The sequence below is a fragment of the Halalkalibacter okhensis genome (genome assembly GCF_000787375.1).
Classification (GTDB): domain Bacteria; phylum Bacillota; class Bacilli; order Bacillales; family Bacillaceae_D; genus Halalkalibacter; species Halalkalibacter okhensis.
The window spans coordinates 57,672-115,342 of sequence record NZ_JRJU01000002.1 but is presented as its reverse complement, the minus strand read 5'-3'; the positions used below and the strand labels follow the sequence as shown (position 1 = coordinate 115,342).

The window sequence follows — 57,671 nt, the reverse complement described above, 5'->3', positions numbered from 1 at the left end:
ATCATTTGTTTACTTGTAGGTGCATTAATCGGAGCATGGCAAGGATTCTGGGTAGCGTATGTTGGGATACCAGCTTTCATTGTTACATTAGCCGGAATGTTATTGTTTAGGGGATTAACGTTAGTTGTGTTACAAGGGCAATCCATAGCTCCATATCCAACTTCTTTCCAACAAATAAGCAACGGATTTATTCCAAATATTTTTGGTGGAGAAGGTCTTCATGTTTTCTCAATCATCATTGGATTCATTCTTTCTATCATTTTGATTGTGATGGAAATTAGAACGAGAAAGAACCAAGTGAAGTATCAATTTGATGTTTTGCCTCAAGGTTTATTTGTTGCCAAGTTAGTTGCTATTTTCGCTGTTATTAACTTGTTTACGTATGTGTTAGCTACGTATAGAGGCATTCCAAACATTCTCATCATCTTATTCGTACTAATTGTAGGATATACATTTGTGATGCAAAAGACGATTATTGGTCGCCACATCTATGCAGTCGGAGGGAATTTAAAAGCAGCTTCTTTATCAGGGGTAAAAACGAAGCAAGTTACATTTGGCGTATTTGTTAACATGGGCGTACTATCAGCTTTATCTGGACTTATTTTTGCAGCACGACTAAATGCAGCGACTCCAAGAGCAGGTAACTTATTTGAATTAGATGCGATCGCGGCCGTATTCATCGGTGGTGCGTCAGCATATGGTGGGGTAGGTACGGTCATTGGTGCAATTGTTGGTGGTTTAGTAATGGGTGTAATGAATAATGGTATGTCTATATTAGGACTAGGAATTGATTGGCAACAAGCGATTAAAGGGTTAGTATTATTAGCGGCAGTTGCCTTTGATATTATTAATAAGAAAAAATCTTCATAAGAGGTAAAGTGGAGAAGCGAGGGGAGATCTCTTGCTTCTTTAGTTTCGCTAAACAAAGGGAATTTTGCCCGAAAAAAGGCACAACTAGCGGATTTTTCTGCTAGTTGTGCCTTCCTCTATACCTATAAATAAAACATCCTAGCTAGATAGTGAGGATAGATAATGTTAAAAATATACAGGAGCACAGAGTAAGATGTAGAATGATAAAAAACAAGAAAGAAAAATTACATTGAAATTAAGATTACAAGATAGAAAGGATGATCCCATGTCCGATCGACTAATCAGACTCCCTGTGCTGTCACAAAAAAATTCGTGTAATAGTGTATACATATAATGCTGATTTATGAGATAATTATGAAAAATTGCAAAGTGAGGGAGATTTTGTGACTACAACTAAGAAATCTGTCATTATCGCCGGTGGAGGGATCGGGGGGCTTGTTACTGCCTTAAAACTTTATCGCGGTGGTGCGTCAGTGCGTGTATTTGAAAGTGTTCAAGAAATTCGAGAATTAGGAGTAGGAATAAATCTTCTCCCGCATGCAGTACGCGTGTTAACCGAGCTTGGATTGGCGGACGAACTAGAGAAGGCAGGAGTAAAAACAGCCGAATTGAGATACTTTTCTAAATATGGTCAGGAAATATGGCAAGAGCCTCGTGGGCTTGCTTCAGGGTATGAGTGGCCACAATACTCGATCCACCGAGGAAGACTGCAGATGATTTTATATCATGCGGTGAAAAAGGAATTAGGGGAAGATGCTGTGATGACTGGGCATCATCTTAGCTCTTTTGAACGTTATGAAGATCGTGTTGAAGTACAATTTACCGATCGGAAAACGGGACAAAAATTAGGAACCTATCAAGCTGATATGCTTATAGCAGCAGATGGTATTCATTCCGTTGTAAGGAAATCATTTTATCCGAATGAAGGAGAGCCGAAATTCAGTGGACGAATCTTATGGAGAGGTCTGACCGAGTCTTCTCAGTTTCTTACCGGAAAAACGATGATTATGTCAGGGTACCAGGACCAAAAGTTTGTCGCATATCCTATCTGTCCAGAGGCGATAGCAGAAGGGAGATCACTCGTTAATTGGATTGCTGAGTTAACAATCAATGATGAGGCCCCTCCTCGTAGTAATTGGAATAAAAAAATTGACAAACAAAAATTTGCCTCTGATTTTGCCAATTGGAAGTTTGATTTTCTAGACATCCCAAAATTAATTGAAGAGACAGATGATGTCTATGAATTTCCAATGGTTGACCGTGATCCATTACCACAATGGAGCTTTGGAAGAGTGACCTTACTAGGTGATGCAGCACATCCGATGTACCCAATCGGGTCAAACGGGGCATCACAAGCGATTCTTGATGCGGATGCTTTAGGGAATGCATTAGCGAAAGAGAGTAATGTGATAAATGCTCTTCGTGCCTATGAGCAAGCTCGTCTTGAACCGACAGCTTCTATTGTTAGAAGTAACCGCCAAAATGGACCTGAAAGTGTTATGCAAATTGTGGAAGAACGTGCACCTAACGGGTTTGAGAATTTACACGATGTGATTTCTCAGGAGGAACTAGAAAGTATTGCAAATAAATACAAGAAGATAGCTGGGTTTGATAAAGAACGACTAAATAAAATGAAAGTCTAATCGAATAAGGAGTCGACCAATGGCATTATATAAACGAAAAAACGGAGAAGAACTTCCTTACTGGCCAATCGGTCCTTTTAAATTTAGACTTCCATTCATTCATTACAGATTGGAAATGCCGGAAATCATCCAAGGATTTGTTCTATTTTCGATAGGGTTAAGTATCATACCAATACTAGAAAGTCACGTAGGAATGTCCTATGAGGCTGCGCTTGCTGTCGTTATCGTCTTTCACCTCCTAATGCTTGTTCAAACGGCTTTAGGAACTCCTTTTGTTCCTGGATTAATAACACCATTGATTCCGTTACTCGTGATCTTTCTAGGGAACTTTGAACCTGGACCTGAGGCCATTCAAGCCTTAGTCGCTGTTCATCTCTTAGTGGCAGCCATCTTTTTAATTTTAGGGATTACGGGACTTGGAAAAGTCATTGTCCATAAACTACCGTCCTCTTTAAAAGCTGGTATATTAATTGGGGCTGGATTAGCGGCTTTAATTGGTGAATTTCAACCTGGGGGACGTCTGGCTGAAACACCGATCTCATTAATTATTGGTGGACTGTTTTGCTTGTTTATGATGTTTTCTAGCTACTATAAATCGTTATACAAAAAAAGTCAGGTAGCTAGAGTCGTTGCGAATTTCGGTATTATGCCAGCAATTTTAATGGCTATTTTTATTGGTTGGGCCGTAAAGGAATATCCATCTCCAAACGTGCAATGGGGCATTACGACTCCTAACTTTGCTGAAATGTGGGGATATACGCCTTTTGTCGTTGGATTTCCTAGCCTGGAGATCTTTATGCTTGCCATTCCGATCGCCATCATGGGGTACATTATCGCTTACGGCGATATCATCGTAGGAACATCCCTTGTTGAGCGGGCAGATAAGGTGAGAAAAGATGAAATGATCGATTATGATGTGACAAAGCTTCACCTTGTTGCTTTTATAAGAAACTTTGTTCATGGTCTATTTGCGCCACACGCTGGATTAGCGGGTCCGATCTTTACCGCTGGGACGGCTTCTGTGGTTGAACGATATACATATGGGAGAAAGGCGATGGAATCGATTTATTCAGGTACGAATTCACTCGTTATTTCATTGACGGCAGGGTGCTTCATTCTCCCGTTAGTCACTTTGTTTCAGCCATTTTTACCAATTGCACTATCGATTACGCTCATCTTAACAGGCTATTTATGTATCACTTTAGGATTAAGCTATGTGAAAACAGACGTGAGTCGAGGAGTAGCGATGGTCACGGCCATTGTGTTGGCTACTTACGGGGCCACACATGCTCTCATTGTTGGGGTCGTCCTCTACTTTATACTTGAGAAGCAGCAAAGTAAAAGCCGTGATTCTGAAAATAAAGCAGCATAAAAGAGGGAACTGAAAAAGGTTGGTTTTCACCTTTTTCAGTTCCCACTTAAATTAGAACTTGAAAAAGGTCGATTTTTACCCTTTTCAGTTCCCTCCTAATAAAGGAGATTGTATCTGGTGAAGTTGTTCTGCTAGTTAGACACTAGCAGGACATTATTTTTTCAAAAAAGGAAAGGGGCAAAGATATCGATGGTTACCCATATTGTACTAATTAAATTTTCGAGAAAAGTATCAGATAGCCAGGTCGATAAGCTTATAGAGAAAACACTGAAATTAAAGGATGAAATCCCTGGTATTATCGATATCCAACAAGGACGAAATTTTTCTAATCGAAATCAAGGATATGAAGTGGGAATGACCGTGAAATTTGAGGACAAACAAGCACTTGAGAACTTTGGACCGCACCCGAAGCATCAAGAAGTTGTCGATTATTTAAAGAATGAACTCGGCTTAGAAGATTTAATTGTTGTCGATTTTTAGGTAGGGGAAGGCATGGGGGAACTCAAAGGCACTGAAAAAGTCCTTTTAAAAGATTCGAGGAAGCAGCAATGGCTCCACACGTTGCGCGCCTGCTATGAAAACCCCACTCATTGCTTAAAGACCACTGAAAAAGGTGAAAATCGTACCTTTTTCAGTGGTCTTGGGAACTCATGCTTTTTTGTTTTGAGTTATACAGGTAGGCTCTTGGAACAGGTGAGAGAATCTGTTTGATTTATGCTCACTGTATGTCATTTTGTTTGGTAACTATCAGTTATTCGGAACAATATTCAATACATTTTTAATCTAAGTCAAGGCATTACCTATGTAAGTAAAGGTTACAACTCATAGAGTTAATGATTCATATCGTGGTACCCTAAGCTTGAACCTTTTTTGTTCATCCAAATTGTGATAGTGTTTTATTAACGACAAATTCTAGAAGAGAAAAGAAGAGAGCAGAAGTCATGGAGATGAAACTAACTCACAAGAAAATTAAAGAAATATGCGGCATTGTCTCCTATAAAAAAGGAGACTCTTTTTATCGATCCAATAAAGTGACATTTCAAGAGTATGGTTCTGAATTGTGTGAAGCGACGGTTAGCGGGAAGGAAGACTTTCATGTCACCATTGAAAAAGGAGAAGATGGAGACATTCAGATGACATGCAGTTGTCCGACATTAGCTAATTTTCATAAAAGCTGCCAACATATTGCGGCCGTGTTACTTTCGATTTATGATCGCAAGCGGCAAGGGCCACCCCTTTTAAGTGTGCAAACTGATTCAGCTGCCTTTGGTGAATTAACAAAAGACATTATTTCTCTTTTTCAAGAAAAATCAACACAAACAAGTGGGCAGCAACGTTATTTTGAAAAAAGAGAAGTGCTGACGGCCAGATTTACGATTAAACCTGTTTTGATTGGAACGAATCAGCTCTTGCTTGGAATGGAAGTTGAGATCGGGAAAACAAAAGTACGATCCATACGAGAGTTTCTAGAACAAGTGAAACAAGGAAAGCCGAGTGTAGGTATCTATGACCCAAGCATTCACTGTTTCTGTGAGGAAACAGATGCCGTTATTCAACAGCTAATTCGGATCATTCATGATGAAAAAGCCTTTCTTGAAGCAATGCCTTTTGATAAAAATCAGACATTACTGATTCCTCCATCCTCTTGGGAGGACCTTATCCCTTTATTCTTAAAAAGCCCCATTCATTTCGCTGATGCATGATGGGCATGTTTTTGAGCGATTACAACTGGTGGAAGGAGCCCCTCCTATCCAATTTACGCTTGAAGATACCGAGGGTCTCGATTATCAATTGACGATCAAAGGTTTTGAACGAATGAGTGTTTTACCTCTTTATCGTGTGGTGTTATGTGAGGGGAATGTGTTTCAACTAGAGGAAAAAGATTGCAATCGATTATTTGAGTTAAAGCAAATGCTAGCGTCTCCAAGTAACAATAATGTTCCGATTCCACAGGGACAAATTGAATTTTTTCTTACAGAAATCGTACCGGGATTGAAAAAAATGGGTGTGGTCCACCTTTCAAAAGCGTTGTCTGTGGAGATGTTGAAAGCCCCTCTTGTTGCCAAGCTTTACTTGGATCGTTTGAGAAACCGACTGCTTGCAGGACTAGAATTTCATTATGAAAATATCATGATTCAACCATTAGAAAGCCGAGACGTAGCCAAAGGACCGATGGTGATCAGAGATTTGGAAAAAGAAGAGGAAATCCTGCAACTAATGGAGGAAAGTGGTTTTTCAAAAACAGATGGCGGTTATTTCATGCAAAATGAATTACTTGAGTATGAATTTTTATATCATGTCGTTCCGAAGCTTAAACAACAAGTCCAAATCTATGCGACAACGGCTGTCCGAAACCGCATCTTTAAAAAGAATGCTTTTCCGAAAATAAGAGTGAAGGTCAATCAAAAAGAAAGAACCAATTGGCTGGCATTTACATTCGAGATGGACGGGGTGGCAGACAATGAGATTAAGAAGATTCTAGCGGCGTTAGAGGAGAAGCGTAAATATTATCGTCTTCAAAATGGGTCGCTCTTATCGCTTGAGACTAGAGAAATGGAAGAAATTCAGCGTTTCTTGAATGCCGCTTTGTCTCAAGACCAAGATTGGGAAGCTAGTTTGAATATGCCGATCACACAAGGACTCAAGTTTCTTGATTCCATTGAGGACAGCGATGTATTTAAGGCAGAGGAAACATTTCGTCAATTTCTTGATCAGCTGCAAAATCCTGCAAATGTAGAAGATGAGGTACCTAAAGACTTAGATTCTGTATTACGAGACTATCAAAAGCACGGGTATCAATGGATGAAGACCCTCGCAAGCTATGGCTTTGGAGGTGTTCTAGCTGATGACATGGGGCTTGGAAAAACGGTGCAAAGCATTACCTTCATCGTTTCAGAGCTAGCGCGTATTCGTGAAAGCGGCCAACCCGTGTTGATTGTTTGTCCATCCTCGTTAACGTATAACTGGTTAAGTGAAATCATGAGATTTGCACCGGAACTACAAGCGGTTGTGATCGATGGAAAGAAAGAAGAGAGAGAACAGCTTTTAAAGGATATGAATGAAGATATCATCATTACTTCCTATCCGTTACTCCGGCGTGATATCAAATCGTATGAAAAGCAAAGGTTTCATACGGTTTTCTTTGATGAAGCTCAGGCGTTTAAAAACCCGGTAACTCAAACCGCTCGAGCTGTTAAAAGGATTAAGGCTGATCATCGATTTGGACTGACAGGAACACCGGTCGAAAATTCACTTGAAGAGCTTTGGGCGATTTATCATGTCGTCTTTCCTCAACTGTTCCAAGGATTAAAGGAATACAGCCTGCTAACGAGGAAACAAATTGCTACAAGAGTTCGCCCGTTTTTACTGCGTCGAATGAAAGAGGATGTGCTTTTTGAGTTACCTGAGAAAGAGGAGTCCCTTGTATCAGCCGAATTGTTCCCTGAACAAAAAAAGCTCTATATGGCCTATTTAGCAAAGCTTAGGCATGAAACCGTCAAGCACCTTGATAAGGATACACTGCGAAAAAATAAGATAAAAGTATTAGCAGGAATCACGAGATTGCGCCAAATTTGTTGTCATCCTGCTCTGTTTGTAGACGGCTATAAGGGAAGCTCAGCCAAATTTGAGCAGCTTCTGCAAATACTTGAGGAATCAAAACATACTGGAAGAAGAGTACTGATCTTCTCTCAATTCACGAAAATGCTTGAACTGATTGGCAGAGAGTTGACGTTAAGAGGGCATACCTATTTCTATCTTGATGGACAAACGCCTTCAGAGGAGCGATTGGATCTTTGCCATCGATTCAATGATGGAGAAAGAGAGTTGTTCTTGATTTCTCTAAAAGTAGGAGGAACCGGATTGAACCTAACAGGTGCCGATACCGTTATCTTATATGATCTGTGGTGGAATCCGGCGGTCGAGGAGCAAGCAGCAGACCGAGCACACAGAATGGGACAGAAAAAAAGGGTAAAAGTGTTGAAGTTAGTGGCACGTGGGACGATTGAGGAAAAGATCAATGAACTTCAGGAGAAAAAGAGAGATCTGATTGCGGAGGTTGTGGATTCAAAAGAACAAGGATCGCAAGCCTTAACGGAGGAGGAAATTCGAGAGATATTGATGGTTTAGCGAAGCAAGGGGACGGATCTCTTGCTTCTTTTTTTTCGGTAACATAAGGAAGCGTGAGAACTGTCCGAGACTGGTGAAAAAGTGCAGTATCTTATAGAAAGAGGGAATCCAACTACACTAAGTAGTATCTGTCCGAGGTATCGATTTCTATGTCTAGTAGTCGCTGTTGGTTTTTTTGACTTTTTCACTGGTCTCGAACCGTCCTGGTGCTGCTGTGTATTATATGTTTAAATATACCATTTATTGTTTGTGTATTACAAAAATTGTAAAAATGAATGGAGTATAGTGTATAATAACTTAACATTAGATTGGGAGGGTGGTACCAATTAGTCCAAATGCTATTTTCCGTTTGGCGTTAATACTTAATTTTTTTGCGGTGTTCCTCAATTTATTTAGAGATAAGATAGGGCTGAAATCTGTTTTAATAACCTATATTATTTCAATACTTATAGCTATTTTAGGCTTTTATAAATTAAGAGAAGAGAAGAAAAATAAAGATATTTAAAGTTATGATGGTTACTCTTAGATAAAACTAATGATAAAAAATGAATGTTGTTCTCATAAATTACTTTTCTAAAGCGTGGATAGGTGCGGAATCTTTAATTTTGAGATCTGGGGATTGTGTCTATTAGACGTTAGGTATAAAATGGGAGATTAATTTTATGAATAAAGCTGACTGTCAGGAACCAGTGAAATCCATTTGACTTTCTTAACTGTATAAACTAGTATTACAGTACCGTCGAACAGGAGGATGGGAACCAGTGAATAGTGAATTTACAATAGCCGTTCATAGTCTTGTTTTTTTAGCTTATTTGCCTGATCATATGGCAAGCAGTCAGCTGATTGCAAAAAATGTTTCAACCAATCCAGCCAGAATACGAAAAATCATGAGCTGTTTGCGTAATCATGGCTTTGTTCAAACAAAAGAGGGAACGGGCGGAGGTTATATACTTCAGGGAGATCCAAATGAAATTACATTAGGACAAGTATATCGGTCGGTGTCATGTGGAACGCTTAAACCAAATTGGTGTTCAGGAGACCCGGAAGAATCGTGCGTCGTCTCATCGAATATCCAAGGAGTGATGGATGAGGTATTTGAGGAGGCTGATCAATTCTTTTCAGCTTACCTTGATAAAGTATCGATCGCATCTGTGTTAGAAAAGATCAAGCATTGCTAGTAGTTCAAAGACGGATAAACCGTCTTGTTGATAAAGTGTAACTTTTTTTATTACAGATGAAAGTGAAGTGTTTACAAGTGAAAGGGAGTTTGTTCATATGACGAAAATGAAAGCTGTAGGACTGTATCAGTATCTATCTATTTCGGAGCAGGAAAGTTTAATAGATCTAGAAGTGGAAAAACCAACAGCGACTGGATCGGATGTCCTTGTGAAGGTTCAGGCGATTTCCGTTAATCCAGTCGATACAAAAGTGAGAAAGCCAAAAGATAAAATCGAAGAAACGGCTAAAATATTAGGTTGGGATGTGGCTGGTGTCGTAGAAGAGGTAGGTCCAGATTGTACGTTATTCCAAAAAGGTGATGAGGTCTATTATGCAGGAACGATCACCCGCCCAGGTGGGAACAGTGAATATCATCTAGTGGATGAACGTATCGTTGGTCATAAACCAAAATCAATAAACTTTGCCGAAGCCGCTGCCATGCCACTTACGGCACTTACAGCGTATGAAGGGTTATTTGTGCGTTTGGGAGTGTCAAAAGAGGACAACAGTGGGAAGTCAATTTTACTCATTGGAGCCGCTGGTGGGGTTGGTTCGATCGCGATCCAATTAGCCAAATGGGCGGGATTAACGGTCATCGGTACCGCTTCACGTCCCGAATCATCGAAGCTGGTGCAAGACCGTGGAGCCGATGCGGTGATAAACCATCATCAGCCATTTCTTCCTCAGTTAAAGGAGGCGGGGTTTGAAGAGGTCGATTATATTTTTTGTTTAAATCATACCGATCAGCATTGGGATCACATGGCTGAAGCGATTAAGCCACAAGGAAAAATTTGTTCCATCTTTGAAACGAATAAACCATTGAACCTTTATCCTTTATTCCAGAAGAGTGCGACGTTTGTTTGGGAGTTTATGTTTACACGCTCAAGATTTGAAACGCCAGATATGATCGAGCAGCACCATATTTTAAATGAAATGGCTAATCTGATTGACTCAAAAACGATTGAAACAACGGTAAATCAGGTGATGAGCCCAATCAATGCTGAAAATATCCGAAAGGCACATGCCGAACTTGAAGCAGGAACGGCCATTGGAAAAATTGTGTTGGAGCATTTTTGCTAATCAAATGTAGTTGTTTGACTTCCTTAACTGTATATAATAATATTACAGTATTTCAAACAATAAAGCTTAAGCAAGATGAAATGGCTTAAGTTTTTTCTACCAATGAACTGTAACTTTTTTTGTGACATATTAGGAAAGGTGGGAATCATAATGAAGACGATCGAAGTTGGGGTCTGGGTAAAAGGGAAAACAACAAATGGTGAATTAATACATGGGTACGTAGAAAAAGTAAATCGAGTATCCGAAACGGTCAAAGTGAAAGTGACAAAGAGTGATAATGAAGAGATCATTGGCAAAACCATTGACATGCTGCATGGCACCATAGCGACCTTGCCAAACGAAGCAAGCCGAAGTGTGGATGAGATACGAGCACTAATAGATTTGGCACTCCTTACAAAGGACGATCAATGGTTTCAAGAGCTATCGAGTACATTGGTTACTCTGCAAGAAACGAAAGGGAAGCAGACCTTTCAAAAAAATGCGCTAACTCGTAATCGAATGGATTCATCACTACGATAGCGAATAGAAAGAGGTGGAGGAAAAGATGGCATGACGGAATTAACGATCAAAATTTTGAGAAAGAAACAATAGACGGTATTTTCTTCGTTGATTTTTGGACGCCATGATCTGGACCATCTAAAATGATGTATAAAAAATTCATTCAACTGTAACTAATTTAGTTATAGTTTAGGTGATAAATGCGGAGGCAACCATCATGCTTGTTTTACTCATAATCATCATATTGTTGGGTATTTTATTTAAGGTATACGAAAGGGTTGTCCCTGTTCCTGGGGTTGCTGCTTTTGATCCTAAAAGTAAAAAAGAGCGAGGAGAAACGGTTCTGCTTGATGTTCGTGATTACGACATGGCAAGCAAAGATCCGGTGGAGGGGAGTGTTCATCTCCCTTTCGCTTATATTAAAAGATATGTTCATAAGATCGAGAAGAAAGAGATCGTCCTAATTGTTTCCGATCAATTATCGTTAAATCTAAGTGTTCGGTTTTTGAAACGAAAAGGATTTAAGATTACCGGCTATAACAAGCGAGAATCTATCGAATGGACAAAAAAACAAGAATCAATTAATCAAAACATAGAGGGGCAAACAACAAAATGAATACAAACTATCAGTCATTATTTGAGTCTTTTTCCTTTAAAAGCGGAGGTCAGTTGAAGAATCGGGTTGTGCTAGCACCGATGACGAATTTCGCCTCGCATCCAGATGGAACCGTCTCAGACATCGAATTGGATTATTATAAACGTCGCTCCAAAGGGGTAGGAATGGTCGTGACAGCTTGTACGTATGTAACAGCAAACGGCAAAGGGTTTAATGGGGAATTTGGAGCAGACAGTGATGAGATGATACCAAGCCTACGGCGTCTAGCTGATGTCATTAAAGAACAAGGGGCGAAAGCAGTCTTGCAAATCTTTCATGGCGGCCGCATGTGTCCACCGGAATTGGTGCCAAATGGAGAATTAGTTAGTGCCAGTGCTGTAGCAGCAGGCGAGGGAAAAGAGCCAAGAGCGCTAGAAGAAGCCGAGGTGGAAGAGATTATTCATGCTTTCGGAGAGGTCACTCGTCGTGCCATTGAAGCGGGATTTGATGGTGTCGAAATCCACGGTGCAAATGGCTATCTAATTCAACAATTCTTCTCTCCTCACTCCAACCGTCGCGAGGATCGTTGGGGGGGAACGCTTGAAAAACGGTTATCCTTTCCACTTGCAGTTGTCGATGAAGTGAAAAAGGTCGTTGAAAAGCACGCAGACAGCTCGTTCATTGTTGGGTACCGATTTTCTCCGGAGGAAGAAGAGACACCAGGGATTACGATGGCAGATACACTTACTTTAGTTGATGCACTAGCTGAGAAGGATCTGGATTATTTGCATGTTTCGTTAATGGATTTCTGGTCGAAACCAAGACGTGGCGTAGACAACACCAAATCACGCATTGAATACTTGCTTGAAACAATCGCAAATCGCGTACCGCTAATTGGAGTTGGCTCAATTCATACACCAGAAGAGGCGGTGAAAGCAATAGAAGCAGTGCCTCTTATTGCCCTTGGCCGTGAATTGATCATGGAGCCTGACTGGGTCGAGAAAGTAGAACAGGGACGAGAAAATGAAATTGCAACAACTTTGTCAAAAGGTGATCAAGAGGCTCTTGTGATTCCAGATGCATTGTGGCAAGCCATTGTGAACACACCTGGCTGGTTCCCAGTTGTGGAAGAAAATCAGCGATAAGTGTCAAGGGGACAGGTGAGATGATCGAGTTCCAACTTGAACCAAGAAAAAGTTTTTAACTAACTACTAGCTGGACGAATTTTTCTCCAGCTAGTTTTTTGGTTCGCCCAGCATGGGCGAACTCTAACGGGTGAAAGTCGCGAGTACGACCTTATGATCTACGATGCAGTTATATAATTTAGATAAATATTAAAAAGGGAACGGCAGCATTTTTGCTGGCTAAATTTAAAATGCATTTAGATTTTACTAATGTTAAAAAGTCTTACAATCATTTTATATCAATACGTCCATCGAATGTCCCTCTCCAATTTAGTTTACAACCGCTCATATCGACCCCTCTGATAAAAAGGAAGAATTTAAACATAAATCAAAGGATTACCTACACATGAAAGCGCTTAAACGATCTATAATGATAGAAAGATCATTTTCTAGTTATTAAAAGATATCACCGTTTCTTACGGATATAATTAATTTGACCTCTCACTAAATTACTAGATTTCATACCTGCACATTGAATGTTAGGTTTCGTTATTTTTCAACTATGTTACTATCTAGATAATCCAATGTATGTCACATTAGAAAATAAGGTGTTTTTATGAAATTTCAAAATAAAATTCTATTAGCTTTTTTATTGCTGATTTTACTGCCGATCTTTATTTTAGGCCTTGTATCATACCATGTTACTTCAACCACCTTGAAGGACAAAGTCGGCGAAGAAACATTATATACGTTAGAATCGATTGGTTTAAATTTACAAATGGTTTTATCTGAGGTTAATACCTTGTCCAATTACATTATCTCTTCGAGGGAGGTTCAAGATTTCATTAAGTATAATGATGAGAAATCCTTACTAGATTTTTATAATCAGGGACAGGCCATTGCTGGGTTGCTTTATGGTCAATCGAAGCTTAATGATTTAGTGCTTTATAGTAAAGCTGGACAAGTATATAGCTTTCAACGAACAGATATTCCGTCATTTCAACAATTTCAGAAATCAGAATTTTTTCAATTGTTGAAAGCGGAGGAAGGCAGGTCAGTTTGGATAACGACTGCAGATAGTCATAAGTTTATGGAAAATGACAAGCTGATTTTTTCGCAAGGGCGAGTTATAAAAGATCTGAATACGCTTAACGATATAGGTTATCTTATTCTCGATGTAAGATTAGACCGGTTTGACGAGGTATTTCAAGCTCTTCAGCAGGACGACTCGCAAACGATGATCGTCAATGACAGAGGAGAGGTGGTTTATCATCTCAACCACGAGATGATTGGTGAAAGGATAGCACTTCCGCAAGAGATGATGGTAAGTCAATCAGGAACATTAATCGATCATTGGGAAAAAGAGAAAAGCTTAATTTCCTATATTCCAATCACCTTTAACGAAAATGAAGGTTCTTCCTTTTACCTCGTATCCATCAAGCCGTGGAGTTTTATTATAAACGAAACGAAATTTATTCGAGACATTACTATTCTATTAGTAATTGTAGTAACGGTTTTTGCGATTTGCTTTAAGCAATTATTTTTAAATAAAATCATTCATTTCATTACCGAATTTCAAGCGAATATGAAGCAGGTGGAGAAAGGCCAGCTGTCCACTAGAATGAGAACTTTTGCTTATAGAGAATTGAATCAATTGGCAAAAAGTTTTAACCGCATGGTGGAGGAAATCTCTACCTTATTAATCCGAGTGAAGAATGAACAGGAACGTAAGAGAAAGGCGGAATTTAAGGTCCTGCAAAACCAAATTAACCCGCATTTTTTATATAATACGCTAGAGTCGATCAATTCAATGGCAGTACTACACGGGAGTAGAGAGATTAGTAAAATGACGATTAACCTAGGGAAGCTGCTACGAATTAGTATCAATTCTGATGATCGTGTCCTAGTCAGTGATGAAGTCCGTCATGCGATCAGTTACCTAGAAATCCAAAAAATCCGTTTTAATGAGCGGTTTACCTTTGAGATTAACTGTGACAAAGAATTAGAGCATTATTATATATTAAAGCTTGTATTACAGCCTCTTGTGGAGAACACGTTAAAACATGGTTTTGACAGAAATAAATTGGATGGTTATATCAGCATCCGTGGAGGGATTTCCAACACCAATCAAGGGTTCCTATTCATTGAAGATAATGGGTGCGGAATTTCCAAAGATGTGCTAGCAGCCTTTAACGAATCCAACAAATGGAGAAAGACGCTCAATCAAAGTATTGGCTGCGGTGTAATGAACGTACAAGAACGGATGAAGTTATTTTATGGTGACCGTTACGGCATGATGATTTGCTCGCAAGAAAATGAAGGTACGATGATCAAGTTAACATTTCCACTAAGTGAGGGGGGGCAACATGACCTATAAAGTGGTATTAATAGACGACGAAACACTGATTCTTAGAAGTTTAACAAAAATCATTGATTGGCAGGCTTTCGATTGTAAAGTAGTGGGTACAGCAAATGACGGGGTAGAGGGAATATCCCTCATTGAGGAAGCGAAGCCTGAGATCGTCATAACCGATATAAACATGCCAGAAAAGAACGGCCTAGATTTATTGAGGGAAGTACAACTGCTTTCTCATCGGCCAGAAGTGATTCTGTTAAGTGGCTATAACGAATTTGAATATGCGAGAGAAGGACTACAGAACAATGCCTTTGATTATATATTAAAGCCAATTGACCATGAAGAATTAGAAGAATGCCTTGGAAAAGTCATAGTGAAATTTAAGGAAGACAAGAAAAAGCACTATGAGCAGAGGAAATATCTTATTTACGAAGCATTAACACTTGGATACGACAACGAGGTTACAGTAAATGATCAAAACAAGCATGCAATCGCAACGATCGAGCTAAATAAACCATCAATTATCTTTGAAGAACGCCTTTTAGATTTGGTGCAAAAAGAGAGAGGCGAAGACCCCACAGAGATTTTCTTCTACAAATTTGAGAGCACGCGATATGTAATGGTTTATACGCATCCAAATCGAGATGTTGATTTAACAAGTAAGGTGAAAGGGGAAATTATCGAGTTAAAAGAAACGATAGATTCACTAGTGAAGATTGCCTTAGGCAAAGAAGTGATAGGTCTTCAGAATCTTTCCACCTCCTTTCAAGAAACTTTCAAGTTGCTAGAATCTGCTTCCTTTTTAAAAATGAATCTGGTCTCCGAGCAGGACATTAAAAAAGAATATCGCTCGAAATATTCTCCAGAAGCCGCTATGGAAAAAGCAAAACGATACATGCAGGAAAACTTCACAAAGGAAATTGGGATTGAAGCAGTTTGTGAAGAGGTGCTGTTAAGTGTCAGTTACTTTAGTGTTTTGTTTAAAGAAAAAACAGGTGTGACGTTTTTGGAATATCTGACAAAATTAAGGATAGAGCATGCGTGTGTTCTATTAAAAACAACGGATTTAAAAACTTATGAAATTGCAAATATGGTTGGCTACAGCGATCAAAGGTATTTTAGTCAAGTCTTTAAGAAACGTCTTCAAATGACACCAAGCCAATACCGAAGCAAAGAGTAAGGTACTTTTTCATAAGAAAGGAAGGCTCAAAATGAAAACAAAATGGATGATTGGCTCAACGGTTTTGGTTGTTTGTTTATTTTTGAGTGCTTGTTCAACGGAGGGAGAAGTTCAAGAGGAGGTTGAACAAATAAACATTGAATTTTTTCAAACAAAAGAAAATGCAGTTACCTTTTTTGATGAAATCATTCATGAATTTGAATTGGAGAATCCTCATATAACCGTTGAGCAGGTTAGCATTCCAGATGGTATGGCTGTTCTAAAGACACGAATTGCTCGGGGGGATGTTCCAGATATTTTTATCACGTATCCGATTGAACAGGACTATGTTGTTCGTGCAAATAATGGGTATCTATTAGATATAACCGATGAAACGTTTATCCAGCAGGTAGATGAGGATATACAAAGCCGGTATCTTATTAATGGGAGAATGTATGGAGTGGCATTATCTCAAAATGCAGTTGGTGTAATTTATAATAAGGATGTATTTGACGAGTTAGGCATTGATATACCTGAGACTTGGAATCAGTTTATAGAAACATTAGAATTGCTAGAATTAGCTAGAAAACAGCCAATCTTATTTGCTAATAAAGAACTTGAGAGTGTGAGCGTATTTAATTTAAATTTGGTAGCGAATGAGTTTGATAGCCATTATTGGAGTAATTTAACTAATGGTTTGGTGAACATTCAAGATGACCCAAGGTGGGAAGAGGTTGCAGAGAAAATGCTTGCTGTTTTGGAATTTGCGCAAGAAAATTCGTTTAGCTACGATGCCGATGCCGTTATTAAATCATTTTCCATGGGAGAGGGAGCGATGTTTGTTAGTGGAGTATGGGCTCTTCCAGAGTTGGAGAAATTAGAGCCGAACATCAACTATGGAATGTTTCCATTTCCAGCTACAAATGATCCGGAAAATAATAAAATTCTTGGGGGTGTTGATGGAGGATTTGCCATTGCTGCAAACACAGAGTATCCAGAGGAAGCAAAACAATTTCTAGCTTTTCTGCTCGAACAAGAAAATGCCCAAAGGTTTTCTGATTTTGAAGGAAATATAAGTGCTGTGAATGGTGTGAAGATGAACAAGCCAGAGGTTAGCTTGTTAGCAGAGCGTTTAAATGAGGGCAAAAGTGTCAATTGGCCTAATCATTATTGGGGTGGAGGTACAGCGGCTGAAGTAGATTATCGGCGCATTTCGCAACTATTTTATTTTGACCGTGATCTGCCAGCTTATTTAAAAAAACTAGATAACATGTTTGATCAGTATAGGTGATGTCTTAAAGAATAATAGCCTAACAAAAAATCTCTCACATTGTTGAGGGATTTTTTTATTCGGAAAATAATAAAAATTTAAACATTAATCAAAGCTTTGTCTCGTTATGTAAGCGTTTTAAAAAAGATACAATGAATTTGTAGCTAACAGAAAAAGAAAAGCTAGAGAGCTACGAATTAACAAAATTCAGTACATCAGCATCAAATGTAAGCCAACAAAAAATTGTTAGGGGGAAATGAAATGAAACGTTTTTGGTTAAGCGCTATGTTACTGGTAGCTATAACAATACTAGTAGTAGGGTGCTCATCAGGCTCTGATGAAGCAAGTAGTGATAGTGGAAATGGCAGTGACGCTGATGGGGACGTGGTTAACTTAACTCTATGGCACCCACAAGGAGATACGCAAGATGCATATACAGAAATTATTGAAGCGTTTAATGAAGAATATGCAGGACAGATTCATGCGGATCTAGAGTTAGTACCAAGAGGGAGTACGTATGCCTATGAAGATAGAATTTCAGCGGCAGCAACAAGCAAAACATTGCCAGATTTAGTGGCATTGGATGGTCCTAACGTGGCAAACTATGCCGATGCAGGAATTATCCAACCGATTGAAGGACTTGTAGACGACTTAGATGATTTTGTAGATTCGATTATTACGCAAGGAACGTACGACGGTCAGCTGTACACATTAGGTGCAACAGAATCAACTGTGGCATTGTTCTATAACGTAGAAATGCTAGCCGATGCGGGGATTGAACCACCGAAGACGTTAGAAGAAGCTTGGACATGGGATGATTTCTATGAAGCAGCTCAGCAATTAACGGATAAAGAAAACGGAATTTATGGAGTTAACTGGACGCTAGATTATGGTGAGTGGATTATATACTTCACAGGACCAACGGTATGGAGTAACGACGGTAGCTTTATTGCTGAAGATGGCTCAACGGTAGATGGTTACATTAATAGCCCTGAAACAATTGAAGCATTAGAATTCTTACAAAAATTCACAACAGAAGGTCTAGTAAACTTACAGCCAACACCAACTGAATTTGAAGATGGAAACGCCGCAATGATGTTAATGGGATCATGGCAATGGGCTCAACTGCAAAATTACCCAGAAACAGAATGGGGAATTACTTATTACCCAAAAAGTCCTAATGGAGAACAAGTTTCACCGTCTGGTGACTGGAACTGGGGTATGTCTACGAATACAGAGCATGTAGAAGAGTCTGCTATACTTCTAAACTATATTTTAAACAAAGAAAATGTTATTAAAATAGCAAGGTCAGATAATAAGCCAGCAGCCCGAATTTCTTCCTTCGAAGAAATGACAGAGTGGGATGAAGAACCTCTTAACGTTCTAAAAGATCAAGTGTTAAATACAGCCCATCCAAGACCATCAACTACTTCTTACCCTGTCTTATCCTCAAGATACGGTCAAGCGGTACAGAATATCTTTCTTGGTGGTGACGTCAAGACAGAAATCGAGCAGGTAGTGGCAGAAGTAGAAGCAGATATTGCACGAAATAATTAATCATTTTAAAAGGCAATCGATTGTGATTGCCTTTTAAAAGTAAAACAAGGTGGTAGGAACATGTTGAATACAGATGTGGGAAAAAATATGAACCCTGTAATGAAAAAGAACAAAGGTCAACTGACCTACAAACGACAACAGAAAATACTGGGAGTGTTATTTTCATTACCAGCCTTAGTATTGATGTTTACCTTCTTAATCTTGCCGGTAATTTTAGCCTTCACGTACAGCTTTATGAGCTACAATATGTTAAATCCAGACGGGAAGACCTTCATAGGATTAGATAACTATGTAAGGCTATTTCAAGACCAGATCTTCTTTACATCATTGAAAAACACGCTTTATTTCACCGTACTCGTTGTTCCACTTCAATGTGGTGTGGCGCTAGTCTTAGCCATTTTAGTAAATAAAAAAGTAAAAGCGGCCTCACTTGGAAGGGTGTTTTTCTTTAGTCCAGTTGTAACCTCGATGGTAGTCGTAGCGATTCTGTGGACGTTCCTCTTTAACGTGGACAGTGGATTAATTAATAGTGTGTTAAATGTATTTGGCATCCCGAATCAACCATTTTTATTAAGTCCAGATCAGGCGATGAATTCAATTATTTTCATGTCCATCTGGCAAGCTGCGGGCTTTCAGATGATGATCTTTTTAGCTGGGCTTAAGGATGTACCGGAGACATTGTACGAAGCGGCAGACATTGATGGAGCTAATGCATGGCAGAAGTTTCGTAACGTAACCCTTCCGTCTATCCAGCATGTAACAGGCTTTGTGCTCATCATCACAACAATCCAGGCATTTCGTCTCTTTATTCAGCCGTATGTCATGACGAATGGTGGACCTAGTAACTCTACGAAAACACTCGTATTTATGCTTTACGAGAATGGATTTCAATTTCGAGATGTAGGGTATTCCTCTGCCATTGCTGTTGTGTTTTTCCTTGTAGTCATCATTACGTCATTGATTTTAAAGAAAATATTAAAGCAATAAAGGGGGATCTATACGATGACACAACGTACAAAAAAATGGTAAATAAAACAGCTACCACGATTCTCATTCTCTTACTCGGTTTCATGTTTATCGCCCCGCTGTTGTGGATGATCATGGCTTCTTTAAAACCAGAAACAGAAATATTTAAAGATATGGGCTTTGGAGCGTTACTTCCTACCCACTTAACTTTTGAAAATTATTCGACGATTCTATTCGAAAGTAGTATAAATTTCTTTCATTATATGAAAAACAGTTTAATCGTTGTAGGGATGATCGTTATTTTTGGTACGATAATCAATTCCATTTGTGCCTATGCCCTTGTTAAGCTGAAGTTTCCGGGCAGTGACTTAATTCTTATTATCATCATTGCACTTTATGTTGTTCCGTTTGAAAGTGTTCTCATTCCACTTTATATTGTTGTAAATAATCTTGGTTGGATTAATACGTACCCAGCCCTTATCGTTCCTTTTCTTGCATCGGCCTTTAACATTTTCCTATTTCGTCAATTCTTCTTAGGCTTTCCAAAGGAACTGGAGGAAGCAGCGCAAATTGACGGGGCCTCACCGTTCCAGACTTTTGTTCGGATTGTTGTGCCTAACTCAAAGCCGGTATTTGCGACAGCAGCAATTTTGACGTTCGTCACACAATGGAGTGATTTCATGTGGCCATTGATTGCAGCGACGGATCGCTCGGTTCAAACGGTACAAATTGGAATTCAATATTTATTTACGGATAACAATGTTCAATATGGTCAAATCATGGCTGCGTTAACGTTAACAACGATTCCTGTCATTTTAATCTTCTTGTTCTTCCAACGTTACTATGTGCAGGGGATTACTTCTAGTGGTGTGAAAGGCTAATGCTAGTAGGAAATAAATCATTTGTAGAGGTGCTTTATTATGTATAGTGAACAGTTTCGACCGCAATTTCATTTTAGTCCTAAGGAAAACTGGATGAATGATCCGAACGGACTTGTGTATTACAAAGGTGAATATCATTTGTTTTACCAGTACCATCCCGACAGCACGATTTGGGGACCGATGCACTGGGGGCATGCTGTAAGTAAGGATTTAATTCATTGGGAGGAGCTCCCGATTGCCCTATATCCTGATGAATTAGGTCAGATATTTTCCGGTAGTGCAGTTGTCGATAAGGACAACACAAGTGGCCTGAGAACATCGGAGGAAGAGGATGTGATAGTGGCCATTTTTACCCATCATGGGGAGGATAATGAGAAACAGAGCATCGCTTACTCCAACGATAGAGGAAGATCGTGGACGAAATACAAGGAGAATCCGGTCATTGCTAATCCAGGTATCAAGGACTTTCGTGATCCGAAGGTGTTTTGGCACAATGAAACAAACAAGTGGGTCATGTCACTAGCGTGTGGAGATGAAATTCAGTTTTATCGTTCGCCCAACCTGATTGAGTGGGAGTTTCTTTCTTCTTTTGGGAAGAAGTACGGTGCCCACGGCGGTGTCTGGGAATGCCCTGATTTAATTGAGATGGAGGTAAAAGGCGAAAACGAAAAAAAATGGGTGTTAATCGTCAGCATTAATCCGGGTGGGCCAAATGGTGGGTCCGTTGTGCAATATTTCATCGGAGACTTCGATGGCAAAACCTTTACGTGTGACGATTCCAATGAAACGGTTCGTTGGGCAGATCCTGGCCGTGACTTTTACGCTGCGGTTTCATGGAGCAATGTGGAAAAGCCCGTATGGATTGGTTGGATGAGCAATTGGCAATATGCTAATGAAGTCCCTACCTCTCCGTGGCGAAGTGCTATGTCTGTTCCTCGTGAGATAAGCCTTGCAAAAATGAGCGAAGGATATAAATTAATTCAGAAACCGATTAAACAACTAGAGCAACTGAGAGTGAACGAACCTAATAAGGAAACTAATGTCGTTGTCAATGAAAGCCATTCATATACATTGCCAAAGGTTGGCTCCTTAGTAGAGTTAGATCTCCAAGTCAAGGAAACGAAAGCAGAAACTTGGGGTATCCGAATCAACCATGGAGATAAGAACAATACGGACATTACCTTTCATTTGAAAGAAAGTGAGTGGGGAATCGATCGTACGAACAGCGGATTAGTTGATTTTTCTGCGGCATTTCCAAGTGAAGATGCTGCATCACTAGTTGCCGATCAAGGTGTTCAAACTGTAAAAGTCTATCTTGATACGGCATCGTTAGAAGTGTTCCTCAACGATGGGGAAAGTGTTATGACAGATATTATTTTCCCAACAGAAAATGATGTAAGCATTCAATTGTTTGCAGCAAACGGAGAAGTAGTTTTTCAGAAGGTAACTGTAACAGAGCTAAAAGGAATCTGGTAAAAGAAAACAAGAAAGCAGGTCGGAGCAAATGAATTTATGGGATGGGAAAGCAGCAAAAACACTTAATAAACTAACGAATATTGTCCTTTTAAACTTGCTTTGGCTATTGTTCTCCATCCCTGTCATTACCATTGTGCCAGCAACAGTGGCAATGGCAGGCGTTGTGAAAGCGTGGCAACTTGAGGAAGAAGAGAAAGTATTCCGCCCATTTATGCATTTTTTTGTAAAAAACTTTAAGCGAAGTTTCTTCATCGGTGCAATGTGGTTAATGGTAGGAGCTGTGTTGATAGTTGACCTGCTTTTATTTCTATCGATTCCTCATAATTTCTTAAGAATGGTATTAATTACAGTAACTAGTTTCATTATTTTATTATATCTATTTACAAGTGTATATATCATTCCGGTGATGCTACATGAAAACATAACAAAAGTAAAACCGCTTCTAAAACGCGCATTCATCCTATCATTCTATGATTTACCTGTATCCTTCTCGGTGGTACTTATTACGAGCTCGGCTGTTGTTCTTGTGCTTTTAGTACCAATAACGTCTATTTTTATTGGAGCACTAACAGCTATGATTATTCATCGATTTTGTTACCGGACTTTTTCTAAGGGCAAAATAATCGAAGTAAGTCAGGTAAATCTTTGAATGTACAAAATGGTCAAATGGGACATAGAGTTGCAATCGAGCCATGGGCGGTAAAAATATAATTCAACCATTTAGGGAGTAGTGAAGGAGGTTTTTATGAAGAGTGGGGTTATTACACTAGGTGAGGCGTTAATCGATTTTATTCCATTAGACAAAGAGAATATGACTTACCAAAAATGTCCTGGTGGCGCGCCTGCCAATGTAGCGGTTGGATTGGCAAAGCTGCAGGTACCTACCAAATTTGTAGGGAAGGTCGGTAATGACGTGCTCGGGCATTTTCTAAAGGAAACATTAGCTTCCTATCAAGTAAATACTACGAATATGTTCTATACCAATGAAGCACGGACGAACGTCGTTTTTGTTACATTGGCCGATGATGGAGAAAGAAGTTTTGAATTCTTTATTCGTCCAAGTGCAGATATGTTACTTGCAGAAGAGGATATAGAAGAAAGAATTTTTACCGAGACAAAAATCCTTCATTTTGGTTCAATTTCTTTGATCGGTGAGATTTCCAATGCAGCTACGTGGAAAGCGGTAAAATTAGCAAAAGAGAATGACATGATTGTTTCATATGATCCCAATCTCCGGTTGTCATTGTGGGATAGTGAAGAGCAGGCTAAGCAAACCATCACCTCGATGCTTCCATTCGTAGATATCGTAAAAATATCAGAAGAGGAGTTATTCTTTATTACTAGGAGTAAAAGCTTTGAAGAAGGCTTAGAGGCCATCACTGCCTACAACATTCCCGTTGTCGTTGTGACGTTAGGGGAGAATGGCAGCTACATCTTGATTAACGGGGAGAAGAGCCATGTCCCTGCCATGAAGGTTAATGCAGTAGATACAACCGGTGCCGGCGACGCCTTCGTTTCTGGATTACTCTATGGTTTAAACCAATTTGACAAATCTCTTTCCGAATTGTCGATGGGGGAGTTAAAGCGAATGGCCGAGTTTGCAAGTATTTCTGGGGCGTTAGCAGCCTCCGTCAAAGGCGCAATGACAGCTCTGCCGAAAGTAAAGGATGTTATGAAGTATATGGAGGGAAGCAAACAAATATAAAATTTAAACGATGAATGGTAGTAATATTCTTAGAATAGTAATTAAAACCTTTAATTAAATATGCAATTCGGTTTCAGTTGAGTTGATAGAGGCGTCTGTATTAGACGCCTATTCGTTCTGTTTTCCTTATAGGAAACAACGCTTTCACTCGCTAATGCATTATGGGAGCGAGTGAAAAGTCGCGGTCAACTAACTGAACTCCAGTTGCCTTTGAAAGGTTCTTCGCTTGTTTCGTGAAATATATGGGGAGGTACTCTTTTTTTAATATCTTAAAGCCCAAGACTTAGGAATTAAATCATGAAATTAATCTAACTAACTCAACTTTCGCAAGCTGAAATAGGCAGGTAACCCTTGATTTAGCTAATCAGACCCACAACCCATTCTGCAATTGACTTTTGATCACTCTTTGTATTCGTTTAGTGTTTTGTTTTAGGAGATCCTCAAGTGTGTGTTTAAAATGGACAAACTGGTGGCACCGCTATCTTCAGCGGAAGAAATGCCGCGTAGACTCCCGCGGGAACTAGAGGCAGAGCCGAGATCCACTGGCGTAGCCAGTTAGCTCGGCGCCTCCCCGCAGGACGCGGAGCGAGCATTTCTGCAGCGATCGGTCGAGCTCCGGATTCGAGCTTTTTTTTGCGTGGTTCTCGTCACTCAATGAAACGTCAGGGTGAGATGTTTTTCATAGGTAACGTATTGTCAAGGAGCAAACTTTAATGTCACAAGCTCTTAGATACCTTACATTAATTAGGGATTTATTGGTGCGAAAGTTGAGTAACTAAATTAATAAAAAAAACGGCGAAAATTAAAAAGGGAAATTAGTTGGGACTATAGAAGTATGTAAAAAAGTTATTGTTCATAGCAGGACAAGTATGTGTAAGTTATTATAATTGAAACAGCAACGAGGAGGAAGTATGTCTAAACAAATGAAGGCTGCCATTTTAATAGAGCCAGGAAAAATTGAGTTGCAAAATAGAAATATCCCCATCCCAGCAAATGATGAAGTACTAATTAAAGTAAAATCAGTTGGTTTGTGTGGATCTGATGTTCATTACTATCAACACGGTCGTATTGGTAATTTTATTGTAGAAAAACCTATTATACTAGGACATGAATCTTCTGGTGAAATAGTTGGAATGGGTTCAGAAGTTAAGCATTTAAAAATAGGACAAAGAGTAACGGTTGAACCTGGTGTGACGTGTGGTCTATGTGAGTACTGTAAATCAGGAAAGTACAATCTATGTCCAGAGGTGAAATTCTTGGCAACACCACCATACGATGGCGCTTTTTGTGAATATATTGCCATTCGGTCAGATTTTGTATTTCCGATTCCTGATGAGATGTCATTTGATGAAGCAGCCATGGCTGAACCGATTTCTGTTGGTATCCATGCGATGAAGAGAGGAAGATTACAGGCAGGAGAAACGGTAGTTATCATGGGGATGGGGCCAATTGGTATGTTAAGTGCAGTAGTTGCTCACTTGTCTGGTGCTACCAAGGTCATAGGTGTAGATTTTGAAGAATCACGTCTAGAACTATCCAAAAAGATGGGTGTAACAGATACTGTAAACTTAAAGAATGAGAATTTAGCAGATAGAATCGCTGATATTACAAGTGGAAAAAATGTGGATCTGGCTTTGGAGACAGCTGGCAATGCGAAGGCATTACAATCTGCCCTTACCTCAGTAAAAAGAGGAGGAAGAGTGGTCGTTGTTGGGTTACCTCCAGAAGATATTGCTACTTTAAATATTAACGAAATTGTTGGAGGAGAAATCGATTTATTTGGAGTGTTTCGCTATTCCAATACCTATCAAACGGCAATTGATATGATTTCTCAATGTAAAGTAGCAGGAATTGATTTGAAAAATATGATGACACACTATTATTCTTTGGATGAAACAGAAGGAGCATTTGAAAAGGCAATATCAGATAGAACAAATGCAATTAAAGTTATGATAAGACCGTAGGAGCATGTGGACAAGTTGGTGACCCAGCTTGCAACAACGAAAGAAGCAAGAGATTTCTTGCTTCTTTCGTTTCCTTATGCCCCACATGAACACACTACTATGAAGGGTTACTCAGTACAAATCCTTTGTAAATACTCTCTAATTTCTTTTTCGACCATTTGATCGTTATATAAATGTGCATAAATGACCGATTCAAATACTAAACCGTGGATGTAGATTATTAACGAATTTGCGCTTTCTTCAATATTGGTCGATTTCTTCATATATCCATGATTTATAAGCGTTTTAATGATATCCTTCGCAAAATTAAGATGTACTTCTCGAAACCCTTTTTGTTGCTCCTGATATTCCTTGTTCATTGTAGCCATAATCGAAAACTTTACCCAAATATCATTCTCAATTCGTTCTTCTTCAGTATTCACTTGAACAATCTGTTTGACTGTTCGAACGGCGTTTTCAAAAACCTCTTGATTTTGTATGACCTTTTGCATTCTTTTTTCGAACCTTTGGTAGATCACATCCATAGCATACATATAGATGTCTTTTTGTTTTGGAAAAAAGTGTTGAACAGAACCTAACGATAGTTCTGCTTCTTTTGCAATTTCTCGTAAAGTTGTTTTTTCAAATCCATAATGATGAATGCAGCGAAACGTTGCTTCGACAATTTGATCTTTTCTTTCAGCGTGATCTACTATTTTAGGCATATGTAAACTCCCTTGATTTTTTAAGTCAGTTGTATTATAATCTTTTTAAGTCGATTGACTTATTTAAGAGAAAGGTGGTGCTTCTATGGAAAATGTGTTTCTTCAGTATGTGTTTATTTTTTTTGTGAGTATGGTCCCTTTCCTAGAAGTATTTCTAACGGTACCAATGGCCATCATTGTTTTCAACTTTCCGCCTATTGCCGTACTAATCGTAGCCATTTTTGGGAACGCAATGAGTGTGCTATTATTTATCCTTTTTGGAGCCGAAATGAGTAAATTCTTTTCTATTATATACAATAAACTTCGCAAAAAGGCACAAAAGCCGAAGGAAATTAATCCTCGAATCAAAAGAACCTTCGAACGGTTTGGAGTAATCGGAGTCTGTTTTATGTCCTCTATTTTGGTTAGTAGCCAGATTGGTGCCTTTTCCATGACAACACTTGGAGCCAAAAGAAGCCAAATCTTTATCTGGACGAATCTAGGCGTGTGTGCGCTGGCCATAACAATGGCTATACTATCTGTCATGGCAGAAGGGTTTGTGACAACATTGGTTAATTTATAGTGAAATTATAGAATAGATCTTTTAGTAGAACAACTGTGAGGGGGAGGGAAGGTGGGTTAGTTAAATTAAATAGGAAGCCCATCAACATAGATAAGCCTATGCATTGTGCATAGGCAATGTTGGAAGGTGGAAGGTAGGTATGTTTCTAAGATAAATTTGGTCTAACTCTATGTTTAGTAGCCTGTTCGTATGCATAGGCCATTCCAATTAGTTTAGCCTCGCTCCACATTTCCCCGAAGAAAGCAAGGGCAAAAGGAGATCCTGTACTATAATAACCAGCTGGAACTGTTATTAGTGGTAAGCCGGTAATGTTTATTTCCGATACGGTTGTTGATGCAACTAATTCTACTTCACGCTCTGGTATTGGCTTCGGCATTTGAGGATAGACAAAACCGTCTAGTTGAAATTCCTCCATCACATCTTCAATGTATTTCAAGAGAGTCGTCTTGACTTCATTAAACTCTCTTAAATCAGGTAATTCACTTGGATCTTTGGATGCCGTTTCATCGTTTAAAATATCCGAAACTAAGGCAAGCGGACCATTGTCTGCCCACGGAACTTCACCAACTTTTTCAAATACGTTCTTAATAGAAAGTGTCTTATCCTCAGGGTTCAGATTTTTTAGATATTTCTCTAGATCGTAGAAGAATGTTTCCATGCCAATAAAGCTATTTTTTGACCCCATATATTCAGCAAAACCTTTATCTTTAAAAGGGTCTAGCACTACTTCTGCACCAAGACTCTTTAATTCCTTAATAGCCTGATTATAAAGTGCTTCTGTTTCTTTTGATAGTTCTTCATTACGCCAACCAAGTCCGTATAATCCTAAACGTTTCCCTTTTAAAGAAGTTTTATCAAGAGAAGAATAGTATCCTTTTTCAGGAATATTTCCAATTGAATCAGATGTTTTAGGATCCGACTCATCATAACCGGCAATTACTTCAAGTAGAGCGGCTGCATCTTGAACAGTTCGAGCGTGTGGTCCTAAGACATCTCTAGTAGTTCCTGCAAGTGGTGTTACTCCAGTTGTCGGAATTAACCCAAATGAGGGTTTAATTCCAACTAGTGCTTGTGCTGCAGCTGGAACTTGAATAGAGCCTGCAGTTTCTTCAGCGATACCAAGCACACAAAAATTACCCGATACAGCTGTTGCTGTACCGCTGCTGCTACCTCCTGGTGTTAAAGTTCTGTCAACGGCATTGAATGTGGGTCCTTTCCAGCTGGAGTTTGAGTTGTAAGCACAACTAAATGGAGGAATATTCGTTTTTCCTAATATAATTGCACCAGATTCTTTTAATCGGGTAATAATGGTTGCGTCATGAGAGGGAATGAAATCAATTCCACCTGCCTTCTTACTTAGAGGAGCCCAACCAAAAGTTGATGGATATCCCGCAATGTCAACAGCTTCTTTAATGACAATTGGAATCCCTGCTAATGGACCAAGTTTCTCTCCAGTCTGACGCTTACGATCAATCTCCTTTGCTTCTTCAAGAGCGTTTTCGTTCATAAAGGTAAATGCATTGTATAAATCTTCATAGTGTTCAATTCTATTAAGAAATGATTGAATAACCTCTACTGTTGTATACTCCTCTTTTTCGTACCCTGCCTTTAGATCATTGACTGTCACTTCTTCAAAAAGAAATCTTTGAGTCGCATCTTGTACTAAATTTTTGTTCAACATAGACACCCTTTCAAATGTAGTTTTCACGTAACGAATGCAATAAAAAAGCTAAACTGTCCCTCCTTTATTTCAAATACGAACGTGTAATGGAATTGAATTGATGGAAACTATTGCTATATTCAGAGTAGCACATAACATTTAGTAGAAAGGTATAGAAAATTTCTATGTTAAATTACTTTTCATAACTTTTTGTTTATATTAAGGAAAGTAGTTTAATTGTTGGGTCTCATCCAGTATAGTCGGAGAAAGAAAGGAGTATTGAATATGGACTTGGAAAGTTTAAATTCTTTTCTGGTAATAGCAAGAGAAAAAAGTATATCCAAAGCTGCCAGTTTGCTTCATGTTACTCAACCTACCCTAAGTTCTAGAATTAAAAATCTTGAAAGTGACCTTGGCTTGAAATTAGTTAATCGCGATTGGAAGGGGATTCAATTAACGACAGAAGGTTACTACTTTGTTATATATATATCCAAGCTATTAAACGATTTAGATGATGTTTCGATGGTGTTAAAGAATATAAAAAATAAAGAAGACTCACAGAAATCCTTCTATGCAGTTACAAATACTAGTAGATTGCGAATTGGAATTGACTCGTGGCTTGCACCTAGTTTTTCTATGGAAATCCTAAATGAAGTTCAAAAAGCTTCTTGTGTAGACTATCAAATCATTACTAGGCCGAGTGCTACAATTGAAGAATTATTAAGGTACGGAGTGATTGATATGGGATTTTTCTATCACTATGAAGGAGGAAGTCAGTATGATAGTTCTTATCAACTTGTTGATGAGATGGTTCTTTTATTTCACTCCAAGTATGGTTCAATATCAGAGGACCTAGCTGAACTAGATTTTTTAAGTGAAAAACCATTCCTTTTATTCGATAATCCAGTTCTTGTATATCATCGTAATTTATCTAGTATGCTAATTGAACAGTTTAACATAGAGCGATTTCAAGTGGTTGATGATATTAATGTTATGATCAATACCATTTCCCTTGATCAGGCTTATACAATAGTGCCCAAAACGAGTGTTTTACACTTAATGAGGTTATTTGATTTGAATATTATGCCGATTAAATATTTTGAGTTGGGTGATCAGGCAGAAAAAGTTATGATAAAAATGGCTTATAACAAAGACAGTGAGTTCGATACAACTTTGGAAAGTATGACAAGAAATATTCACCAAGAACTTGTAGCTAATTACGGAAAAAAATGAGCTGAATAAGCATGAAGTTGCAAAGTGTATGATTTGTGCCTGTCACTACCCGAAGTATGTCGACATAATCGACGAAATACGGGTGGTGCCAGGCACTTTTACTAATTTATTTCTCTTTCGTTTGACTTGGCTTATTTTTGATCATTTTTAATGGTGCTCTTATGAATGTATCTTTCCAATCTGAGAATGGAGCAGTAGGTATAACGTAAGAGGAATGCAAACTTGTTAATTTTGAAATTTGGATTACGATTAAAGTAACACCAGCGATTAATCCGAAATTCCCCAATATACCAGCAAGAAAGATTAATCCAAACCTGGCTAATCTTATTGACGCACTCATAATAATATGAGGAACGACATAGGATGCCATGGCAGAAATCGCGACAATAACGATGAGGATATTACTTGTAAACCCTGCTTGTACCGCCGCTGTACCAATAACAATCCCTCCAACAATACCGATCGTTTGTCCGATCTTTGTAGGTAATCTCGCACCAGCTTCTCGTAATAGCTCTATCGTAAATTCCATGAGTAACGCTTCGTAAATAGGTTGGAACGGGACTTTTGCTCTAGATTCGATTAAGCTTAGTAAAAGATCATTAGGAATCATTTCATAATGAAACATAGTAATGGATACATATAGTGCAGTAAAAGTCAAAGTGATGAATAAGGCAATGTAACGTAAAAATCTAGATGCGGTTCCTAATATCCATCGTTGGTTATAATCATCTGGAGATTGAAAATGCTCCCAAAAGGTTGTCGGTGCACAAAAAGCATAAGGGCTACCATCAAATAATCCAACTACTTTTCCTTCTAATAATTTGGAAGCGACGACATCGGGTCGTTCAGTCGTTAAGTATTGTGGAAACAAAGAGAAGGGATTTTCATCAATATATTCCATGAGCATGTTTAAATCATGCAGTCCATCCACTTCAATGGAGTTTATTTTCTCTCTTACATCTGAAATGTGATGATCAGGAGTTATTCCCTCAATATAAATTACATTCATTTTTGTATTCGTTACATATCCAACTTGAAGGTTTAGGACTTTTAATTTTTCCGATTGAATTCTTCTTCTGATACAGGATAAGTTCATCTCAATTGATTCAACGAATGCTTCACGCGGTCCAACAATAGACGTTTCAATTTGTGCTGCACTTATATCCCTTGTTTTTGGTGTGTAAAGGTTGATCAGATAGATGTTTTTTCTTTTATAAAAAATAGCAGCATTCCCAGCTAATATTCCTTTTATAATGGTCTTTGTATCTTTTGCTTCTTGATATTGAAATCGATTTAATACATCCATTACTTCACTTTCACTTATTTTCGATAAGGGCTGTAATACATCTTGTTCAAGTTCTTGTGTTCCAACTAAGTGATCAAAATATAAAATGATAATATTCAGTTCGGGAAACGTTCTAGTAGTTAGATCATCACAAGGATGTAATTTCTTTTTTACTTCATCTAATAAAGTCATTTGTAAATACATGGCTTGTTCCTCTTCAATAGACTGTCATTTTCCTAATTTCCCCACAATATTTCAAAATATGCAGTGCGAAGGAAAATTATTGAAAGGTGATGGGTGCAACATGCTTCCTGAGTGAGGAGACGTTTAATTTTAGAAATACTTTATGATTAGTTTTTTTTTATGTATTAAACTGAACAATTCGACATATTATTTGTTGATTAGCGATTGCCAATCTTTCATAAGGGGGAGTTCATTTGGCGGTTATTCAGACAAATGCGAATGGTAGGAAATTGCTTGCTAGGTTAATTAGGGCAGAGGCTGAAGGTGAAGGCGAATTAGGTATGTTACTTGTAGCAAATGTTTGTGTCAACCGTGTGCGAGTAAGATGTTTGGATTTTGTTGATATTAATACGATTGAACGAATGGTTTGGCAATCACCCGGAGGATTTGAAGCAGTTCATTTTCCTTATTTTTATCAAAGAGCGAGAGAAAAAGAGATACGATTAGCCCAGCGAATTATTAACGGAGAAAGACATCGTCCCGCTGAATTTGCTTTGTGGTTTTTTCGACCAGATGGGCCATGTCCAGAACAATGGTGGGGGCAATGGAACTCAGGGCGTTATAAGCAGCACTGCTTTTACATCCCTATTGAATCAGATTGTCCAGATGTTTATGGAGTATTTTAACAAGGGTTAAAGCATTGAACTCCGCCTTTCCTTGATTTCTATTGTTTAAGTGCCTGTCACTACCCGAAGTATGTCGACATGATCGACAAAATAAGGGTGGTGACAGGCACTTTTACTAATGCTCAATTTATTAGAAAAAGAGGCGGTTCATGTGAGTATAGCAAAACCCGTTCTTATTGATGCAGATACTGGGATTGATGATTCATTGGCGATCGTTCATGCGTTAATGGCTAAGGATCTAAAGGTAGAAGGGATCACAACCGTATTCGGGAACACGACTGTCGAACAAGCAACAGAGAATACGCTCCGGATTATTCAATACGTGAACCCAGGTTATGACGTTCCGGTTGTAAGTGGTGCAGCGAAACCTTTATTACGTCTTTGGGATGGCCCTGTCCACCAGGTTCATGGTCTTAATGGAATTGGCAATGTCGAACTGCCGAAGACACATCAGAAACCAATTGAGGAAATGGCAGCCGAATTCATTGTGAGAAAAGCTAACGAATTTGAGGGGGAACTTTCATTAATTACACTTGGTCGATTAACAAATATTGCAGAAGCGATCGCCATTGACCCATTATTGCCTACTAAATTTAAAGAAGTCATTGTCATGGGAGGTGCTCTGTTTGCTCCGGGTAATATCGCGCCTAGATCAGAGGCTAATTTTTATGGCGACCCAGAGGCGGTACAGATTGTGATTCAATCAGGAATGCCGATTACGATGGTGGGCCTTGATGTAACGATGAAAGCTCGATTGACGAGGGAGCAGGTAAATAACACTTTAAATACTTGTCATCATGATACCAAACATGTAATTGACTATATCCAGCACACATTAGAGCACTATTTTGCTTTCTATGAAGAAGCAGAACAGTTTAAGGATGAGTGTCCACTACATGACCCATTAACTATTTTAGTTGCTAGAGATCCAAGCCTCGTTACAAGAGAATGTAAAAAGGTGAGGATTAATTGTGACGATCCCGTAAGTCCAGGATCTGTTGAATTAGATCTTGTCACAGGCACGGAGATAAGCATTTGTTTGGATGTTGAAAGAGAGCGTGCCGTAACGACATTATTATCTGTTTTTCATAAAAAAAGGAGGTTCATATGAGAACTATTACTGAAATGAAAGAAGAATTACTAGCTTCAAAAGGGCAGGGCTCAGCCGATTTAGTGTTAGTGAATGCAAAAGTGGTCTTTATTCACACAGAAGAAATTGTGAAAGGGTGTGTTTACATAAAAAATGGCCGAATAATCGCGATCCATCAAGACCATTGTTTAAAGGCAAATGACGTATTTGATTGCGAAGGTAACTATGTCATTCCTTATGATTTGTGCCTGTCACTACCCGAAGTATGTCGACTCGACGAAATACGGGCGGTGCCAGGCACTTTTACTAAACACCGTGCATTTTAAAGAGTTACTATTTAAAATCGGAAAGTTACATGATCATGATTTAGAGAGAGTATTGTCAGCAATACGAAAATATTTTTAATTTATTGTGTATGACGAAGTGAACGGTTCACCGGTATCATTGCATGAATGTTAGATTAGATACTCACAAGTGTTGATACATCAACGTTTGTGAGTTTTTTATTAAGTGATTGAAATAGGTAAGGGGAAGCGTGGCTAAAGGAATTGAGCTGATTGATGAATTGTCTCCTGTGATCCAATAGGAAGATTAATCGGTAAAAAATCGATGTATACGATCCAAAGGTGGCGGTATTGGGAACAATGAATCGTTAGTAGAAGCAATTAAGATGGTTAGGGGTTATCAAAGTTACAGGAATATAATGACTAACAAATAAAAGTAACATCTCTGGCTCTTCAGTTTTTCTGGAGAGCTTTTTAGGATGTGAGGGGAAAGTTTTTGTGCTTCTTTATAATAAAAAGAAGCAAGAGTCCTTTGGCTTCGCAATCTTGAGTATTTCTTCTTGTAAAAATCAATACTTAATAACCACCTACCTTCTAACAATCCAAGAATTCCCTCATTTCTTGCAATAATAAGTAATTTTACCTGTTGTAATAGTTGTAATAATAGACAGGTAGTGGAGGTAGACTTATGAAGCTTAATATGGAGCAGCGGCGGATTGTGGAATTGGAGCCGAGTGGACATATGATGATAAAAGGGGTTGCGGGGTCAGGAAAAACAACGGTTTCGATACGTCGGATTTCATTTTTGCATCACCACTATTGCCATGAAAATGACGATAATATATTACTTGTGACCTATAATAAGACGTTACTTAATTATATTAAATTTCAATATCAAAAAATTGAAGAAGACGAGAAAGATATAGAGCAATGGTTTCAACCGAATAGTGAAATTGAGATTGTGACAATTGATAGCTTGATGTATAAATACTTCAAGAAGCATCAAGAAAGAATGAATGTGAAATACAAAACAGCTTCATCGACGATTGAACATCAAGTAATTTTAAAGGCTATTCATCAATTAAAAGAAAAGTATCCAAATAATAAAATTTTCACTCCGAAAAATAGTAACTTTCTACGTGATGAGGTCACGTGGATCAATGCATGTAATATACCGGATGTAGAAACGTATCAAAACGTTGACCGAGTGGGACGAGCAACAGGTGGGAGTGGGACACCACAAAAGTTAACGAAGAACTCTGAAATACGTGCAGCGATTTTTGAACTAATGGAAGCATTTAATTTGCTTCTTGAATAAAATGGGTACATTACTTTTAAAAGAATGAATCTTCTTGCTTTGCAAGAGGCGCAGCAAATGAACCATGGGAAGTACACACACATTATCATTGATGAAAGTCAAGATTTAACGAAAGTACAACTCGAATTCCTAAAATGCATTTACAATTTCGGGTGGTGACAGTCACTTTTACTTTGTGTTTGCTTATTAAGGTGAAATAATTGATGAAGGAAATGGTTAAGGGAGAAGGTTAAATCATAATTTGGTGAAATGGTAGGGGAGTCCTGTATTTCTATAGGCTCAATTAATTTCACTTCCAGAAAAGCTACATACTTTCTATATTGTTATATAATAATTACAACTAATAAATAATCTACAGGGTAATAGGTATATTTGTTGAAGAAGTGTAAGGAAAGAAGTATTCGCTAAAATTCCAAGATAGGTATTTACTAACAACAATAGGGGGAAGGGACCTTGAATAAGATACGAAACGGGGCATGCTTATTTCTGGGAAGGCTCTTATCTAAGTTCCACAATAAGCTTATAGTAAACTTTTTGATTATTTCCGTAATTCCAATTCTTATCGTTGGGTCTTTATCATTTATTCTTTCATTCAATATATCAAAAGAGAGAATATTAGAATCTGTATCATACACAAATAGTCAATTAAATTCATCGCTGGAAAGTAGATTCAACCAGATGGAGAATGCTTCTAGTGTTGTAAAGTATTATTTGTATATGCTCATTCTCCAACCTACGAATTCCACTAGTGAACAGCTAGAAAGATACAGTAACATTCGAAACAACATATCTAATTTACAGAATACGTTCGAGTTTGCGAGTATAAGTGTGTATACTCACGATAAATTTTTGTTTAGTAGCGAAGGAATTACTTTCTTTAAATTTTCCAACCTTGATCAAAGAGGGATCTCAATCGATGAGATCGTTCCTGTAAGTAACCAAATACAATGGGAACTATTTTTGGAAGTTAAAGAGCCATTTGTTATTCATAATTCAAGAAGGCCTCAAGATTATATTTCTGTTTATAATTCCTTTAAAAACAAAGATAGTGAATCTTTAGACTATGTATTTTTTGTTGATATACCTGTAGACGAAATAACGACTCTCCTATTTGAAAGCATTCCTGATGATTCGGTTTCTAGATTAATTGTAAATCAAGAAGGGAAAGTTCTTGTTCATACTGATTCGACCTTTGAACAGGATACGCTAGATGAAGTAATTATGACTCAAATTAAAAACAATAATGGAGTGATATTTGAAGAGCGGGGGAATTACTACATAACTTCTTATAATAGTGTTACAAATTGGTTCACTGTGGCTGAAGTTCCAAAAAAATATATAATGAGTAACTCAAATATATTAATCAACATCTTACTTGTAACAGTATTATTAGTTATTATAGCAGCTATTATTAGTAGCTTATTTATTTCCAAAAACCTTAGTAGAAAAGTAATGGATTTAGCTCAATCATTAACTAAAGTTAACTTTAAAGGGAACTCAAAGAAAATTGCTAATATAAAGAGCATGGAAAAACCATATAAAGACGAGTTTGATCAATTGGTTGATATATTTAATGGTATGATAAACAAAATCAATCTGGATTTTGAACATATTTTAGACATGAGCAAAAAAGAAGAGAAGATGAAGTACCAGTTGCAACAACTAAAAATTAACCCCCATTTTTTATATAACATTTTGGACTCGATAAAAACATGTCAACAACTTGGAAGAATTGAAGATGCAGAATTAATGATTTCAAAATTAGCTAGATTTTATAAACTCATATTAAAAAAGGGAGACGAATTAATTACGATCCGCGACGAAATTGAAATCACTACATTATTTTTAGAGATTGAAAGTATTAGTAAGAAAGGTTCATTTTCATGGGAGTTTTTCTTGGACGAGTCTATCGAAAATTTTTTAATACCAAAGTTTACATTACAACCAGTCGTAGAAAATGCAATCAAACACGGACTATCGAGTTCAAAAAGAAAGTTGTTATTAAACATTGTTTGTCAATTTGAGGAAGACGAAATAATTATTATAGTGGAAGACAATGGAATAGGTATAACTCAAAATAAGCTTGCAGAAATTGAAGGTATTTTAAGAAATAATTCAACAAAAACCAAAGAACATTTTGGTTTATGCAATGTAAATATGAGAATACAAATGTACTCTCAACGCGAGCAAGGGCTGTATCTTTCTAGCAAAGAAGGAATAGGTACAACAGTAACGATTAAATTTGAGCAAATGTTATCTGATGATTTTATCGAAAGTTTATAAAGAATGGGTGAATTTAGATGCAAAAAGTAATTATCGTAGATGATAATATTACAACAGCTGAAGGAATTAGGGAGAGTATAGATTGGGAAAGTGTCAATGCTACTGTTTTAGATATATTTTCTAATGGTAATGATGCCCTTGCAATGTTGCAGAAAAGAGACATTGATTTAATAATCTCTGATGTGAATATGCCAGACTTGAATGGAATTGACTTTGCAAAGTTGGCTATAGATATTCAAACACATGTGAAGGTTATATTTATTAGTGCTTATAGCGAGTTTGAATATGTAAAAGAAGCAATAAGATTAGATGTTTGCGATTATGTAGAAAAACCTATAAATTATTCTTATTTATTGGAGGTAATTGAGAAGACATTACAAAGGGTTAAGGACGACAGAAAGATAATTGATGATTTGAAGAAGAATCGCTTCGATTTAATTCAAAAGTATTTATTGGATTTAATACATTCTACTCCAGATTACGGGCAACATTTTTTACTTGAACAGGGGAAATATTTGAATATAACCTTAGATGAAAACTTTTATCTATGTACAGTTATTGGCTTAAATAATGTGGAAGAAATAATAAATGAATTCGGAGTGGAGCGGTATCATATATGGAGTTTAAATGCGATCCAAAATATTAAGAAATATTTGCGGGATAAATATCTGTTTTATTATTGTACAAGTGGTAATAGAATCATTTTAATTCTAGGTTCAACCACTAAATTCAATAAACACTTATTACATGAAGAATTCCAAGAGTGTTATAGCCGCTTGTTTAATGAAAACTTTAAATTAACTATTGGTATTGGAAGTATGGTAGATAGAGTTTGGGATCTTGCAAAATCATACCAAAATGCAGAGGAAGCCTTAGAAAGGAAATTTTTATTTGGCGAACAAATTATTTTTGATATTAGTGATATGAAAAAAGAACATTCTTCACCATTAATAAACACAAAAGAAGACGAAGACCTTCTAATTAAATTGGTGTCATCTAGAAGTCCGGGTAATATTTATAGTTTTTTTAATAAGTTAGAAATGAAATGGGCAGAAAATAATTATTCCAAATTAGCCATTAGTTCTTATGTGCATCTGATACTTGCCAGGCTTATGAAGTTTACATATGACGTTGACATTGAAGATAAAAATATCTTAGGGCGCGTGAATCAGTTAATCCTACAGTTAAATGATTATACGTCAACAGAACAAATTTGTAATCATTTATCTGAAATATGTATATGGATTTGCGAGGGGCTTCAAGAATCGGTAGATATCTATCACAGACAACTTTCGGAACTTGTTATCGAATATATTCACAGTAATTACCACCTTCAAGATTTAAGTGTGAGTAGTATTGCTGAACATGTTAATTTAAACTTATCTTATTTGGGTTCGGTATTTAAGAAATATAAATCAACAAGTATATCAAAGTATATCCTGGAAGTTAGAATGGAAAAAGCGCAAGAACTCCTTCATAATACTACTTTGAAAATTAAGGATATTAGTGAAAAGGTTGGTTACACTAATCAGTATTATTTTAGTGCTTCATTTAAAAAATATTATAACCTTACGCCATCAGAAATTAGAAATAATAATGTCCCTTTGTAAGAGTTAAGAGGTTGTCTCATAAGGATCTGACCCGATCGAGAGGTGCAGTATATGTACTTTCTTTACAATAGAGCACACAGTGTATGGTGTGATAGGGGTCCGAATCTTGTTATGAGACAGCCTCATTTCTATTTTCTAACATCTAGAAATTTTATAAATAAAAAGAAGAAAAATCGTATTTGTTTTTAGTCTTATTAATCTTATACTCTGTGTATGGATATCCAAAAAAACAAATGGAAGCGCTTCAAAAAAGGGGAGGTTAATATGAAAAAGTTAGGTCTTTTATTAACGGCGTTTTTTCTTTTAGTGCTAGTTGGTTGTACAGGTGTTCCTAATAATTCGGAACCGCAAACTAACAATGCTGAAACAAGTGGTGATACATCAGATGGTTCGATAACGCTTATGACGAATGATTCAACAAGACCTGGGTGGGATCAGTTTCAGGAGAAAGTAGAGAGTGCTACAGGTGTAACACTTGATGTTGTTGTGAGTCCTTCTAATCCTGATGATATGGTAGCAAGAATGACAACAACTCTTTCATCAGGTGATAGCAGTGTAGATTTATTTCATGTTAACGACGAATTAATTACAGCATTTTCAAGAGCAGGATTTTTAGAACCATTAGAATCCAATGTAATGACTGACGATATAGTTAATAATTTTGCTGAACAGTACATCGAGGATATCCCTTCTTATGAAGGCAGCATTTACTCAGTTCCTAGTTATTTGGAAGTTCTCGCCTTTTGGGTCAATCATGAATTATTAGCTGAGAATAATATGGGTATTCCTACAAATAAAGATGAATTTTTAGAGTATGCACATGCTGTGACGAGTGGGAACACTTTTGGTTATGGCGGTGCTTGGGAACGTACTTATGTATTTAATGAAATTGGAACTTTTATTAACTTATTTGGTGGTGATTATTTCGATTGGGAAAATCCAAAGACCCAGGAAGCACTTCAATTTATGTATGACTTAGCGCATGAATATGAAGTTACTCCAGTTGCTCAGTTAGCAGATATTTATGATCCAATGATTCAGAAATTTATTGATGGGCGATATGGGATGCTATTTATGTATTCAGGAGCTATTCCCACTTTTGAAGAGGCTGGTATGTATGGCCCAGATAAATTAGATATTGTACCTATGCCAACATTTGAAACAAATGATGCCTACATTGCTTCTTGGCACCATGTATTAAATGCATCTTCAGAGAAAAAAGTTGACGCAATCAAAGTATTAGAATATTTAGCTAGTCCAGAAGGCCAGGAAGCGTATAGTGAAATGTCTGGAAGATTACCGGCACGACTAGATGTAATCAACGACCCTAACTTTGAAGCACAAGGATTAGAAAGTATCAAACAATATATTGAGGATAGTGAACTTCGTGGAAGACCTCTTGTTCCTCAATCAATGGAATTTGTCAGTGGTATTGGAGGGATATTCCAAAGATATATTACAGATGAATTGACTTTAGAAGAAGCCGTTGCTGAGGCTCAACAAGAAATCGAACGTCTTGCTCAGTAGTTTTTAAAGGAGAGGGAATTTCCCTCTCCGCTAAAAAGGAGGGTGGGGAAAATGAGTAATACTTCTATCCGCTTAAGGACACCGAGGAAAAAAATACCCAGACATCTGGTATGTCGTTCAAATGGAAAATCGCTTGGTTCTTAATTTTTCCAGCTTTGTTTATAAGGGGTTTCACAATTGTTTATCCTCTTGTCGTCACTTTTATAAATAGTTTTTTCGATATCAATATGTTTAGTCGGGCTGAACCTGTATTTATTGGTTTACAAAACTTCGTTGATATTTTTTCAGATCCAAAAGTAAAAGCATCGATCAATTTTACACTTATCTTTACGGTTACTTCGATGGTATTTCATGTAATTTTAGGCATTTTTTTAGCTATGTTACTTAATATAAAGTTCAAAGGAAAAAAACTATTAAGGACAATTACTCTTATTCCCTGGGCTATGCCGATGGTTGTTACAGGAATGGCTGCAAAGTGGGCGTTTAACGACGATTATGGACTAATAAATGATTTTATTAGAAGGTTTAATCCTGAATTCCATTTTGACTGGTTAATCTATCCTTGGTCAGCACAATTAGCCGTAATTCTTGTTGACTTATGGAAGGATATACCTTTCTTTGCATTTTTAGTGTTGGCTGGTTTGCAATTTATTCCTGATGAAGTATATGAGTCAGCCAAAATAGATGGAGCAGGAGCGGTAAGTACTTTTTTCAAAATCACTTTACCTTTAATTACTCCAACATTGTTAACTTTATGTATCTTTTTTACGATGTGGCGTATAACCATGTACGACCTAGTTTATGCAATGACGTCAGGGGGACCAGGTGATTCGACCAGTTTACTAGCATATCGAATAGCTATTGAAGCATTTACAAATCTTAACATTGGTTATGCATCAGCACTTGCTCTTTTATTATTCTTTATGATGGTTGCATTTAGTATTGTAAATCTATTATTAATTAAGAGATTTCAGTATTAGGTAAGGGGGGAAAGTACGATGCAAACTCACAGAGTAGCAAGGTTTATTACAAGATGGACGTTAACATTAATTATATCTTTCATTGTTTTATTTCCATTATATTGGATCTTTATTTCTTCCGTTACACCAAAGAATCAACTATTCTCAACACCAATTAATTATTTTCCGAGTAATGCAACAATTCAAAACTACTTGAACCTATTTGTAGAGTTACAGATGGGTGAAATGATATTCAATACGCTTGTGATTACCATTTTATCATTAATAGCAACGATTATTTTAGGAACTATGGCAGCTTATGCATTTGCTAGATATGAATATTTTAAAAGTGTATCTTGGTCGTTTAGACTTTTATTATTTTCCGCGCTGATTCCACCAGTTATAACTGCAAGGCCACTTTATGACTTTATGAGATCAGTGAACTTAGTTGATACGTACCTTGGTCTCACTATTTTATATACAAGTTTATTGCTTCCGTTTTCCGTTTTGATTTTGTACAATTTCGTGAAGCAAATTCCAATGTCAATGGAAGAAGCGGCATACCTTGATGGGGCAAATTTCTTTCAAGTTTTATTTAAGATTTACTTTCCACTGATGAAACCGGCAATTGCTACGATTTCAATAATTAATTTTATATTAGCTCTTAATGAATTTTTTACTCCGTTATTCTTTAGTCAGAACATCCGGGTATTAAGTGTAGGTATTACTACAGTGCCAAGAGAAAGTAGCTTTCAAGTTCCATGGGATTTAATCAGTGCAATGGGTTGGTTTATTATCTTCCCAGTAATTCTCTTCGTATTAATTTTTGAGAAAAATATAATGGAAGGAATTACGCAAGGTGGAGTGAAACAATAATTAGAATTTTTGGAGGTTATATTATGAATAATCTTTACCTTAAAAAAGACGGAAAGTCGAAAAGAGTTTCAAGTTGGGATCAAACTGGTAAAAATAGTGATAGAGTAATTATTCCAGCAGGCACTAGTTTTGTAATAGCTGATATTGAAGGTTCAGGGATTATTAAACATATTTGGATGACAATCGCATCAGAAGAAAAGTATTATTTTCGAAAGGTATTATTAAAAGCTTATTGGGATCATGAGAGTGAGCCTAGTATTGATTCACCAATTGGTGATTTCTTTGGAGTAGGTCATGGTGTTGCTTGTCACTATGTGTCAGCCCCTTTAAATATGATCACGACTCAGGGAGTAATTGAAGATAAGGCAGCATTGAATAGCTTTTTTGAGATGCCTTTTCAAAAGGCAGCTAGAATGCAAGTGGTAAATGAAGGGGATAAAGACATTATTCTTTACTTTTACGTAGATTATGTGGAATGTCCTGTTTCAGAGGATAGTTATTACTTTCATGCTTCATGGAGAAGAGAAAATCCTACCAAGGGATTGGTAGACTTAGAAGCTTTAAGACTAGAACATGATAAACAGAATGATCCTCATTTTGCAAGTAGGAAAGTATATGAAATCGCCAATTTAACAGGCGAAGAAAATTACGTCATCCTTGATGCTGAAGGGGAAGGACATTATGTTGGATGTAATTTAAGTATTGATCATTTGAACCCTATGCCAGGTTTTAGTTGGCCAGGTGAAGGTGATGACATGTTTTTTATTGATGGTGAACCTTGGCCACCTCGATTGCATGGTACTGGAACGGAGGATTACTTCTGTGCTGCTTGGGGTTACCCTTCAGGAAAATATGATAGTCCATATCATGGAATCTCTCTTTATGCCCCATTACGTAGTCATGGAGACACTTGGAAGGATGAAAATACGATTTCATTTAACGATTATTCAGGTAAAATCACACAATATCGTTTCCACATCGTTGACCCAATTATTTTTGATAAGTCACTATTGTTCAGTATTGAACATGGCCATGGAAACTCTCAATCAAATGATTATTCGTCGGTTGCTTATTGGTATCAACGCGAACCACATAAAAAGTTTCCAGAAATGTTACCAGTAACTAAAAGATTACCAATATCAGAACGTGAAAGTGTGAGACAGTTTTATCGGTCGTTATAGAAGTCAAAAGCTCTAGATATAACTGAAAAGTAGAACTATGTAGAAGCAAGGGGACGGATCGAGACCGGTGAAAAAGTCGATAAATAATTCTTTTATTCTCTGAATTAGGAATTAGTATCATAAATTAATTAATCCTTCCGATTAAAACAGAAAAAAACCTCCGAAATGGTATAATAAGTGTGACCAAACACCAACCATTAGGAGGTTTTTCTTATGCTTCGACAAGAGCCAATGCAATTAAGTTTTCACTCTGTATTATACAATAAAATTCCTGAGAATCATATGCTTAAGAAAATTTCAAAAGTAGTAGATTTCAGCTTTATCAATCGGTTATTAGAAGATACATATTGTAAAGAATTCGGACGCCCCGCTAAGGAACCAGAATTAATGTGTAAGCTTCTTTTCCTTCAATATTTATATGATTTATCAGACGAAAAAGTTAGGGAAGAAGCAAGCTTCAACCTTACTTTTATGTACTTTCTTGGCATCAACCCCGAAGACACTCTTCCTAATAAAAGTCTTCTATCAAAATTTAGAACACAACGTTTAGGAGAATCTACTTTAGATGAAATTATCATAGAAATAGTAAAACAATGTGTTGAGAAAGGTATTCTTAAAGGGAAAAGTGTGAGTATAGACGCAACTCATATTGAAGCTAATACAAAGAAGAAAACTCCTGAGAGGTTAATGAAACACCTTGCGCGAGGAATTATTCAATCATATACAGAAGAAACTGGACAAGAGTTAGAGAATATACCTACAGTACCAGAGTACCAAGAAATTAAAGATCACCGCGAAGCGAAAAAGGTTATGAAAAACTATTTAGAAACAGTCATAGATGAAGCAGAAAAACAGTCTGACAATAAAGATGATAATACTCATAAAGCAGTCGCAAAAGCTAAACAAGTTTTAGAGGATCCGAAGTTTATAAACCAAAAAGGAATACGTTCCATTATAGATGAGGATGCTAGAGTTGGACGCAAAAGTAAATCGCAAGATTTCTTTGGATTTAAAACGGAATTTGTCATGACAACTGATGAACGCATTATTACTTCTGTTAGAACTGCTAGTGGTTCCTATATGGATGGAAACTATGCTAAGGAAATGCTTGCAGAAACAAATAAGACCGGAATTAAGGTTGACGAAGTCTATGGTGATAAGGCTTATTTTAGGAAGTCTATATTAGATGATATAAAAGAGACAGAAGCAAAAGCTTTTATACCAGTTAGTTCGTTAGTGTATAGAATAGATGAAAGTCAGTATACATATAACAAAGATTCAGATGAGTGGCAATGCATTCAAGGAAACACCACTGTGGACAAGAAATATTATAAATCTAATCGTAAGGATGGTGTAAGAGAAGGTTATAAATATTATTTTGAACTAAAACAATGTAAGGAATGTCCACTAAGGGACGAGTGTACCCAAAAAAGGGCTAGAAGAATCCTTACAGTAGGCAAAAATACAACAGAGTTTTATGAAATTTCTCAGTATCAAAAAACCGAGGAGTTTCTAGAAAAGTATAAAAAAAGAGCTTCTATTGAAGGGAAGAATGCGGAGCTCAAAAGGTTTCATGGCCTATCTCGTGCTAGGGGGTATGGTCTATTAAGTGTGTCTAAACAATCTAAATTGACTGCAATAGCGGTCAATATAAAAAGAATAGCAGCGATGGTATCTTAAGAGAAAGGAGAAAACCGTAAGGTTTTCCCCCTTCAGAGTTAGAATCACTAAAAAACTCATTGGATTTTAAGTTTTGAACTTAAATTTTGCACTGAATGAGAAATTGGCTAATTATAAACGGTACTTTTTCACCGGTCTCGGACGGATCTCTTGCTTCTTTTGTTTCGCTTATAGAAGGAAGCGCGAGAAGAACGAAATCGCTCAGCGATGGCAAGAGCCTAACCATCCCTTGAAAAAGTATAAAAAAAAGAAAAGTATGCTCTTTTTATGGTATTGTTTTAATCGCCAAACCAAAACAAAACCAATAAAAGAAAGGCATACTTTTTCTAATGGAAATTATAACATGGACACAACCAAAGATTCACCTGTTTTTATTTTACATAATACGTGCTCCTCCTCCTTTATTTTTGGATTAAATTAGATTGCAAAACAATTAACCAATTCATTAATGGAGGAACTTTTTATGGAGCATTATAAAGAAATTATAGATTTGTATTTTGAACTAAAAAATTCACCAGAGTCTACTAGAGAGTCGTATTGGCGACGGATGAAGTTTTTTTTAACCTATATGGAACGTAACCTTCCTGTTGAAGAGATGACCTTAGAAAATGTTCAACAATTTATTCTCTACCTTAAAAGAGAACGTGGTCTCTCTGCAGGAACGATTAATAATTATATCTCAAGCGTTAGATTCTTCTATACCTATGCCTTAGAAAAAGAATGGAACATCAAAAAGGTACCAAGGATGAAACGTAAAACCAAAATTCCTGTCATCCCTCCGAAAGAAGATGTACTGACTCTTTTAAACGCAACAGACAACTTGAAGCATAAAGCTATCTTAACCTTACTTTATAGCAGTGGTTTGCGAGTTAGTGAAGTGGCCAAATTAAAAATTGGAGATATCTGTAGTAAAAGCATGCGTATTCGAGTGGAAGAAGCAAAACACAGTACGGATCGATATACCATTTTATCAGATACTGCGCTTCTAGTTCTAAGGAGTTACTTTAAAACTTATTTCTCGAATACTGCTTACACCCGAGATGACTGGCTGTTTCCAGGCCAAAGCAAAGAAAATCATATTAATGTAAAGACGATCAAGAACACCGTTCTTAAGCTGAGAGAGAAATTAGAGATGGACTCAAGAATCTCAGCCCACACCTTGAGACATTGTTTTTCCACACATGCATTAGAAGATGGCATTGAACTAATCTATATCCAGCAAATGTTAGGTCACAAAAGGCTTGAAACCACATCCAAGTATCTACACATGACATCGAAAGGGATGATGGGAATAAAAAGTCCTTTGGACTCTCAAGGAAGCTCAAAAGCATGAGTGCCATCCAAAACATATTTCGCGGGTATTTCACGGAGTATCTAGATACTTATCGGCCGACCTATCAACAAACGAAAGCTGCAGAAAATATTATTTATTGTAAAACGAAGGAATTAGGTCAACACACCTATGACTGTGATGGATGCGGACACTCTGTTGTCAGGTATCACTCCTGCCGCAATCGTCATTGTCCGACTTGCCAAGGAGTGACGAAGGAAGTTTGGATTGATAAAAGAAATAAAGATGTTCTCAATGCCCCTTATTTCCACGTAGTATTTACGATGCCTAAGCAATTGCATAGAATCATTTATCATAATCAAAGATTGCTTTATGATCTAATGTACAAAGCCGTTGCCGAAACCTTAACAGAGCTAGCAGCTGATAAAAAGTATTTAGGGGCACAAATTGGCTTTTTCTCTGTTCTTCATACCTGGGGACAGAACTTATACTATCATCCCCACATTCATACTGTTGTGTTAGCCGGGGGATTAACTAAAGATAATAAGTGGCGAAAAATGAGTAAAAAGTTCTTTATTCCTGTTAAAGTACTTTCCAAAAAATTTCGAGGAAAGTATCTGTATTACTTAAAGGAATACTATAAACAAAATCGCCTTATATTTCTAAATGATACACAACACTATAACGATGCCAACGAGTTTAGAAAGCTAGTAAATGAGTGTTATAGCCTTGATTGGTACAGTTATACCAAGAAAACATTCCAAGGTCCTTTAGCTGTGATGAAATATCTTGGTCGCTATACCCATCGTATTGCGATCTCCAATCAGAGGATAAAATCCGTAGATGTAGCAAATAGTACCGTCACCCTTGGTGTAAAAGATTATAAGAACAACAATCAAAAAACAACAGTGACAATGGAAAGCCTTGAATTTATAAGACGATTCTTAATGCATGTCCTCCCGAAGGGATTTGTGAAAATTAGACATTACGGAATTTTAGCAAATAGAAATCGAAAAACAAAGTTGAGTCTGTGTAGAAAACTTACAAGAAGTCCACACTATGAATCTAAGTTTGAAGGTCTAAATACAACAGAAGTCCTTTCGATTCTTTTAGGAAAAGATATGACACAATGTCCAGCTTGTAAAAAAGCACATCTAAAGAAAAGACAAGAGGATTCCTCTTGATTAAGTCTGAATTAAATATAGGTTTAAAAAAAGCCTCTTCAGTGGGGAGGGGGTAGCTCTATCCAAACCCAACTATTTAGAGAGGGGATCATTCAAATAAGTGACTACATAAGAACAAATACAAAGACCAAGAGAAGGATCAAAAGATTGAATCCCCAAGGGATGGAGTGCGGAGTATCGCGACTTCATTCTTCTGGGGCAATCAAAAATTTTGCGTATAATTGTAAGTATATAGATAGATGAAGGCACAACGAGCAGATAAAATCCGCTAGTTGTGCCTTCTTTCGCGCAAAACTTCCGATTGTCCCCTGTTAGAACCGTCCCCTTGCGCCCATAAAAAAGTAATGAATTAAAATTAAATTGTAAATAATAGGATGCGAAAAATTAATGTGTTAGAATTAATATAAATATAAGGGTATACGTTTTAATGAAAGGAGTTGAAAAGTGTGTCAGATACGAAGTTTTTATTCGAATTCCTTGAGCCTTTGAATCAAGAGGCTTCACAAAATGGTCTTAAACTTGAGAAATTAATATATGAGGATCCACAATCTGCATGCTTTAATGGACGTCTTGTTTTAGAGTCCATTGTTGATGATGTTATTAGAAAAGAAAGAATAGATGATGTTTTTTTAAACAAATTATATGAAAAAATAATATACCTTGATCGGCAGGGAATCCTCACCAGAGAAGTGAAACAGAACATGGATACTGTGAGGAGTATTGGAAACCAAGCAGCCCATAAAGCAAGTTTTGATGACATAGAAGATGCAATAAAAGTGTTTAAAGGTATATATCGTGTCGCGGTTTGGTACATAGAGGTTTATTCAGATCAGACGATTGAGGTTCCAAAGTATCGAAATCCAAATCCACCAAACCTTACCCCAAATACAGCTAAGGTAGATCAGGATTTAATTAATCAAATTTTAACTGCAATTCACGGGACTGGTGGGGCACAACCTAAAGAACCTGTCCTTACGCGCCCTACAGAAACAGAGATTGAAACTGAAAATGTAGACAAAGTTTCTAAAAATGAAGAATCAACTGGTGAAACCCTGGATGTATTAGAAATTGTTCTGCCTGAAGGTAAGAGTTACCTACTCAAAGAGCTCAAGAAGCTTCAGGAATCATCTCAAGAAGCAGTAGAGAGCCCTGAAGCGTTTAGTAAATTTAAAAAGTATATGCATGTGGAGAGAAAAATTCAAAAAGATTTAGAATCCATATTAGAGGAACAGTCTAATAAGAATGGCCCATCATTAGTACTTTTATGTGGAAGTGTTGGAGACGGTAAGTCCCATTTACTTTCCTATATCAAACAGAATAAACCAGAGCTTATTGAAGGTTACCGTCTATATAATGATGCTACAGAAAGTTTCAACCCAGAAAAGAGTGCAATTGAGACACTTTCCGAACATCTTACGGCTTTTTCTGATGATGAAATTGAGAGCAGTAGTGACCGGATTATACTCGCTATCAATTTAGGAGTATTGAATAATTTTATTGAATCTGAACACAAAGAAAGATCTTTTAATAAACTAAAAGAATTTATTTATAGAAGTGATATTTTTGGCCATTCAGTTACAACTAAGTACAGTGATGAGGAGTTCCACATTCTCAGTTTCAGTGATTATCAATCATTTGAATTAACAGAAGAAGTTCCTACATCAGAATTCTTGTCTGCTGTTTTTAAGAAAGTATTCAATGAGAATTGTGAAAATCCTTTCTATCTAGCTTACAAGCAGGATGAAGAACGAAAAATGAACAGGGTAATCCATGAAAACTTCCGATTTATGATGAATGAGACCGTACAATATCATGTTATACAGCTTATCATTCAGACAATTGTTGAGAATAAACTTGTGATCTCTGCAAGGGCTTTATTCAATTTCATCGCTGACTGTATCATCCCTGAAGGATACAGAGAGACAAATGATATTGAATGGAATCCTATGCAAAAGCTAAATAATACAACTCCGAATTTACTCTTCACACGTAAAGAACGCTCATATATTTTAAAAGTAATGAGTGAACTTGACCCAGTGAATAGAAGGGTACCAGAGACTGACCAAATTCTTATAGATTTAAATACAATTCAAGATTGGGGTTCAATTGTCGACGACTTGATAGATGAAAAAATAGCCGATAAATGGCTTAAAAAGTTTATTCATCTTCATGAAGACCTTCGGGAAAGAGGAGAAACTTTTACCAGTTCCTCAGAAGAGGAATTCTCAAGCATGCTGATTAGATCCGGCTTTTTAACTTCAACTGAATTAAACCATAAAATCACGCCTAAATCTTATAAACATTATTTGCATTATCTTTACCACTTTAATAAAAAGACTCAAGAGCCTATTCAGGATTTTTATAATCAAGTAAAAGAAGCCGTATTTAGATGGAAAGGCAGCCCTAAAAGAAACTATATATACTTAGGGGAAGGTGGAGAGAAATTTAAAGTTGCACAGGCTCTTCCTCTCAGAGCCAGTATTAATCACATTCAGGAAAGACATGAAGATACATTGTACAGCTTTAAGCAGACGATTACTCTCGCATACCATGGTGGCAATGTTAAGGATGCTACGTATTTAGATGTTGATTTTACACTTTATAAATTATTATTAAATGTTATCAGCGGATATTGTCCAAATAAAAAAGATGAGGAAGACGCAATTCAGTTTGTTGAGTTTATTGATCGCGTAATGAAGTTCGGTAACCACAAAGAAGAATTGCTTATTCATATACCAGGTGAGAAAAAAATGTACAAATTATCTAAAAATGATTTTAGTGGGTATGTGTTCGAAAGGGAGTAAAACTGTATGGATTATAGACTAGATATAGATACACTTAAAGAACTAATAAAAAACCAACATAAAACAGGTGAAATCAATTCCGTCCTTCCTTTCGCTGCTAACGAAGCAAAGATACTATTAAAGGGTGAATTTAAAACTGTGCTTGGAGAATTTACAAGGCAGGTTTCAAAACAAGCCCTAGAAAATGAAAATGACCCTTTATTAATTAAGGAACCAACAGCAAGTTATGGAGGAGATGAAGGGTCAATAATAAAAAAGATGACATCGAATGTTAAGTTTCAGTCAGAGGATGACAGACATGATCTTGAAAGGCTGTTGCAAACACTACTTTTTACAAATGAAAAGGATATAAAAGCTATAAAAGCTATTCATCCTCATATCTTTATGTACTATCCTTTGTCTGAGAAAAAGAAAGGCAACTTAGAGAAAAAGGTGGGTACTTTTTTAAAGGACGTCCTTGTAGGCGATAATGCAAGTGAAGTATCCGCTGTATTTAACAAGGATGAAAGTGAAGATATTCTTGTCTCACTAATATTAGACCATCTAAATTTTTTAAAGGAAGCTAATCAAAAGAAATATTACCAGGCACTGCTACCAAGTGTGAAGAATCTATTTATGAAGGATTTCTTATTAATAAGTAAACATAAAGATTTCTTTATTGATCATTTACAAACATTATTGAACCATTATTACTTCGTATACGTATCACAATTAGCTTTCAAGTTTAATTTATTTAATAATGCAGACTATTCCGTGGTTAACCCTTTATACTACACACTTGAATGGGAAAGCTTAAATAAGAGAAGGAAAGCATTTTCTGACCCGTTAAGTTTCAAAGGATTACGGGACCGTGCTGAACATGTATTTCCTCACATGTATACACAGGCATATTACAGCCATATCATGGTAAATAAGGATAAAAAGTTCATGACTTACTCTGAACTAGATGAGTTACTAAATTCTTGTTCAGAAGAAGAGAGAAAAAAATTTATTCATGATGCGAATATATGGATTAAGTATTATGCAGACACTAAAGAAATACCTTTAACTCATATAGCAGAGACACACAGTGAAGCGTTTACTATGCTTTACCAACTATTAAAAAAAGGCATGAGTTCGGAAGTGTGTAAAAATTATGGAAGACTAATTGAAGATGCTGCTTCTGGCGAGTTTTTAAAATTTCGGGGTAGTCTGGGTTATACTTTGAATATTAACCAGGATTTCCTCTTGATGATAACTGCACTAGCAGTTGGTGAAGAAAGAATTCTTTTAAAACAGCTTTTTGAGGAATTTAATAAGCGTGGTATTACATTGGACCTTAATTCACAAAAAGAAGTAGTCGAGCTTCTTGATAATTTAAACTTTATCGAAAAGAAAAGTGATAGTGGTGATGCTCAATATGTCAAACCAATTTTATAAATACGTATCAGAGTTGTTAATCGGGTTCTTTAAAGAAGAAGGGATTAATCCTGGAGACAGGTATTTTATACAGCTCGAACAAAAAGAAGAATTAAAAGCTCTGATTGACAGTTTACAGACGGTGAATGGTGTGAAGAAGTTTACATATCAGCATGAATTTGGCGCAGTTTATGAAACATTTGCAGTGACAGTTAATAATGTAGATTTAGTTGTAGCTTCAACTGCTGAAAATGTTACTCCAGATTTTCTTGTTACACTGAGAAACGAAGTAGGTGACCAGAAAGGTGATTGGGAAGGCACAGCCCTTATTAGTTTAGTTTCAGAACAGCTTGACAGTATTCAGGGAGGAAGTAGCGACCTGCAAAAAGAGGGTATGCCGCTTCACCCACAATCTCTTTTTAACAACCTACGTTCTGATATTGAAAACAGTGAACTAAAAAAAGTAGATCAGACGATTTTGTTTGAAAACTTGGAAAGACTTATGGAAGAACAGGTTATTAATCAGGTTGCACTCCTTGATTTTGAAGAAATCTTTTCTGTACTATCAAAAGGTTCTATTAAGGATAATGATTATCAGAAATTTGGTCTGTTCAAAGATTATGATCTTCATACTTATACAGGGAAGAAATTGAAAAACAGATTAAAAGAAAATCATGAGCTTTTTGAATATGTACAAAGAGTACATGATTTTGGAACAGCAGAACAGGATCTTGAGAAGAAGTTTTCTCAAAATGGTGTTAGTGAATTAAAGAAAGACAATTGGGTAGAGACTCCTTTTACTAAAGTATATAATTACGCCGAAGAAAAGGAAGATGAGAATAAAAATGCTAAGGTTAAACTGGAAGATCTTAAAATTCCTAATATGCAATATTGGGATCGGCCTCTCAGAGAAAACTCAACAGGATATCGAAAGAGACAAATCATTATTTTTAATAATGAAAAGAAAGATGAGTTTACTTTAAGTGCAAAGTTTGAAATCTCTGGTAAAACAATTAAGAACCTTGATAATGAATTTATAAGTATACCGAATTACTCTAAAAGCAATGTGGCAGCTTCGGCAGGGAGGAAAAATCTTACTATAACTATTAGGCCTGATCATAAAAAACCTACTTTTTCAAGAGTTTCTTATAAACATGAAAAAAAATCCTCATTAGGCTGTGAATTTCATATAGTAGTGGTACCTTTCGGTCCTGAGTATTTAGGGGATATTAAAACTAAATATGTTGTGAATGTAAAAGATGCTCGTTTAGAATTGAACTCGGAGGTAGAAGAATTAAAATTGGGTTTTGGCAAGGAGGACCGTACACATGAAATAACCACTAATAATTCGACACTCACACTTGATGAAAATGAAGCAGTAACCATCCAGCCACAAGCAGATGCTTTTAATGAAAAGGATCAATTAATTATAAATTTAATAATTACACAGGTTATATTGCCAATCTTACTAAAGAATGAACTGCCAGAAACGACCCCAATTAGAGCTGTAAGAATCTGGCGTATGAAGCGTGAGCTACAAGACAATTTTCAGCTCATTCAAAGTAACCGTCTGGTGATTGGAAACCGGGAATTTTATACACATGCTGAATATACTGCTTTTTTTGCCTGGGAAAAAGAGTGGGTTAATAAAGATTTAATGGCTGCACGTGTGGATGCAGATGAACTTAGTGAAGTTGAATTAACAATTAATGAGGATCTAAAAGAAGCATTCAGCAGATTCAGGAACTATTTTACAAGTAAAGGTTTGATACCGAGCCTCTGTTACGTAAGTGACGATATGAAGACTATTGCGGTTGAATATATTCAAACATTTATTAATGAGATTAGAAGATTGAAAAACGAACCTCATTCATGGAAAGCTAGGACAGATCTTATGCTTCTTGGCACTCAAAAAACTGCAGATGGAATCTATTTCACACCATTCCATCCACTTGTTATAGCATATCAATTGAAAGTCAATGATATGCTTGGAAAAGAAGAGGTAGATCAAAGTATATTAAACAGATTAAATCCTGATGCATTGGTTCCATATATTTACGATAACAACGGGGACTTATTTAAGCCTGACTCCGATCAGCCGATAAAAGAATGGGTCAAATTTAAAACAGTAAATGAAGTTACGGTAGCTGATGCTTCAACTTATCTTGCAAGAGTAACAGAAGATAAATTGAAGCAGTTTGAAGAACACTTTAGCTACTTATTTGCAGAAAAATCCAAAGCATCATTTAAAGTGAATGTTGTTAATATCAGTAATGACCGTGAAGTATTAAGAGGTATATTACTCTGGATAGTCAACAGAATTGAAAGAAAAGGAGCAGAATCTTTAAAACCAATAGAAGTTTCGCTCTACTTAAAAAACTCGGAAAGTTCCTTCGATATATTTTCTAGACTCAAGGATCCTGAAAAAGTCAGTGAATACTTTAATGTAAGATTGAGTTCCAAAAAGTATGATGAACATGATTTATTACGTTTTATCAGAGAATCTTTATTTTACTATAAGCATAGTCTTGACGAACCTTACCGTTATGCACATGTTTCTTTCTATAAAATGCAGAGCCAGGAAGACGATGCCCTTCAGCATATGGATGAAATGGCAACAGGAATTTCCCTTAACGGCCTAGTAGCTTCAGTGCCATCCATGAAAGTTGACGACCATTACAGAAATGGTTTTGGTACAAAAGCTTATGATTTTGAACATGGAGATATATTGCTTGACACAACATACTATACTAATGAATTGGCTGCAAATGTAAGAAATAAAGGTAATGATACTTACCGACCTGAAGAATCAATTTCATCAAGAACTACCACAGATGATGAAGAAACATTGAATAAGATCTTTGCTTCTTCATACTGGGTCACTTTTGTGGACCCAAGCGTAGATTTGGCATTTTTTCAGGAGTATAATAGAAATCTTGTAGTAATTCATTACAGTGACCAGTATTCTTCTTCAAGCAGATACGATGCAATCACTGTAACAGATAAATCAAGGCAGTATAATACAGCTATTAAGGAATACTTAATGAATGCAGATTTTGATCTTGTGGTAACGGAAGAAGATGTTGTTTCTACTATCAAGGCGTTCAATGCCTTTAATGGAGAGTGGCTGTTAAGAATTATCGGTAGCAAAGGACACTTTTCCCGTGAGAAGCTAAGTATTATTTCAGCAATAAAAAATACTCTGGCTTACTTTGATCACAAAGATATTTTGTGGGTACCTATTTCATTAGAAGAAATATTGCGAGTTGCTGGTGCAGTTGGCTTAGATAGGAAAAATGGCATTTTTACAGCAAAAAATTTAGGGATTTCAGGCGCACATAGTGATGATTTACTATTAATCGGACTTGAAACAGCGAGTGATGGCATTAAAGTTCATTTTTATCCTATTGAGGTGAAGATTGGAATCAATAATTCTCAAGTGATTGAAAAGGCTAAAAAGCAAGTTGATCAAACTAAAAAGTTATTTGATGAAGAGTTACGAAAGTATAACGACGACGGTAAAGTTATATTTACTAATCAGTTTTACAGAAACTTTTTTGTTCAACTCACTATTGCTAATGCAAGCAAGATTTATCAAAGTGGATTATGGCCTGAAAAAGAATATAATATAGCTGATAGCGTAAAAGCAAAGCTTCTAAAAGACGATTACGAGATTACTGATGATTTAGCAGAATTTATTGGTAGGGGAGCAATAGTTTCCTTTGAAAAAGACCGTTATGTAAAAAAGTCTGAAGTAGAAGACGACGTAACAATACTTTATCTTGCAGAAGAAGATGGATACAGAGGGATAATTGACTCAGTACAGTTATTAACTGAAAGAATGATTGAAGGTAAAACAGACTTTAGACAAGAAATATTAATAGGGAATGTATATAAGGTTGAAGACACTGCGAATAAGAATGCTAATAGGGGAGTTGGTACTGGTAAGGAAGAGTATCCAGCAGGGGCAACATCTCTTAATAATGATTCTACAAGATTTGTGCCGCCTGGCCATACAGGTGAGCAAGAACCACCCACAGCTCTAGTTGAACCAACAAATAAAAAGGTTGCTCTTGAAGACGTACGTATCCTAATTGGAGAGGTGGAAAACTCTAATAAAGAAGTATATTGGGAGTTCGGCCATCCTCAATTAGCTAACCGACACTTACTAATTTCCGGTAAGTCAGGCCAGGGGAAGACGTATTTCATGCAGTGTCTTCTGTTGGAGCAGGCGAAGCAGGGTATTTCAAATATTATTGTAGACTATACTGAAGGATTCCTACCTAACCAATTAGAACCGGAGTTTGTTGATTATTTAGGAGATAAGTTAATCCAGAAAATAGTATATAATGAGCAATTGCCAATAAACCCATTTAGGAAGAACACTCGGAATATCGGTGGGTTGGAAATTGCCGAAAATGATACTGATATAGCTGAGAGAATTAAAAGTGTATTTGGTGCAGTATATTCCACACTCGGTATCCAACAGCTAAACGCTATTTATGAAGCAACTCAAAACGGTATCAGAAAATATGAAGATGAAATGTCGTTAAAGTTGCTTGCTTCTGAGCTTGAAGAGCTAGGGAGTACATATGCCACGTCGGCATTGTCACAGATTAGGCCATTAATTGATAGAAATCCTTTTAATGCACAAGATTTTGCGACAATTGACTGGGAGCAAATTATTAATAGTGAAGGCCAAGTGTACGTTATTCAGTTAACGGGTTATCCTAGAGATGTTCAGCTGATAATAACTGAATTTATTTTGTGGGATCTATGGAATCATTCTGTAAGACATGGAAGCAAAAATAAACCTCTACCAGTTATTCTTGATGAAGCACAAAACCTGGATCACCGTGAATTTTCACCTTCAGCGAGAATACTAACAGAGGGCAGAAAATTTGGTTGGTCTGCGTGGTATGCAACTCAATTCTTAAGGTCTCAGTTAGAATCTGCAGAATTAGCTAGACTGCAGAATTCTTCCCAGAAGGTATATTTCGCTCCACCAGAGCAGGAAGTATCTACTATAGCTCATAGCATAGCGCAGGACAAAACGGAAAGGGGCTATTGGGAGAAAAAACTCTCATCATTGAGGAAAGGACAGTGTATTGTCCATGGTCCACTGGAACATAATGGTGAACTTACTAAACCAAATGTGAATGTTGTAAATATAAGCCCTCTTGGAAAACGAATTAATAGGTCCTAAGTCAAATGTTGGGGTTGGCCGACGATGAGTCTGCCGACCTCACCCAATTCCTTTTCCAATATTCTTGAATTAATGATGAAGGAGAATTCGACTTCTGGAAACGATCGTACCGTCTAAAGCCAAACCCATTTCGTTTCATCACTTTCGTACTGTTATTAATTCCTTCTAAAAATCCATTGGAGTAATTGAAGGCAAAACTATTCAGAATCTATTTTTGCCAATTCTGAAATATCTTCTTGGTTTGAAGAAACTCTTTAAATTCTTCTTTCTCAACTCGTTGATAGAATAGCTCCTTTTGATAGGTCATTGAGGTTTTTCCGTGCATCTTCGCAAGTTCAAACCATTAACAGAAGTCCTCTTTCAATTCATAAGCTCGTTTTAATTCCTCTGACATGTCCAAGTATCGCTCAAAATAGCAACGATCTTTTTCCGTCAACTTCTTATTATTCTTGTGAAAAACATATCTCATCCGTTTGCACTTTTTGCGATAATAATCTGTAAAAGTGTATTGGACCGACGCCGTACACGATCTTGCGCCCAATAGAAGTGGAAGAACTACTGCGATGGACGAGTACAAAAGTGACACGGACGAGGGCAAGTTTCAAATTATTATTGCAATGGTGTAACCAAGAAGCCTATTGATATCCTTCCTAACTGGTCATTAAAAACAATTAAGGAATACTTACGTCAACGAGGCGTAAACGTAGAAGTAGTTATTATGGACATGAGCCTTGTCTTTAAGTCAGCTGTCAAACAAACTTTGGGCAACCCTGTAATTGTAGTGGATCGCTTCCACTTTTGTCGT

The 57,671-nt window shown here is 37.0% G+C and carries 40 protein-coding genes and 4 pseudogenes (2 of these 44 cut by a window edge); 40 read left to right on the top strand and 4 right to left on the bottom strand.

What is annotated here, in order from left to right:
• The 20 genes and pseudogenes from mmsB to LQ50_RS02160 form a co-directional block, all read left to right on the top strand.
• Positions 1-870 carry the 3' portion of a multiple monosaccharide ABC transporter permease gene (mmsB, locus tag LQ50_RS02265; protein WP_202595341.1) on the top strand. It extends 246 nt beyond the left edge of the window, so the window shows 870 of its 1,116 coding nt (coding positions 247-1,116); its start codon lies beyond the left edge, outside the window; the stop codon is at positions 868-870.
• Between the two features lie 383 nt (positions 871-1,253).
• Entirely contained in the window at positions 1,254-2,513 is a 1,260-nt protein-coding gene (locus LQ50_RS02260; protein WP_034625660.1) for a flavin-dependent oxidoreductase, read from the top strand.
• 19 nt (positions 2,514-2,532) lie between these two features.
• Complete coding sequence (locus LQ50_RS02255; RefSeq protein ID WP_034625657.1) at positions 2,533-3,885, top strand: solute carrier family 23 protein; 1,353 nt, start codon at positions 2,533-2,535, stop codon at positions 3,883-3,885.
• Between the two features lie 189 nt (positions 3,886-4,074).
• Positions 4,075-4,365 carry a Dabb family protein gene (locus tag LQ50_RS02250; RefSeq protein WP_034625655.1) on the top strand — a complete coding sequence of 97 codons (291 nt, stop codon included), beginning with the start codon at positions 4,075-4,077 and terminating at the stop codon, positions 4,363-4,365.
• Between the two features lie 461 nt (positions 4,366-4,826).
• A pseudogene (locus LQ50_RS02240) lies at positions 4,827-8,013 on the top strand (DEAD/DEAH box helicase).
• Positions 8,014-8,774: 761 nt separating this feature from the next.
• Positions 8,775-9,191 (top strand): Rrf2 family transcriptional regulator, encoded by a 417-nt coding sequence (locus tag LQ50_RS02230; protein WP_034625645.1) that lies wholly within the window; start codon positions 8,775-8,777, stop codon positions 9,189-9,191.
• Between the two features lie 106 nt (positions 9,192-9,297).
• The gene (locus tag LQ50_RS02225; protein ID WP_202595340.1) at positions 9,298-10,311 is read left to right on the top strand and encodes a zinc-binding alcohol dehydrogenase family protein; all 1,014 of its coding nucleotides are present in this window, start codon (positions 9,298-9,300) and stop codon (positions 10,309-10,311) included.
• Between the two features lie 150 nt (positions 10,312-10,461).
• Positions 10,462-10,830 carry an IDEAL domain-containing protein gene (locus LQ50_RS02220; protein WP_034625640.1) on the top strand — a complete coding sequence of 123 codons (369 nt, stop codon included), beginning with the start codon at positions 10,462-10,464 and terminating at the stop codon, positions 10,828-10,830.
• A 196-nt stretch (positions 10,831-11,026) separates the two neighbouring features.
• Entirely contained in the window at positions 11,027-11,425 is a 399-nt protein-coding gene (locus LQ50_RS02215; protein ID WP_052144537.1) for a rhodanese-like domain-containing protein, read from the top strand.
• On the top strand, positions 11,422-12,549 hold the full coding sequence (locus LQ50_RS02210) for an NADH-dependent flavin oxidoreductase (protein WP_034625637.1): 1,128 nt from the start codon (positions 11,422-11,424) through the stop codon (positions 12,547-12,549). Before LQ50_RS02215 ends, LQ50_RS02210 begins: the two co-directional genes overlap by 4 nt.
• A 595-nt stretch (positions 12,550-13,144) precedes the next feature.
• Positions 13,145-14,905 carry a cache domain-containing sensor histidine kinase gene (locus tag LQ50_RS02205; protein ID WP_034625635.1) on the top strand — a complete coding sequence of 587 codons (1,761 nt, stop codon included), beginning with the start codon at positions 13,145-13,147 and terminating at the stop codon, positions 14,903-14,905.
• A complete protein-coding gene (locus LQ50_RS02200) occupies positions 14,895-16,064 on the top strand; it encodes a response regulator transcription factor (protein ID WP_034625632.1) in 1,170 nt (389 codons plus the stop codon). The genes LQ50_RS02205 and LQ50_RS02200 overlap by 11 nt, the downstream gene beginning before the upstream one ends.
• A gap of 31 nt (positions 16,065-16,095) precedes the next feature.
• The gene (locus tag LQ50_RS02195) at positions 16,096-17,334 is read left to right on the top strand and encodes an ABC transporter substrate-binding protein (protein WP_034625629.1); all 1,239 of its coding nucleotides are present in this window, start codon (positions 16,096-16,098) and stop codon (positions 17,332-17,334) included.
• A gap of 240 nt (positions 17,335-17,574) precedes the next feature.
• Positions 17,575-18,870: an ABC transporter substrate-binding protein gene (locus LQ50_RS02190; protein WP_034625626.1), complete on the top strand. Its 1,296-nt coding sequence runs from the start codon at positions 17,575-17,577 to the stop codon at positions 18,868-18,870.
• Between the two features lie 60 nt (positions 18,871-18,930).
• On the top strand, positions 18,931-19,857 hold the full coding sequence (locus tag LQ50_RS02185; RefSeq protein WP_237563625.1) for a carbohydrate ABC transporter permease: 927 nt from the start codon (positions 18,931-18,933) through the stop codon (positions 19,855-19,857).
• 113 nt (positions 19,858-19,970) lie between these two features.
• Positions 19,971-20,717 (top strand): carbohydrate ABC transporter permease, encoded by a 747-nt coding sequence (locus LQ50_RS02180; protein WP_237563624.1) that lies wholly within the window; start codon positions 19,971-19,973, stop codon positions 20,715-20,717.
• A gap of 39 nt (positions 20,718-20,756) precedes the next feature.
• Positions 20,757-22,193 carry a glycoside hydrolase family 32 protein gene (locus LQ50_RS02175; RefSeq protein ID WP_052144536.1) on the top strand — a complete coding sequence of 479 codons (1,437 nt, stop codon included), beginning with the start codon at positions 20,757-20,759 and terminating at the stop codon, positions 22,191-22,193.
• A 28-nt stretch (positions 22,194-22,221) separates the two neighbouring features.
• Positions 22,222-22,842 (top strand): YesL family protein, encoded by a 621-nt coding sequence (locus LQ50_RS02170; protein ID WP_034625621.1) that lies wholly within the window; start codon positions 22,222-22,224, stop codon positions 22,840-22,842.
• 96 nt (positions 22,843-22,938) lie between these two features.
• Complete coding sequence (locus LQ50_RS02165; RefSeq protein ID WP_034625619.1) at positions 22,939-23,898, top strand: carbohydrate kinase family protein; 960 nt, start codon at positions 22,939-22,941, stop codon at positions 23,896-23,898.
• Positions 23,899-24,809: 911 nt separating this feature from the next.
• Positions 24,810-25,862, top strand: a complete 1,053-nt coding sequence (locus LQ50_RS02160; RefSeq protein WP_034625617.1) for an NAD(P)-dependent alcohol dehydrogenase — start codon at positions 24,810-24,812, stop codon at positions 25,860-25,862.
• Positions 25,863-25,969: 107 nt separating this feature from the next.
• Here the strand turns inward: LQ50_RS02160 and LQ50_RS24210 are convergent, their stop codons facing one another.
• Positions 25,970-26,566, bottom strand: a complete 597-nt coding sequence (locus LQ50_RS24210) for a TetR/AcrR family transcriptional regulator (RefSeq protein ID WP_052144535.1) — start codon at positions 26,564-26,566, stop codon at positions 25,970-25,972.
• 85 nt (positions 26,567-26,651) lie between these two features.
• On the opposite strand from LQ50_RS24210, the gene LQ50_RS02150 reads away from it, so the two are divergent.
• On the top strand, positions 26,652-27,128 hold the full coding sequence (locus tag LQ50_RS02150; protein WP_034625615.1) for a small multi-drug export protein: 477 nt from the start codon (positions 26,652-26,654) through the stop codon (positions 27,126-27,128).
• A gap of 145 nt (positions 27,129-27,273) precedes the next feature.
• Here the strand turns inward: LQ50_RS02150 and LQ50_RS02145 are convergent, their stop codons facing one another.
• A complete protein-coding gene (locus LQ50_RS02145) occupies positions 27,274-28,809 on the bottom strand; it encodes an amidase (RefSeq protein WP_034626028.1) in 1,536 nt (511 codons plus the stop codon).
• 264 nt (positions 28,810-29,073) lie between these two features.
• Here LQ50_RS02145 and LQ50_RS02140 point away from each other — a divergent pair, with 264 nt between their 5' ends.
• The gene (locus LQ50_RS02140; RefSeq protein ID WP_034625613.1) at positions 29,074-30,021 is read left to right on the top strand and encodes a LysR family transcriptional regulator; all 948 of its coding nucleotides are present in this window, start codon (positions 29,074-29,076) and stop codon (positions 30,019-30,021) included.
• Between the two features lie 106 nt (positions 30,022-30,127).
• Here the strand turns inward: LQ50_RS02140 and LQ50_RS02135 are convergent, their stop codons facing one another.
• Positions 30,128-31,510: a spore germination protein gene (locus LQ50_RS02135; RefSeq protein WP_034625611.1), complete on the bottom strand. Its 1,383-nt coding sequence runs from the start codon at positions 31,508-31,510 to the stop codon at positions 30,128-30,130.
• A 233-nt stretch (positions 31,511-31,743) separates the two neighbouring features.
• Here LQ50_RS02135 and LQ50_RS02130 point away from each other — a divergent pair, with 233 nt between their 5' ends.
• The 17 genes and pseudogenes from LQ50_RS02130 (at position 31,744) to dptH (ending at position 56,866) form a co-directional block, all read left to right on the top strand.
• Entirely contained in the window at positions 31,744-32,175 is a 432-nt protein-coding gene (locus LQ50_RS02130) for a cell wall hydrolase (RefSeq protein WP_034625609.1), read from the top strand.
• A 151-nt stretch (positions 32,176-32,326) separates the two neighbouring features.
• Complete coding sequence (locus LQ50_RS02125; RefSeq protein ID WP_237563622.1) at positions 32,327-33,286, top strand: nucleoside hydrolase; 960 nt, start codon at positions 32,327-32,329, stop codon at positions 33,284-33,286.
• A complete protein-coding gene (locus LQ50_RS02120) occupies positions 33,283-33,591 on the top strand; it encodes a hypothetical protein (RefSeq protein WP_034625607.1) in 309 nt (102 codons plus the stop codon). Before LQ50_RS02125 ends, LQ50_RS02120 begins: the two co-directional genes overlap by 4 nt.
• Positions 33,592-34,237: 646 nt before the next feature.
• Positions 34,238-34,867, top strand: a complete 630-nt coding sequence (locus LQ50_RS02115; protein ID WP_052144533.1) for a UvrD-helicase domain-containing protein — start codon at positions 34,238-34,240, stop codon at positions 34,865-34,867.
• A gap of 24 nt (positions 34,868-34,891) precedes the next feature.
• On the top strand, positions 34,892-35,026 hold the full coding sequence (locus tag LQ50_RS25915) for a UvrD-helicase domain-containing protein (RefSeq protein WP_272913693.1): 135 nt from the start codon (positions 34,892-34,894) through the stop codon (positions 35,024-35,026).
• 294 nt (positions 35,027-35,320) lie between these two features.
• Entirely contained in the window at positions 35,321-37,150 is a 1,830-nt protein-coding gene (locus LQ50_RS02110; protein WP_034625605.1) for a sensor histidine kinase, read from the top strand.
• A 17-nt stretch (positions 37,151-37,167) separates the two neighbouring features.
• Positions 37,168-38,760, top strand: a complete 1,593-nt coding sequence (locus LQ50_RS02105; protein ID WP_034625602.1) for a response regulator — start codon at positions 37,168-37,170, stop codon at positions 38,758-38,760.
• 264 nt (positions 38,761-39,024) lie between these two features.
• Positions 39,025-40,287, top strand: coding sequence for a sugar ABC transporter substrate-binding protein (locus tag LQ50_RS02100; RefSeq protein WP_052144532.1), 1,263 nt, complete (start codon positions 39,025-39,027; stop codon positions 40,285-40,287).
• A 227-nt stretch (positions 40,288-40,514) separates the two neighbouring features.
• Positions 40,515-41,267, top strand: a complete 753-nt coding sequence (locus tag LQ50_RS02095) for a carbohydrate ABC transporter permease (protein ID WP_202595336.1) — start codon at positions 40,515-40,517, stop codon at positions 41,265-41,267.
• Positions 41,268-41,285: 18 nt separating this feature from the next.
• Positions 41,286-42,122: a carbohydrate ABC transporter permease gene (locus LQ50_RS02090; RefSeq protein WP_034625597.1), complete on the top strand. Its 837-nt coding sequence runs from the start codon at positions 41,286-41,288 to the stop codon at positions 42,120-42,122.
• Between the two features lie 23 nt (positions 42,123-42,145).
• Positions 42,146-43,303 (top strand): glycoside hydrolase family 172 protein, encoded by a 1,158-nt coding sequence (locus LQ50_RS02085; RefSeq protein WP_034625595.1) that lies wholly within the window; start codon positions 42,146-42,148, stop codon positions 43,301-43,303.
• 213 nt (positions 43,304-43,516) lie between these two features.
• Positions 43,517-44,980: pseudogene (locus tag LQ50_RS02080) on the top strand (IS1182 family transposase); the annotation flags it as partial.
• Between the two features lie 466 nt (positions 44,981-45,446).
• Positions 45,447-46,316 carry a tyrosine-type recombinase/integrase gene (locus tag LQ50_RS02075; RefSeq protein WP_034625592.1) on the top strand — a complete coding sequence of 290 codons (870 nt, stop codon included), beginning with the start codon at positions 45,447-45,449 and terminating at the stop codon, positions 46,314-46,316.
• Entirely contained in the window at positions 46,313-47,458 is a 1,146-nt protein-coding gene (locus LQ50_RS02070) for an IS91 family transposase (protein ID WP_034625589.1), read from the top strand. Before LQ50_RS02075 ends, LQ50_RS02070 begins: the two co-directional genes overlap by 4 nt.
• 446 nt (positions 47,459-47,904) lie before the next feature.
• A complete protein-coding gene (gene dptF / locus LQ50_RS02065; protein WP_034625586.1) occupies positions 47,905-50,262 on the top strand; it encodes a DNA phosphorothioation-dependent restriction protein DptF in 2,358 nt (785 codons plus the stop codon).
• A 6-nt stretch (positions 50,263-50,268) separates the two neighbouring features.
• Positions 50,269-51,681: a DNA phosphorothioation-dependent restriction protein DptG gene (gene dptG / locus LQ50_RS02060; RefSeq protein WP_034625583.1), complete on the top strand. Its 1,413-nt coding sequence runs from the start codon at positions 50,269-50,271 to the stop codon at positions 51,679-51,681.
• Positions 51,662-56,866 carry a DNA phosphorothioation-dependent restriction protein DptH gene (dptH, locus tag LQ50_RS02055; protein ID WP_034625581.1) on the top strand — a complete coding sequence of 1,735 codons (5,205 nt, stop codon included), beginning with the start codon at positions 51,662-51,664 and terminating at the stop codon, positions 56,864-56,866. Before dptG ends, dptH begins: the two co-directional genes overlap by 20 nt.
• Before the next feature lies 1 nt (position 56,867).
• On the opposite strand, the pseudogene LQ50_RS26480 reads toward dptH, so the two are convergent.
• Positions 56,868-57,335: pseudogene (locus LQ50_RS26480) on the bottom strand (ISL3 family transposase).
• Positions 57,336-57,426: 91 nt separating this feature from the next.
• Here LQ50_RS26480 and LQ50_RS24790 point away from each other — a divergent pair.
• Positions 57,427-57,671 (top strand): annotated as a pseudogene (locus tag LQ50_RS24790) (transposase) (its annotated part continues 3 nt past the right edge of the window); the annotation flags it as partial.

What these genes read in the sequence shown, in the direction of transcription:
- LQ50_RS02255 (WP_034625657.1), top strand. Translation starts at nt 2,533, where the DNA reads ATGGCATTATATAAACGAAAAAACGGAGAAGAACTTCCTTACTGGCCA.
- LQ50_RS02250 (WP_034625655.1), top strand. Translation starts at nt 4,075, where the DNA reads ATGGTTACCCATATTGTACTAATTAAATTTTCGAGAAAAGTATCAGAT.
- LQ50_RS02225 (WP_202595340.1), top strand. Translation starts at nt 9,298, where the DNA reads ATGAAAGCTGTAGGACTGTATCAGTATCTATCTATTTCGGAGCAGGAA.
- LQ50_RS02220 (WP_034625640.1), top strand. Translation starts at nt 10,462, where the DNA reads ATGAAGACGATCGAAGTTGGGGTCTGGGTAAAAGGGAAAACAACAAAT.
- LQ50_RS02215 (WP_052144537.1), top strand. Translation starts at nt 11,027, where the DNA reads ATGCTTGTTTTACTCATAATCATCATATTGTTGGGTATTTTATTTAAG.
- LQ50_RS02210 (WP_034625637.1), top strand. Translation starts at nt 11,422, where the DNA reads ATGAATACAAACTATCAGTCATTATTTGAGTCTTTTTCCTTTAAAAGC.
- LQ50_RS02205 (WP_034625635.1), top strand. Translation starts at nt 13,145, where the DNA reads ATGAAATTTCAAAATAAAATTCTATTAGCTTTTTTATTGCTGATTTTA.
- LQ50_RS02200 (WP_034625632.1), top strand. Translation starts at nt 14,895, where the DNA reads ATGACCTATAAAGTGGTATTAATAGACGACGAAACACTGATTCTTAGA.
- LQ50_RS02195 (WP_034625629.1), top strand. Translation starts at nt 16,096, where the DNA reads ATGAAAACAAAATGGATGATTGGCTCAACGGTTTTGGTTGTTTGTTTA.
- LQ50_RS02190 (WP_034625626.1), top strand. Translation starts at nt 17,575, where the DNA reads ATGAAACGTTTTTGGTTAAGCGCTATGTTACTGGTAGCTATAACAATA.
- LQ50_RS02185 (WP_237563625.1), top strand. Translation starts at nt 18,931, where the DNA reads ATGTTGAATACAGATGTGGGAAAAAATATGAACCCTGTAATGAAAAAG.
- LQ50_RS02180 (WP_237563624.1), top strand. Translation starts at nt 19,971, where the DNA reads ATGGCTTCTTTAAAACCAGAAACAGAAATATTTAAAGATATGGGCTTT.
- LQ50_RS02175 (WP_052144536.1), top strand. Translation starts at nt 20,757, where the DNA reads ATGTATAGTGAACAGTTTCGACCGCAATTTCATTTTAGTCCTAAGGAA.
- LQ50_RS02170 (WP_034625621.1), top strand. Translation starts at nt 22,222, where the DNA reads ATGAATTTATGGGATGGGAAAGCAGCAAAAACACTTAATAAACTAACG.
- LQ50_RS02165 (WP_034625619.1), top strand. Translation starts at nt 22,939, where the DNA reads ATGAAGAGTGGGGTTATTACACTAGGTGAGGCGTTAATCGATTTTATT.
- LQ50_RS02160 (WP_034625617.1), top strand. Translation starts at nt 24,810, where the DNA reads ATGTCTAAACAAATGAAGGCTGCCATTTTAATAGAGCCAGGAAAAATT.
- LQ50_RS24210 (WP_052144535.1), bottom strand. Translation starts at nt 26,566, where the DNA reads ATGCCTAAAATAGTAGATCACGCTGAAAGAAAAGATCAAATTGTCGAA.
- LQ50_RS02150 (WP_034625615.1), top strand. Translation starts at nt 26,652, where the DNA reads ATGGAAAATGTGTTTCTTCAGTATGTGTTTATTTTTTTTGTGAGTATG.
- LQ50_RS02145 (WP_034626028.1), bottom strand. Translation starts at nt 28,809, where the DNA reads ATGTTGAACAAAAATTTAGTACAAGATGCGACTCAAAGATTTCTTTTT.
- LQ50_RS02140 (WP_034625613.1), top strand. Translation starts at nt 29,074, where the DNA reads ATGGACTTGGAAAGTTTAAATTCTTTTCTGGTAATAGCAAGAGAAAAA.
- LQ50_RS02135 (WP_034625611.1), bottom strand. Translation starts at nt 31,510, where the DNA reads ATGTATTTACAAATGACTTTATTAGATGAAGTAAAAAAGAAATTACAT.
- LQ50_RS02120 (WP_034625607.1), top strand. Translation starts at nt 33,283, where the DNA reads ATGAGAACTATTACTGAAATGAAAGAAGAATTACTAGCTTCAAAAGGG.
- LQ50_RS02115 (WP_052144533.1), top strand. Translation starts at nt 34,238, where the DNA reads ATGAAGCTTAATATGGAGCAGCGGCGGATTGTGGAATTGGAGCCGAGT.
- LQ50_RS25915 (WP_272913693.1), top strand. Translation starts at nt 34,892, where the DNA reads ATGAATCTTCTTGCTTTGCAAGAGGCGCAGCAAATGAACCATGGGAAG.
- LQ50_RS02105 (WP_034625602.1), top strand. Translation starts at nt 37,168, where the DNA reads ATGCAAAAAGTAATTATCGTAGATGATAATATTACAACAGCTGAAGGA.
- LQ50_RS02100 (WP_052144532.1), top strand. Translation starts at nt 39,025, where the DNA reads ATGAAAAAGTTAGGTCTTTTATTAACGGCGTTTTTTCTTTTAGTGCTA.
- LQ50_RS02095 (WP_202595336.1), top strand. Translation starts at nt 40,515, where the DNA reads ATGTTTAGTCGGGCTGAACCTGTATTTATTGGTTTACAAAACTTCGTT.
- LQ50_RS02090 (WP_034625597.1), top strand. Translation starts at nt 41,286, where the DNA reads ATGCAAACTCACAGAGTAGCAAGGTTTATTACAAGATGGACGTTAACA.
- LQ50_RS02085 (WP_034625595.1), top strand. Translation starts at nt 42,146, where the DNA reads ATGAATAATCTTTACCTTAAAAAAGACGGAAAGTCGAAAAGAGTTTCA.
- LQ50_RS02075 (WP_034625592.1), top strand. Translation starts at nt 45,447, where the DNA reads ATGGAGCATTATAAAGAAATTATAGATTTGTATTTTGAACTAAAAAAT.
- LQ50_RS02070 (WP_034625589.1), top strand. Translation starts at nt 46,313, where the DNA reads ATGAGTGCCATCCAAAACATATTTCGCGGGTATTTCACGGAGTATCTA.
- dptG (WP_034625583.1), top strand. Translation starts at nt 50,269, where the DNA reads ATGGATTATAGACTAGATATAGATACACTTAAAGAACTAATAAAAAAC.
- dptH (WP_034625581.1), top strand. Translation starts at nt 51,662, where the DNA reads ATGTCAAACCAATTTTATAAATACGTATCAGAGTTGTTAATCGGGTTC.